The sequence below is a fragment of the Pseudomonas sp. JQ36 genome (genome assembly GCF_053851495.1).
The window spans coordinates 3,425,338-3,483,008 of the sequence record NZ_CM132642.1; the positions used below are offsets into that span (position 1 = coordinate 3,425,338).

The 57,671-nt window shown below is 59.9% G+C and carries 42 protein-coding genes (1 of these 42 running past the window's edge); 23 read left to right on the forward strand and 19 right to left on the reverse strand.

Going from position 1 to position 57,671, the window contains the following annotated elements; all coding sequences use genetic code 11:
• Positions 1 to 25: 25 nt before the first annotated feature.
• Together ACS4NR_RS15395 and ACS4NR_RS15400 are read right to left on the reverse strand one after the other, a co-directional pair.
• A complete protein-coding gene (locus ACS4NR_RS15395) occupies positions 26 to 3,652 on the reverse strand; it encodes a Tc toxin subunit A (protein WP_456017807.1) in 3,627 nt (1,208 codons plus the stop codon).
• A complete protein-coding gene (locus ACS4NR_RS15400; protein WP_456017808.1) occupies positions 3,649 to 7,173 on the reverse strand; it encodes a carboxypeptidase-like regulatory domain-containing protein in 3,525 nt (1,174 codons plus the stop codon). Before ACS4NR_RS15400 ends, ACS4NR_RS15395 begins: the two co-directional genes overlap by 4 nt.
• Positions 7,174 to 7,664: 491 nt before the next feature.
• Here ACS4NR_RS15400 and ACS4NR_RS15405 point away from each other — a divergent pair, with 491 nt between their 5' ends.
• On the forward strand, positions 7,665 to 8,039 hold the full coding sequence (locus tag ACS4NR_RS15405) for a DUF6124 family protein (RefSeq protein ID WP_095137008.1): 375 nt from the start codon (positions 7,665 to 7,667) through the stop codon (positions 8,037 to 8,039).
• 147 nt (positions 8,040 to 8,186) lie between these two features.
• On the opposite strand, the gene ACS4NR_RS15410 is transcribed toward ACS4NR_RS15405, so the two are convergent.
• The 3 genes from ACS4NR_RS15410 to ACS4NR_RS15420 all read right to left on the reverse strand — a co-directional run bounded on the left by ACS4NR_RS15410 (position 8,187) and on the right by ACS4NR_RS15420 (position 9,588).
• A complete protein-coding gene (locus ACS4NR_RS15410; RefSeq protein ID WP_443534145.1) occupies positions 8,187 to 8,546 on the reverse strand; it encodes a PilZ domain-containing protein in 360 nt (119 codons plus the stop codon).
• 228 nt (positions 8,547 to 8,774) lie between these two features.
• Positions 8,775 to 9,161 carry a tetratricopeptide repeat protein gene (locus ACS4NR_RS15415; RefSeq protein WP_456017809.1) on the reverse strand — a complete coding sequence of 129 codons (387 nt, stop codon included), beginning with the start codon at positions 9,159 to 9,161 and terminating at the stop codon, positions 8,775 to 8,777.
• 76 nt (positions 9,162 to 9,237) lie between these two features.
• Positions 9,238 to 9,588 (reverse strand): hypothetical protein, encoded by a 351-nt coding sequence (locus tag ACS4NR_RS15420; protein WP_456017810.1) that lies wholly within the window; start codon positions 9,586 to 9,588, stop codon positions 9,238 to 9,240.
• Between the two features lie 233 nt (positions 9,589 to 9,821).
• Here ACS4NR_RS15420 and pyk point away from each other — a divergent pair, with 233 nt between their 5' ends.
• The 3 genes from pyk to ACS4NR_RS15435 all read left to right on the forward strand — a co-directional run bounded on the left by pyk (position 9,822) and on the right by ACS4NR_RS15435 (position 13,997).
• Positions 9,822 to 11,273, forward strand: a complete 1,452-nt coding sequence (pyk, locus tag ACS4NR_RS15425; RefSeq protein ID WP_003227610.1) for a pyruvate kinase — start codon at positions 9,822 to 9,824, stop codon at positions 11,271 to 11,273.
• Positions 11,274 to 11,501: 228 nt separating this feature from the next.
• Positions 11,502 to 12,767: a hypothetical protein gene (locus ACS4NR_RS15430; RefSeq protein ID WP_456017811.1), complete on the forward strand. Its 1,266-nt coding sequence runs from the start codon at positions 11,502 to 11,504 to the stop codon at positions 12,765 to 12,767.
• A gap of 60 nt (positions 12,768 to 12,827) precedes the next feature.
• The gene (locus ACS4NR_RS15435) at positions 12,828 to 13,997 is read left to right on the forward strand and encodes a hypothetical protein (protein ID WP_456017812.1); all 1,170 of its coding nucleotides are present in this window, start codon (positions 12,828 to 12,830) and stop codon (positions 13,995 to 13,997) included.
• A 393-nt stretch (positions 13,998 to 14,390) separates the two neighbouring features.
• Here ACS4NR_RS15435 and ACS4NR_RS15440 read toward each other — a convergent pair whose 3' ends face one another.
• The 3 genes from ACS4NR_RS15440 to ACS4NR_RS15450 all read right to left on the reverse strand — a co-directional run bounded on the left by ACS4NR_RS15440 (position 14,391) and on the right by ACS4NR_RS15450 (position 17,336).
• Positions 14,391 to 15,140: an enoyl-CoA hydratase-related protein gene (locus ACS4NR_RS15440; RefSeq protein WP_456017813.1), complete on the reverse strand. Its 750-nt coding sequence runs from the start codon at positions 15,138 to 15,140 to the stop codon at positions 14,391 to 14,393.
• A 161-nt stretch (positions 15,141 to 15,301) separates the two neighbouring features.
• The gene (locus ACS4NR_RS15445; protein WP_456017814.1) at positions 15,302 to 16,237 is read right to left on the reverse strand and encodes an iron-sulfur-binding ferredoxin reductase; all 936 of its coding nucleotides are present in this window, start codon (positions 16,235 to 16,237) and stop codon (positions 15,302 to 15,304) included.
• Positions 16,230 to 17,336 (reverse strand): GGDEF domain-containing protein, encoded by a 1,107-nt coding sequence (locus tag ACS4NR_RS15450; protein WP_027612505.1) that lies wholly within the window; start codon positions 17,334 to 17,336, stop codon positions 16,230 to 16,232. Before ACS4NR_RS15450 ends, ACS4NR_RS15445 begins: the two co-directional genes overlap by 8 nt.
• Before the next feature lie 485 nt (positions 17,337 to 17,821).
• Between ACS4NR_RS15450 and ACS4NR_RS15455 the strand changes: the two genes are divergently transcribed.
• The 9 genes from ACS4NR_RS15455 to ACS4NR_RS15495 all read left to right on the forward strand — a co-directional run bounded on the left by ACS4NR_RS15455 (position 17,822) and on the right by ACS4NR_RS15495 (position 36,041).
• Positions 17,822 to 19,345: a fumarate hydratase gene (locus ACS4NR_RS15455; RefSeq protein WP_027612504.1), complete on the forward strand. Its 1,524-nt coding sequence runs from the start codon at positions 17,822 to 17,824 to the stop codon at positions 19,343 to 19,345.
• A 266-nt stretch (positions 19,346 to 19,611) separates the two neighbouring features.
• Positions 19,612 to 24,093 carry a SpvB/TcaC N-terminal domain-containing protein gene (locus tag ACS4NR_RS15460; RefSeq protein ID WP_456020394.1) on the forward strand — a complete coding sequence of 1,494 codons (4,482 nt, stop codon included), beginning with the start codon at positions 19,612 to 19,614 and terminating at the stop codon, positions 24,091 to 24,093.
• On the forward strand, positions 24,093 to 26,807 hold the full coding sequence (locus tag ACS4NR_RS15465; protein ID WP_456017815.1) for an RHS repeat domain-containing protein: 2,715 nt from the start codon (positions 24,093 to 24,095) through the stop codon (positions 26,805 to 26,807). The genes ACS4NR_RS15460 and ACS4NR_RS15465 overlap by 1 nt, the downstream gene beginning before the upstream one ends.
• 27 nt (positions 26,808 to 26,834) lie before the next feature.
• Positions 26,835 to 29,657, forward strand: coding sequence for an RHS repeat domain-containing protein (locus ACS4NR_RS15470; protein ID WP_456017816.1), 2,823 nt, complete (start codon positions 26,835 to 26,837; stop codon positions 29,655 to 29,657).
• Between the two features lie 77 nt (positions 29,658 to 29,734).
• Positions 29,735 to 31,495 carry an ATP-binding protein gene (locus ACS4NR_RS15475; protein WP_115984308.1) on the forward strand — a complete coding sequence of 587 codons (1,761 nt, stop codon included), beginning with the start codon at positions 29,735 to 29,737 and terminating at the stop codon, positions 31,493 to 31,495.
• A complete protein-coding gene (locus ACS4NR_RS15480; RefSeq protein ID WP_095136996.1) occupies positions 31,495 to 32,826 on the forward strand; it encodes a sigma-54-dependent transcriptional regulator in 1,332 nt (443 codons plus the stop codon). The genes ACS4NR_RS15475 and ACS4NR_RS15480 overlap by 1 nt, the downstream gene beginning before the upstream one ends.
• Positions 32,827 to 33,147: 321 nt before the next feature.
• Positions 33,148 to 34,467, forward strand: coding sequence for an MFS transporter (locus ACS4NR_RS15485; RefSeq protein WP_007965880.1), 1,320 nt, complete (start codon positions 33,148 to 33,150; stop codon positions 34,465 to 34,467).
• Between the two features lie 415 nt (positions 34,468 to 34,882).
• Entirely contained in the window at positions 34,883 to 35,158 is a 276-nt protein-coding gene (locus tag ACS4NR_RS15490; protein ID WP_095136995.1) for a hypothetical protein, read from the forward strand.
• A 253-nt stretch (positions 35,159 to 35,411) separates the two neighbouring features.
• On the forward strand, positions 35,412 to 36,041 hold the full coding sequence (locus tag ACS4NR_RS15495) for a flavin reductase family protein (protein WP_095136994.1): 630 nt from the start codon (positions 35,412 to 35,414) through the stop codon (positions 36,039 to 36,041).
• Positions 36,042 to 36,047: 6 nt separating this feature from the next.
• Here the strand turns inward: ACS4NR_RS15495 and ACS4NR_RS15500 are convergent, their stop codons facing one another.
• Positions 36,048 to 36,290, reverse strand: a complete 243-nt coding sequence (locus ACS4NR_RS15500) for a hypothetical protein (RefSeq protein WP_047296118.1) — start codon at positions 36,288 to 36,290, stop codon at positions 36,048 to 36,050.
• A gap of 43 nt (positions 36,291 to 36,333) precedes the next feature.
• Entirely contained in the window at positions 36,334 to 36,687 is a 354-nt protein-coding gene (locus ACS4NR_RS15505) for an antibiotic biosynthesis monooxygenase family protein (protein ID WP_095136993.1), read from the reverse strand.
• A 429-nt stretch (positions 36,688 to 37,116) separates the two neighbouring features.
• Here ACS4NR_RS15505 and ACS4NR_RS15510 point away from each other — a divergent pair, with 429 nt between their 5' ends.
• Positions 37,117 to 38,046: an AraC family transcriptional regulator gene (locus ACS4NR_RS15510; protein WP_108183644.1), complete on the forward strand. Its 930-nt coding sequence runs from the start codon at positions 37,117 to 37,119 to the stop codon at positions 38,044 to 38,046.
• A gap of 162 nt (positions 38,047 to 38,208) precedes the next feature.
• Here ACS4NR_RS15510 and ACS4NR_RS15515 read toward each other — a convergent pair whose 3' ends face one another.
• Both ACS4NR_RS15515 and ACS4NR_RS15520 read right to left on the reverse strand, forming a co-directional pair.
• Positions 38,209 to 39,660: an aldehyde dehydrogenase family protein gene (locus tag ACS4NR_RS15515; protein WP_456017817.1), complete on the reverse strand. Its 1,452-nt coding sequence runs from the start codon at positions 39,658 to 39,660 to the stop codon at positions 38,209 to 38,211.
• The gene (locus ACS4NR_RS15520) at positions 39,657 to 41,294 is read right to left on the reverse strand and encodes a 5-guanidino-2-oxopentanoate decarboxylase (RefSeq protein ID WP_456017818.1); all 1,638 of its coding nucleotides are present in this window, start codon (positions 41,292 to 41,294) and stop codon (positions 39,657 to 39,659) included. Before ACS4NR_RS15520 ends, ACS4NR_RS15515 begins: the two co-directional genes overlap by 4 nt.
• Positions 41,295 to 41,522: 228 nt before the next feature.
• On the opposite strand from ACS4NR_RS15520, the gene ACS4NR_RS15525 reads away from it, so the two are divergent.
• Positions 41,523 to 42,404, forward strand: a complete 882-nt coding sequence (locus tag ACS4NR_RS15525) for a LysR substrate-binding domain-containing protein (RefSeq protein ID WP_456017819.1) — start codon at positions 41,523 to 41,525, stop codon at positions 42,402 to 42,404.
• Between the two features lie 124 nt (positions 42,405 to 42,528).
• On the opposite strand, the gene ACS4NR_RS15530 is transcribed toward ACS4NR_RS15525, so the two are convergent.
• Both ACS4NR_RS15530 and ACS4NR_RS15535 read right to left on the reverse strand, forming a co-directional pair.
• Complete coding sequence (locus ACS4NR_RS15530; RefSeq protein WP_456017820.1) at positions 42,529 to 43,143, reverse strand: NAD(P)-dependent oxidoreductase; 615 nt, start codon at positions 43,141 to 43,143, stop codon at positions 42,529 to 42,531.
• A gap of 220 nt (positions 43,144 to 43,363) precedes the next feature.
• Complete coding sequence (locus ACS4NR_RS15535; protein ID WP_456017821.1) at positions 43,364 to 44,242, reverse strand: MBL fold metallo-hydrolase; 879 nt, start codon at positions 44,240 to 44,242, stop codon at positions 43,364 to 43,366.
• Positions 44,243 to 44,356: 114 nt separating this feature from the next.
• On the opposite strand from ACS4NR_RS15535, the gene ACS4NR_RS15540 reads away from it, so the two are divergent.
• Together ACS4NR_RS15540 and ACS4NR_RS15545 are read left to right on the forward strand one after the other, a co-directional pair.
• A complete protein-coding gene (locus ACS4NR_RS15540; RefSeq protein WP_456017822.1) occupies positions 44,357 to 45,262 on the forward strand; it encodes a LysR family transcriptional regulator in 906 nt (301 codons plus the stop codon).
• 198 nt (positions 45,263 to 45,460) lie between these two features.
• A complete protein-coding gene (locus ACS4NR_RS15545; RefSeq protein ID WP_443534110.1) occupies positions 45,461 to 45,637 on the forward strand; it encodes a hypothetical protein in 177 nt (58 codons plus the stop codon).
• Between the two features lie 136 nt (positions 45,638 to 45,773).
• Here the strand turns inward: ACS4NR_RS15545 and ACS4NR_RS15550 are convergent, their stop codons facing one another.
• Positions 45,774 to 46,658, reverse strand: coding sequence for a helix-turn-helix domain-containing protein (locus tag ACS4NR_RS15550; protein WP_115984317.1), 885 nt, complete (start codon positions 46,656 to 46,658; stop codon positions 45,774 to 45,776).
• Positions 46,659 to 46,835: 177 nt separating this feature from the next.
• Between ACS4NR_RS15550 and pobA the strand changes: the two genes are divergently transcribed.
• Together pobA and ACS4NR_RS15560 are read left to right on the forward strand one after the other, a co-directional pair.
• Entirely contained in the window at positions 46,836 to 48,029 is a 1,194-nt protein-coding gene (pobA, locus tag ACS4NR_RS15555; RefSeq protein WP_456017823.1) for a 4-hydroxybenzoate 3-monooxygenase, read from the forward strand.
• A gap of 79 nt (positions 48,030 to 48,108) precedes the next feature.
• A complete protein-coding gene (locus ACS4NR_RS15560) occupies positions 48,109 to 49,626 on the forward strand; it encodes an MDR family MFS transporter (protein ID WP_456017824.1) in 1,518 nt (505 codons plus the stop codon).
• Positions 49,627 to 49,751: 125 nt separating this feature from the next.
• Here ACS4NR_RS15560 and ACS4NR_RS15565 read toward each other — a convergent pair whose 3' ends face one another.
• From ACS4NR_RS15565 to ACS4NR_RS15580, 4 genes are all read right to left on the reverse strand, one after another.
• On the reverse strand, positions 49,752 to 50,597 hold the full coding sequence (locus tag ACS4NR_RS15565; protein WP_456017825.1) for a cache domain-containing protein: 846 nt from the start codon (positions 50,595 to 50,597) through the stop codon (positions 49,752 to 49,754).
• A 234-nt stretch (positions 50,598 to 50,831) separates the two neighbouring features.
• The gene (locus ACS4NR_RS15570) at positions 50,832 to 51,686 is read right to left on the reverse strand and encodes an ATPase (RefSeq protein ID WP_095136981.1); all 855 of its coding nucleotides are present in this window, start codon (positions 51,684 to 51,686) and stop codon (positions 50,832 to 50,834) included.
• Between the two features lie 116 nt (positions 51,687 to 51,802).
• Positions 51,803 to 52,795: an NAD-dependent epimerase/dehydratase family protein gene (locus ACS4NR_RS15575; protein ID WP_456017826.1), complete on the reverse strand. Its 993-nt coding sequence runs from the start codon at positions 52,793 to 52,795 to the stop codon at positions 51,803 to 51,805.
• Between the two features lie 53 nt (positions 52,796 to 52,848).
• The gene (locus ACS4NR_RS15580; RefSeq protein ID WP_095136979.1) at positions 52,849 to 53,742 is read right to left on the reverse strand and encodes a LysR family transcriptional regulator ArgP; all 894 of its coding nucleotides are present in this window, start codon (positions 53,740 to 53,742) and stop codon (positions 52,849 to 52,851) included.
• Between the two features lie 96 nt (positions 53,743 to 53,838).
• Here ACS4NR_RS15580 and ACS4NR_RS15585 point away from each other — a divergent pair, with 96 nt between their 5' ends.
• The 4 genes from ACS4NR_RS15585 to ACS4NR_RS15600 all read left to right on the forward strand — a co-directional run.
• Positions 53,839 to 54,240, forward strand: a complete 402-nt coding sequence (locus tag ACS4NR_RS15585; protein WP_456017827.1) for an ACT domain-containing protein — start codon at positions 53,839 to 53,841, stop codon at positions 54,238 to 54,240.
• Between the two features lie 6 nt (positions 54,241 to 54,246).
• On the forward strand, positions 54,247 to 54,849 hold the full coding sequence (locus tag ACS4NR_RS15590) for a LysE/ArgO family amino acid transporter (RefSeq protein ID WP_027612476.1): 603 nt from the start codon (positions 54,247 to 54,249) through the stop codon (positions 54,847 to 54,849).
• A 176-nt stretch (positions 54,850 to 55,025) separates the two neighbouring features.
• Positions 55,026 to 55,622 carry a superoxide dismutase gene (locus tag ACS4NR_RS15595; RefSeq protein WP_003227660.1) on the forward strand — a complete coding sequence of 199 codons (597 nt, stop codon included), beginning with the start codon at positions 55,026 to 55,028 and terminating at the stop codon, positions 55,620 to 55,622.
• Positions 55,623 to 56,042: 420 nt separating this feature from the next.
• Positions 56,043 to 57,671: the 5' portion of a putative bifunctional diguanylate cyclase/phosphodiesterase gene (locus ACS4NR_RS15600; RefSeq protein ID WP_027612474.1), read on the forward strand. Its footprint extends 423 nt past the window's final position; 1,629 of the gene's 2,052 nt are visible here — the first part of the coding sequence; it begins with the start codon at positions 56,043 to 56,045; its stop codon lies beyond the right edge, outside the window.

The following is a 57,671-nucleotide window of genomic DNA, read 5'->3' on the forward strand; positions in this document are numbered from 1 at the left end:
GTGAACACTGCGTCAACCAACACGGTCATTGGTGAGTCAGTGCTTCGGTGAAGGTGATAGGGTCAAAAAATGTTTCTCTTTCACTGGCATCGCAATGCGCGCTGAAAATGAACTTGCCGCCGGAGGAACTCGACACGTAAACCCGTGTAACACCCTCGAAGTCGGCGTAATTCTGCGCGGGGCGAATCACCGCCGAGCCGCCACTGCCGCTCGCAGGTTCGGCGGACCAGCGCACCAGACGGTTGCGCCCGGGGTTTTGATAGACGTCGCGCAGCGTGGCGTACAGCTCGACTTCCTGCCCCGCCGGAACCGGCTGCAGCGGCACCTGGGCAGTTAATGGTGGGGGGAAGGACAGCGTCACGGCGTCATCGGAGATATTGATGGTCGGGGCCTGTTGCGCGTCGATCAGGTCAAGCCAGAACAGTGGCGTTTCCTGCCCCATGACCTTGCCCGGCAGATACTCGACCGTCACCGTTCCATTGACTTCAGTGGGCTTGGCCACAATCGTGCCGAGGTTCACTTGCCAGTACACATTGACGCCACTCAGTGGCTTGTCATCGGCGTCCGTCAACGTCACGGTCAACAGGACTTTCTCGCCGGGTTTACCGGCCACCACCTCGGTCTTGTCCACGACACAGGTCATGGTGACCAGTGGTTGCGCCACCTCATCGGCAAAGGCAACCACCGACTCGCGGTTATCTGAAAGGCTCAGCAGCGCGCGCTCGGCGGCAATTCGATAAGCGTCCTTGTCTACGTCCTCCGGCAGATTTCCCACGAGAAAAATCGTCAGGGCGTCCATGCCGCTGTGCCGGGCCAACACGCGGATGCGCATCAGCAAATCGAGCTGGGGCAAAGTCTTGAGGATCTTCAGCGCAGGGTCGATGCGGCTGACGCACTCACGCACTTCTTGCACGCTCCAGTCGAAAAACGCCGCCAGCCGCAACGCTGCCGCTTCCTGTGCCAGCCGCAGCGCATGGCCTGTCAGGGGCGTGGGCAATGCGTTGACCTGACGCAGATAGTCGAGCAGTTTGCCGGCCGGTTGCTCGCTCAACTCGAAGGCCCGCCCCAGCGCGGTCAGGTAATACAGGGTGCGGATCGACAGCAAGTGCCGATCGTCCTGAGCCATCCAGGCCTCGTGGCCGTATTGCAGAAAGTCTTCGAGCAACACCGCAGACAGTTCCAGCTTGCTCGCCACAGCACTGCGACGTCGCACATCAGCCAGCAAGCTCAGCAGCGGGTCGGGTTGCTCTGCGGTGCGTGCAGCGGGACTGAGTGCCTCAGTTGCATCGGCACGCGCGCTGACCTGCGACAACAACTGATAAACCGTAGACTGCGCCCAGATCAGCATCAGCAACCCGCGTTCGGTATCAAGGCCGGTGTACACCGCCAGACACTCCCGGGCGACCGAGACCTGCGCCTCCCGCGCCTGCAACAGCACGCCGAGCATTCGCTCGACGAGAATGCCCCGCACACTGGCGTCGTTTTCGCCCAGCCCCTCCCTGATTGCCTGGTCGAACTTTAGCCGGGCAAGGCTCAGGTAGTCGGTCTCGGGTAATTGCAGGTCGATGACCAGACCTGTCGGGTCGACCAGTTCGGTCAACAACCGCAGCCAGTCCAGCCCCTCCAGCGAGGGAACGCCAGCCATCGACAGCCCGGCATTGTTGAACAGCGCGGCAGGCAGCAGGTTGCGGATCTGCTCGAACAACTGCTGCTCAGCCTGTGTGGCAACCGCCAGGGCCTGCAGCGGTGCCACTTGCTGCAGCATCCACAGCACGGGGAGTTCGCGATCCTTGCACCAGGACACGCAGGAGTGCAGGGCATACATCAGATTGAGCACGTCCGGTGTGGTTTCGCTATTGAGCCGTGCGTGCACCCGCGGCAAACCTGCCAGCCCGTCGACCCAGCTCTCGCCGCCCAACAACGTCAGCATCAGCACGCCTTCGACCGGGGTAATGCCCAGCAGCCGTGGCAACTTCACCAACCGGTAGAAACTCGATATGACTGCCGTGGTGCGCCTCAGCGTGCCGCTGAACCCGTGCGCCCGTTCGATCGCTACTGCCAGGTAGGCATAAGTCTGCAGATCGATGCCCAACCCGCTGCACAACTGGCTGATTGTCAGCTCCGCGATACCCTGCGCCGGCAGCGTCGCAAACGTTGCGCCGTCCAGCACCAGGGGCTGGCGATAATTGCCCTGGCCGTTGAAGGTGCGATCGAACAGTGACAGGGCATTGGCACGACCGTAAATCGAGATTTCATCGATAAATGCCGCGAAATCCTCTGCCGAACAGCCATAGCGTTCACGCAGCGACTGAAACAGGCCCAGCGCATGCACCTGATGGGTAGAAATCCACCACGGATTTGCCGGTGTCGCATGACGGGCCTCTGCCCTGATCGCCGCCGTCAACAACGCATCCACCTGCTCGCTGGGCAGCTCCAGCCATCGATCCAGGCGCAACTTGCGATTCATTCGTTCGTAGCGGTCAATGATGGTCGGGTCTTGTGTCAAACGATGCAGAAAGGCTTCGCTGTCTTCCCTGTAATCAATGTCGAGCGCCGGGATGGTCGCGGCGTTTAGATAGACCGAGCCGGATCGCTGGCTCTCGTCAGCACCCGGTTGCTCGCTGTCATACACGCTGACGTTGGCCGAACGCGTCGGGGCGAATTCGCGAATCGACAGCAACGCCTCGATATCCCGGGTGTCCAGCCCCGTCCGCTCGCCAAAGAATTTCACCTGATTGAGATTTAGCCAATCGGTCCCAGGTGCTCCAAAGTTGTATTGGTAATAATCGTCCCTTGCGTCGGTATCACCAGATTTTATCGGAGCCTCCGTCAGCAATTCACGCTGATAAGGCCCCAGCCGCGACGCATGGGTAAAGGCGCGCCCGGCATCGTTGTCCCATGCCTCGGGCTGCAGGAAATAGGGATAGGCCAGATCCACCATGTGGGCGATATTACCCACCGACAAGCCATGTTCACGGGCGACAAAATCAAGCGTGACCCAATGCTGGTAGTACGGCAGACCGTTGGGGTAACGGGTCTGGATCAGTGCCTCTTCGAGATCCGGAGCGCTATCGTTTTCCTCGATAAACGTTTCGAGCACCGGGACGATGATGTCCAGCGCCGACACTGCCTGATGCACGGCATTGAAGTCGACCAGCAGCTTTTTCAGATCCTGACGGCGCACATGCAAATCGAGTTTTTCCTCGCCGCCAATAGCGTGGATTTTGTCCTGGATCCAGCGCAACAACTCGATCAGGTAAGCCACCGGAGATGCGATTGACTCCAGGGCCTGCGGTGGGCACAACCCATCGAAATTGGTCGAGAACAAACTCTCGTAGCTCGGCCCCGCGACCATCGACAACAGACCGCTGTCGGGGCGCGTGACCCGGGCCTGCGGAGCGCGCAACGAATGTTCGATGAACTGGCGCCGGACAAACACCGCCAGACTGTTGGCCCTGCGTAGAAAGGCCCGCGCGTCGTCGGGGTTCATCCGGTAATGGCTGACCAGCCCCTGAACGCCTTGCTCGACCAGCGGAAAAATCGAACCGCCGTTTTCGAAGTATTTGCAAAAATCGGTATAGGTTTCGCGCTGTTCATCGCTAAACACTTGTCTCAGCAACTGCTGCACTGGACGGATCACAGGCTCGGTCATGGTCTTGCTCCCGGTGGAATCGAAATCACCTCGAAACGCTCGCTTTCAACCCAGTCGGACTTGGTCGAGCCATCCGCAGCGTCGGTGACGGTCTGTTGGAATCGGCACCAGTGGCCGCCTGGACGCAAGGCGTGCGATGCCTCGCCGCGCCAGCCTTGATCGGTGACGGCAATGTCTTCGCTCAAGACTTGATCAGGGTCGTACCAGGTCACCACGCGCCCCACGCCCGTGCGGCCTTTACCGAGGAAGCGAAGCGGATTTTCTTTCCAGCTTCCCGGCGTCGGCTCATCGATAGCGGGCAGGTAAGTGCCCAGCTCTACTGGATGTGGAGCCGAGGGGGCAGACTCGAAGCCATCACACGAGGACACCGCCACCAGTTGCGCAGTGCCGTCGGACTGCTCCGTTTCAAGCGTCAGCGACCAGGTACGATCCTCGAGCACCGGAGCGCTTACGCGTACCGAACCCTTGCTGCCCGTCAGCGTCACCAGCACTGTGTCACCGGGGTAGCCGAAGCCGGACACAACAACCCGACGACCGACGTGCACACCTCGCCCGGGGCTTTCGATAACCGGCGCGGCGGGCACCACCTTGAAACTGCGCACAAGACTTTCCTTCGACTCATGATCGTCGAAGAATTGCCGGGCCTTCACTTTGTAGTTGCCGACCGGCAACGTTACGTCGGCAAACCAATCGCCCTTGGCGCCTATCGAGATTTTATCGAGCAGGATTTCGCTCGGACTTTCACACCAGATCGTCACGTGGCCAAGGGGTTCGCCGGTGCCACGAAGCGTCGAGGTGCGCGCCAGCGATTGATGCTCCTGCGGCACCGTGATGACCGGCGGCACCAGCACGACAAAAAAACTGCGCACAGCGCTGGGCAGAGAGGGTCTGCCGGCGATGGTTTGCACGGCATCGATCTGGTATTTGCGGAACTCGAGTTTTTTCAGCTCGATGAACCAGTCGCCATGAGCGGTCAGCCGTTTCGGCTCACCCAGATTCCGCCCGAATTGCGCGTCCCGCAGTTGCAATGTGGCACCGTTATAGCCGTTGATGCCGTGCACGTTCATGTCGTAGTGGGTGTCTGCGTTTTCATTCGGCGCGGTGATATCCGGTTTCTCCGGGCTGACCGAGAACGTTTGCGAGGCTGGCGGCGACGGTCGCCCGGCGACGGTCTGGATCACCGTCACGGTGTGCTGCTCGTCCGGAGCAAACCCGGCGTCGCGCTTGAAGGTCCATGTGCCACTGCTTCCATCAGGTTTGTGCTCGGTCGCACTGTCGCTGTACTTCAGGCTCAGTGTCGCGCCGGGCCAGCAGGAGCCGGAGATTTTCGGCGAGAGTCCATCGTCTTCGACGGCAGTGATGATGGGTGCCAGCAGCGGCACAGAGATGGTTATTTCCACCGGATCGGAGGCGAAAGCGTCTTTGGACTGCACCACCAGGACGATTCTGCTGGTATTCGGCTGCCAGGGTGTCGATGCCTCTGCCGTCCAGCCCTGGCCCGTCACGGGCGCGGGTGGTGCAATGGCGGCGCCGCTCTGCTTATCCGTCACTTGCACTGTGGCGCCGGCTATCCCTCTGCCAGTGATACGCGGTTTGTAGTCGACAACGGTAAAAGCCAGCTCGGTCGGCGGTGGGAAACGGTCGATATTGATGACCAGCTCAACAGCGTCCGACACCGCCGCACCGAGCCTCTGCACCACACGCACGGTGCGGGTCGAACCCGGTGCCCACGCCTCGAAGGCACGGGTCAACCAGCCCTGATTCGTGACCTGCGTCGATGGAGCGAGCGCAGCGCCGGTCGCCTTGTCGGTGACCTCGACAGATGCCCCTGCAATACCTTCGCCGATGAATGTCGGAGTGTAGAGGTCGTTGGTGTATCTCACTGAAGAGGGCGGTGGAAGCTTTGATGAGGCCTTGAAATGGTATTCCTGCGAGGGAATCCAGCCACCAGCATTGTCGTCAACTTTCTGCACGATCTTCAGATCGTAGTCGCCGATGGGCCAGTACTGTGAAGTCGTTCTCCAACTGCCTGCGGTCACGACAACGGCAGGTGGCGGCGTAGCTCCAGTCGGACCTCGGACAATCGTGATCTCGACCGTGGCGCCGGTAAAACCTGCGCCGGAAAACTCGATGGAGGTGAGGGACGGGTAGGTGAAGTTGATTGTGCTCGGTGTTGGGGGGCGGACTTTGAACGAACGGGCCACACTCACTTCCGAAGTGCCGCCAGGTACCGTTTGCTGCGCCACAACCGTAAAGCGGCCCGGCGGCATGTCGCGGGTGAACGTTGTAACCCTCCATCCTCCGTTGGCATCAGCAATGCCCTGGCCGACCTTGAATGAATGTTCGAAATCCTTGAGGACTTCGACGGTCGCACCTGGAATAGCCCTCCCCCCTTCTATCGGACCTCTCGGATCGGTCACCGCTGATTCGGATGGCGTCGTGATTGTCGGCTGCAGAAGCAAGGTGAAGAATTGCGCAGCGGTCCAATCATCCATGCCTCTGTGGCCAGCCGTGATATCGACGCGACCGCCGTCAGGGTAGTTGGACTGGTTGAATGATGCTTCCCACGTTTCGTCAGGCTTGACGGTTGTCGTGGCGTGTAACACGCCGCCCCCCGGGGTCATCACATCGATGACATTGCCTGGCGTGCCTCGGCCTTTGATCAGCAATCCGCTGGCCGACTTGAGTACCGCACTGTTTGCCGGAGAGTCGATACGTGGTGCCACGTACCTTTTGAGGGTAACGGTATTGGACTTACCGGAGTTCTGGTTGCCAATGATTTGTACGGCGTAGAAATCCAAAACGCCGGGCGGCAACATGATGGAGGTATTCCACCCCCCGTTGTTCTGGACAGGAGCAGTCCCCACTGGAATTTCAGCATTGTTAAACTGCCACCTCAAATGAATTGTGCCGGGGACAAGCCCGTTTCTACCGGATACAGTGAACGGCTTCTCGACATCGATCGAGGTTCCGGAAGTGGGAACCTCGATAATCGGTTTCTGTGCTGGGTAGATATCAAGGCCCCACCCTTCGTGGGGTTCAACATCGTTGTTGGATCCGTCGTAGTTAACCCGGATTGCCAGCGACACGCCAAAATCAGGAGGACCGAGCGGGGAGTCGAGAAAAATTTCATAATCGTGCCATTGGGTGTCCTGACGCATGGAGTCAGGGGAGTCCTTGCGAACCCAGTTACGAGCTTGAAGACCCACATCTATATTGGCGCGATACCAGTTCCCAGAGCGCGTGGTCATTTTGTAACGCAAGGTCTTCACATAGATGCGGCCTGATTCGAACTTGTACCGGCACACCATTTGAGTTTGCAGCTCCGGCACTCTGGGGTGTGTCTGGTAAAGCGATGTTTCGACCGCATCCGCCCAGAACACCTCGGAAAACTGCGCTCCATCGCCCAGCTCCTTGAGTGATCCGTCTGCCAGTTTCGTGACCTGAGCGACAGTGGTCTGAACCTTTTCGGTATCAAGCCAGGCTCGTCCTTTCTCGTCGTCCTCGACGGTTTCGTTCATGTCGGCAATGCTCCGGGCAATGGGTCGCTCACGTTGTGGGATCAACATACGTGTGCTCATTGCACGCGACCACTGTCAGAACTGACAGTCCAAAAGATCCAATTCATCTAAAAAAACATTGCTTGATTACTAGAACAGCTAAGTCTTTCCACGCCCTACTTCGACACGCGCAGCAAACTACAACGCCTTGCGCCTTTGCCTACAGATCCGCCAGAATCCGCCGGCTTGTGCGCTTTGCCGATGCTCCGTAACGTGTTCCGTGCCGCTGCCAATCAGTGGTCGGGTTTAGTCGCCCGGGGGGTATACGAATGTGCACAAGCGTCATCAAGTCGGGTATTCCCTATCCCCGCACTCGATGGTGGCTGTTCGCAGGGCGCCCTCGGGCGCGCCGGTATTTCGTATGCCTCCCGGTCGACTAACCTGCTTGCAGCCGCCACCCTAATTCGTTTAGTCGCGAATCGGTCGTGGCCCTACTTAGAGGCAATACGATCATGTTCAAAGCAACCCCTAATCCACCCGAAACAAATCCTGCCGATACCTCGCCCTACGAATCCGCCGATTCACGAAAGCTCCACGAAGCCGCCGAGCGCGCCCTCGACCACTACCTCAAACCCGAACCGCCCTCGCGCAATTCAGTGGATCGTGGCATGCAGATGTTCCGGGTCGCGCCTGACATCAACCCCGAAGCGATCGCCATCCAGACCTACGAAACCTTTTCGTCGGTGAGCATTCTGTTGCTGGATCTGGCGGACAGCCTGGAAGACAAACCACGGCATCTGGCGATGGCGATTTATCAGTTGAGCGAGATGGGGTTACTGCTGGCGGAGAAGACGCTGGACAGTGAGCGGGCGATTGCTGTGGGTTAGCCTTTGGAGAAGCGTTGTCTGGGCTGATGCCTTCGCGGGCAAGCCCGCTCCCACAGGGATTTGTGGTGTGCACACATTCTTTGATCAACCCCGGACATTGTGGGAGCGGGCTTGCCCGCGATGGCAATTAGGCGAGCGTCGCCGAAGTCAGGCCGAGGCCGGCAATGGCTGGAAGCTGAAGTACTGACGCAACGCCTCGACCAGTTGCCCATATTCCGGGGGTGGACGCTGCAGGCTGAACCCGGCGTCGTAATGCAGGGGCGTCGCGTCTTCGTGGCACCACAGGCAGCACGCCGTGAGGTCGATGACCTGCTGGCAGCCGTCGCTGAATGGCAGTTTGAGACGCAGACTGAAATCGACGCCGATCATCATCGGCAACTGGCTGATGAGCATCAGCCCGTCCTCGGACACGTTGCCCAGAAAACCGATGGGTTTGTCGGTGACGCTGTTGTACACCCGCAGGAAGTACGGCAACTGGTGCCGTTCAATTCGACGATCGGTAAACATGCGCAGTACGCCATGCAAGGCTCCATCACAGAGCCGCACCTTTGCTTCGGAACGTGCCTGCCCTGCAGACGCGCTCTCCCCGCTTCCGGTGTGACGGTCGCCAATACGCCATCACCTCAACCTCTACCAGTCGCAGGTGTTGCCCCGGCCCAAAATCAGGCTCTGAACCGGATCACTGGACTATAGCTCAGCTTGTACAGTCGGCCAGCGTTTGTATGACAACCAGCATCAGAAACGTTGCGGACTTGGTGCTGCCGCTCCGCTGCGAGTCGGGTAATGTCCCAGGCTCTGCAGGGTTTCCAGGCGGGCGCGCGCACGGAAGGCGTATTCGCTGTGGGGGTACGAGGCGATGATGAACTGATAGGTCTGCGCCGCGTCGATGTACATTTTTTGCCGTTCCAGGCACTGGCCGCGCATCATCGACACTTCCGGCCACACATACGGCCGGGCCCGGCTGGCGCGTTCAACCTTGGACAGTTCAAGCATCACCTGCTCGCAATTGCCCCGGTCGTAGGCGCTGTAGGCGTTGTTCAAATGATGGTTCATCGACCAACGGGTGCAGCCCGTGACGGCGAGGACGCTGAGGGCAAGGGCGGCAATGGGCAACAATCGCATGGGGAGGTTCTCCTGTCTTGAGCTCTGTATCGACCTTGCGCGAAAAATCTTCAATGCCGCTCTCGTCAGCGTGGTATCAGTGCGGGGCGTCCTCGGGCGGGTTAGCATCGCCCTTCGGGGTAGATGGGGTTGACTCCAGATGGATGGTCACTACTGGTGACCTTGGCGAAACCGCGCCGTCCGCGCTTCTTTCAACGACATAAAAACCGAATTTGCTCAGATCCAGGAACGTATTCCATCTCCCGTTGCTACTGATCAATTGGCCAAACAGCGGATTCAAGGGATCCCTGGTGCTGTAGGCGACCGCGGAATTTCCGGGTGTTCCTGTTCCCTCCACTCGAAAACGCACACCTGGCGTGTCGCCATCTTTTGGGCTTTCAATCACTGGCGGTTCCAGCGCCTGGTGTGTTTCTTTTTCAGCTGTCATGTCGTAAGCCTCGCAGCCCCGCCACCATTGGCGGGATTCAATCTGTATAGCGATCGAAAAACCGCGTGCCACCTGTAAGAAATACCAGTACCGACCAGCGGTAGCGGTTGCCGGTCACAGTCGTTGAAAAAAACCACGTTCAATAAAGAAAACAATAAGTAGTGCAAACGAACAATGACTACACCCCAAGAGCATAGTAGCCTCTGCTAGCGCTTGAACTCAGGAGTCTTTGCATGTCCGTCCGTCGTACCAAAATCGTCGCTACCCTTGGCCCGGCCAGTAACTCGCCGGAAGTTCTCGAACAGCTGATTCTGGCTGGTCTGGACGTCGCCCGTCTGAACTTCTCCCACGGCACCCCCGACGAGCACAAGGCTCGCGCGAAGCTGGTGCGTGACCTGGCGGCCAAGCACGGCCGTTTCGTCGCCCTGCTGGGTGACCTGCAAGGCCCGAAAATCCGTATCGCCAAATTCGCCAACAAGCGCATCGAGCTGAAGATCGGTGACAAGTTCACCTTCTCCACCAGCCATCCGCTGACCGAAGGCAACCAGCAAGTGGTCGGCATCGACTACCCGGATCTGGTGAAAGACTGCGGCGTGGGCGACGAGCTGTTGCTCGACGACGGCCGCGTAGTGATGCGCGTCGAAACCGCCACCGCTACCGAGCTGCACTGCGTGGTGACCATCGGCGGCCCGCTGTCCGACCACAAAGGCATCAACCGTCGCGGTGGCGGCCTGACTGCTCCGGCCCTGACTGAAAAAGACAAGGCCGACATCAAGCTCGCCGCCGAAATGGAAGTCGACTACCTCGCGGTGTCCTTCCCGCGTGACGCGGCTGACATGAACTACGCCCGTCAACTGCGCGACGAAGCCGGCGGCACTGCCTGGCTGGTGGCGAAGATCGAACGCGCCGAAGCCGTGGCCGACGACGAAACCCTCGACGGTCTGATCAAGGCTTCCGACGCAGTGATGGTTGCCCGTGGCGACCTCGGTGTGGAAATCGGCGACGCCGAGCTGGTGGGCATTCAGAAGAAGATCATTCTGCACGCACGCCGCCACAACAAAGCGGTGATCGTTGCGACCCAGATGATGGAGTCGATGATCCAGAACCCGATGCCGACCCGCGCCGAAGTGTCCGACGTGGCCAACGCCGTGCTCGACTACACCGACGCCGTGATGCTCTCGGCCGAATCCGCTGCCGGTCTGTACCCGCTGGAAGCCGTTCAGGCGATGGCGCGCATCTGCGTCGGCGCTGAAAAGCATCCGACCAGCAAGACTTCCAGCCACCGTATCGGCAAGGAATTCGAGCGCTGCGACGAAAGTATCGCCCTGGCAACCATGTACACCGCCAACCACTTCCCGGGCGTGAAAGCGATCATCGCCCTGACCGAAAGTGGCTACACCCCGCTGATCATGTCGCGCATCCGCTCCTCGGTGCCGATCTACGCGTTCACTCCGCACCGCGAAGCCCAGGCTCGCGCAGCGATGTTCCGTGGCGTGTACACCGTGCCGTTCGACCCGGCATCGCTGGCCCCGAACGAAGTCAGCCAGAAAGCGATCGACGAACTGGTCAAGCGTGGCGTTGTGGAAAAAGGCGACTGGGTCATCCTGACCAAGGGCGACAGCTACCACACCACCGGTGGCACCAACGGCATGAAGATCCTGCACGTTGGCGACCCGCAGGTCTGAGTGATTCGCTGAAAACCAAAAGCCCCGGCATGCGAATGCCGGGGCTTTTTTATTACCCGTTAACACCTGTTGGGCGAATCTACAACTGTCAGACCTGACAGTTGTGCCACTGACGATGGAAGCTTTTAATCGAAACTCGTCCGATCATTAATCTTCAGAGTTTTACGCTTTTCTATCGTGCAATGAACTGACGACCTGTTTTTTCCGCAATTGCACGAGGTCGAAAAAATGACGAGTCAAAAAACTTACGGCGGGATGCTCGATACCGATTTCGGCGACGAAGGAATTGTGACGATAGTCAACGGAAATCCGGACTACGGAACTATCCATATCAAACAACTGCTGGTAAAGGATTCCTGGATCTATTTTGGTGGGCATTCCTCCAAAGGCAATTCCAGCTACTTCACCCTGGGCCGCCTGGATCTAAATGGCGATCCTGATCTTGATTATGGCGAGAACGGTTTATTCCAACACCCGCTTCCCGAGTTTTCCGGCCTTTCCTCGTTTGCTTTGCAAGATGGCAGGATTATCGTTAACGCCGAATCCAAATCGTCTATTTCTACCAACTTTTCGTATTTTTACCGATTGGAAGCAAATGGATCACTGGATAAAACCTTTGGCGAAGATGGCCAGGTTTGTCTGGAACTCGGTTCGCTATCCACGCAACCAATTGAAGTTCTGGAAAGCTCCGCCGCTGACCAGACGGGTATGGTGATCTTGCGTGACGGCAAGATTCTCACTATTCATTACTATGGATGGATCATACGCCTGACGCCGCAGGGAGCTCCGGACACAACATTCTCCCCTACAGGCTTCATCCATATCAAAAACCCTCATAATCCAACGAGTCTGTTGCAGAGCTTGCTGGTTAACGATACGCAAGAGAAATATGTGGTTGGAGGCTTGACGCTCGCCACATCAAGTCACCATGCCATGCTTGCCTGCTTGCATAAGAATGGCGAGCCCGATGAGTCGTTTGGCAGGATGAAAAATGGTTTCGTGGTGTTCGATATACGTGCATCAGAATTCAAACAACTTGTGCGACAGCACAATGGACGGATTCTTGGGGTTGGTGAAGCGGGAGCATCTTCAGATATCAAAGCGTTGCTGATCAGCTCCGAGCCCAATGGTGAACCGAACATTCAATTCAATCAGGGTCGACCGTTGCTGACGGCCCTGGCCAAGGAAACACAGTGGGAGGCCGGTGCATTTCAAGAGGACGGCCGGTCTGTCGTCGTGGGGTCGACAGGCACTTTCACGCCCATGACTCACCAGCTTGTCGTGGCCCGCTTTAACAGCGACGGGAAACTGGATGCCGACTTTGGTAATGGAGAGGGTTACGTCAAACAAACTCTGCCAACCGATGGAAAAGGAACGTATATGGCCAGCATTGCCTTGCAGTCCGATGAAAAAATCCTTGTGAGCGCCATTCCATTTGTGTTGAGAGACGAGGAGCCTGGATATCCAATGATCTTGCGGTACTTGCCTAACTGAAGGGCGATGCCCTGAGTAATTCCGGTAAACATTGTTGCTCCTCATCTCAAGGAAATGGCCATGACTTCCCAACAGTCGAGTTCCTCACTTATGTCCGGCAAGCTTGATCCTGATTTTGGTAAAGACGGATTTAAGTATCTGACTTCACCGCTTCCTGACTATCCGAAATACCATTCAACCGTGGTCGCGGTAGGGCCTGATGACATGATTTACGTCGCTGGCGAGGCGTACGGTGACCTTGGCGCGGTTTGCACGGTCACCCGCCTTGATCAGAATGGCGCTATCGACGATAGCTTCGGCAACAAAGGTTTTTTCTATAGCGAAACTATTGGCACTCATCAAGCCGACTTTCCCGCTGAGCAAATTGCTTTCTCAGAAGGAAAAATCCTGGTGAGCGGAGAAATGGGTTACTACAACGAGGGTCCGAGATACGACAAAGTCATCATCCGTCTTAATTTGAACGGCACAATTGATGAGACATTTGGCGAAAAAGGAGCGTTCATTTTCTATACCCCTGACGTAAGTGAGACTTCATCAAACAAAGACGCTTACAATGAAAAACGTCAGAAAACCGCCGATTCGAGACTACTCAAACATCCCAAATCGAATACAACTACACCTTCCACTTCCAATTCAATGATGCTTGCCGATGGACGTCTTTTATTACTCCATGAGTCCGGCTCTTTCCTTGAAACCTGCAGCTTTATAATCCGTGTTACCCAAGATGGAAAACTTGACACAACATTTAATAAAACCGGCTTTATCAAAGTCGCTCATGACAAGTTTAATTTTACTCTACTTAGAAGCCTTACGGTCACCAGCACAGGCGACTACATTAGCGCCGGCATCGTCAGACACGAGTACAGGGGCACCCCTGAAGCCATCGTTTTGGTAAAACACGACAAAAATGGACAACTGATCACTGACTTTCAAACGGAAGGATTCAAGTTAATAAAATCCAGTGATACAAACAGCTACTTCACTCTTTCAAGCACGAAAAATCAAACTAACAATCGCATCCTCTGCCTGGGTGCGAAAGTTGAAAGAGGCTCGACCAGCCATGAGGGCTTATTAATCAGCCTCGAAGAAAATGGCCACACCAACATTCAATTCAACGGCGGAGAGCCCGTTTTTTCCGGGTCAATTCAAAAGACACTTACTTCTCCAAAGCGGACTTTCTTTCTAGTGGAAAGTTTCTGGCTACAGGAATTACAAGAAAAGGCGAACTGAACCATTATGCGGTTACTCGTTTTTTAGCCAACGGCGCTCACGATGAAGAATATGGCAATGGGGGCTGGTTTGAATACAGACAAACAATAGTTCCTTCCTACTACAGTTCAGTTATTGCTCATGAAAAAATCATAATGTCGTCATTCCCCGATGATGGGGATTTAGGCAGACGTCCTATTGCACGCGGATTAATGTCTTGACTCATCAAAGACCCGGCATGTGAATGCCGGGTCTTTTTGCATTCTGAGCTAAAAGATGCGGCGTCTATTCTGCCCTCATCGCTAACAAGCCAGCTCCCACAAGGCTCGGCGGCCATTACGGATTTTGCATCCACTACAAAAAACTGTGGGAGCTGGCTTGCCAGCGATGAGGCCGTCCAGATCAGCAAAGATCTCAGTGCCGCTTGATAAACCCGGTCAACGCCGCCAATGCCTCCGGCGAGCGCAAGCGCTGGGTGAACAGTGCGCCCTCCTCCTCGATCACCTTACGGATCAATTCGCGATCCGGCGCCCTCATCAATTGCTTGCTGATGCGCACCGCTTCCGACGGCAGCTCATCGAAACGCAACGCCATCTCCTGCGCCTTGCTTAAGGTCGCTTGGCCGCTCCCCAGCGCTTCAGTGGCAATGCCCCACTGCGCCGCCTGCTCACCGCTGAATCCTTCGCCGAGCAGCAACAGCTCCGCCGCTTTCGCGTGTCCGAGCAAACGCGGCAGGATCAGGCTGGAACCGAACTCCGGGCACAGCCCGAGGTTGACGAATGGCATGCGCAACCGCGCATCGCGGCTGACGTAGACCAGATCGCAATGCAGCAACAACGTGGTACCGATGCCCACCGCCGCGCCGGCCACGGCGGCGATCACCGGTTTGCGGCATTCGAGCAGGTTGAGCATGAAGTGGAACACCGGGCTGTCGAGGTCGCTCGGCGGTTGCTGGATGAAGTCGGCGATGTCGTTGCCGGCGGTGAAGCACTCGGCACCGCCGGTGATCAGCACGGCGTTGATTTCAGGATCGTTGTCGGCCTGCTTCAGGGCCTCGGCGAGGCGACTGTACATCGCGCGGGTCAGGGCGTTTTTCTTGTCCGGGCGGTTGAGGCGCAGGGTAAGCAAACCGCGTTCGCGTTCCAGCAGGATGGCTTCGGTCATGGCGTGTCTCAACATGGCTGTTTTAAGAGGTTCTCTGTGGCGAGGGGATTCATCCCCGGTTGAGTGCGCAGCGCTCACAGAGCTTTTGGGGCCGCTGCGCAGCCTAGCGGGAGCAAGCTCCCTCGCCACAGAAGCGCCCTCAACCAATGAAGGATCTGCGTTTAACTGCGGGACAAAAACACATCGGCCAGCAGTTGATTGCGCGGCAGTCCGGCCAGGTACAGACGCTTGGCAAACGCATCGACGCTGGCAGTCGAGCCGCAGACTAAGGCCAGGGTTTGCCGGGAAACAAGGCGCAGTTGCGCCAAAGCGGCGGCTGACTCGGCCGCCGTCCACAGCTCGACGCTGAGGTTTTCGCGCTGCGCAGCAAGCGCCGCCAGGGGTTTGGCCAGATAGTGCTCGCGTTCGTCATGGGCCAGGTGAATGACGCGGATGGCGCCTTGGTGATCCTGGCGCAAGGCTTCGCGCAGCACGCCGAACAACGGGCCCAGCCCGGTGCCGGCCGCCAGCAGCCACAGCGGTCGGGTGTGCCAGTCCGGGTCGTAATGCAACGCTCCGCCACGCAGTTCGCCGAGGCGGATCGGGTCGCCGATCTGCAGGCGCCGCGCCGCATCGCTGAATTCGCCGGGCTGGCGGCAGTCGAGGTGGAACTCGAGAAAGCGGTCTTCTTGCGGCAGGCTCGCCAGCGAATAGGGTCTGGCGATGTGGTTGATCCACAGCACCAGATGTTGCCCCGCGCTGTAGCGCAGCGGTCGCTGCGGGGTCAGGCGCAAACGCAGGACGTTATCGCTGAGCCAGTCCAGCGCCTCGACCACCGCCGGGCGCCCGTCGGCGACCGGGTCGAAGGTGTGTACCTGCAAATCTTCCGTGACCTGACACTGACAGGCCAGCCGCCAGCCTTGCTGGCGCTGTTCGGCGTTCAAGGCATCCGGGCGACTGTCGGCGGGCGAACCCTGAACACACTGCACCAGACAGGCATGGCAACTGCCGGCGCGGCAGCTGTAAGGCACCGCGACGCCGTGCTGATTCAGCGCGTCGAGCAAATTGCTGCCCGCCGCCACCGACCATTGCCGGTCACCGACGCGAAGTTCAGGCATCCACATTCTCCCATGCCGCTGCACAGCGATTGCGCCCGTCGCGCTTGGCCCGGTACAGCGCCTGATCAGCGCGCTGCAAGGCGTCGTCCAGATCATCACCCAGTTCCAGCAGAGTCATGCCTGCCGACAGGCTCAGGCTGCGCACATTCAGGCCCACCAGTTCGACGTCGGTGAAAGCAATGCGCAGGCGTTCACAACAGGCGGTCAGGCGTTCGGCATCGCAGTCGGGCAGCAACACCACGAATTCCTCGCCACCGTAACGTGCCAGCACGTCGCCGTCACGCAGGCAGGCACCTGCCACGCCGGCGAACGCCTGCAACACCTGATCGCCCGCGGCATGGCCGTGCAGATCGTTGATGCGTTTGAAGTGGTCGAGATCGATCAGCGCCAAGCCATGCACCACGCCCGGTTCCATCTCCGCCAGCTCCCGTGAGGCCAGGCGCAGAAAATGCCGACGATTGAACAGGCCGGTCAGCTCATCGGTGGCCACCAGATCTTCGAGCTGGCGCATCATCCCGCGCAGGGTGTCCTGATGCGCCTGCAAGGCAAACCGGCGCTGGCGCATGCGTTGCCGCGAAACCTGGACGAAGCGTGCGTAAATCACCAGCCACGCCAGCACCATCGCCAGAATGCACACTTGCAACGCCGCCAGTGCCGGATCCGGCAGACGGAAGTGGTAGCCATCCCAGAGGGTGATCGCACAGAAACTGAAGAACACCAGCAGCGCGCAACGAATGAACGCGCGCCGGGTTAAATGAAACAGGCCGAACAGCAGGATCAGTACGTAGAACACCAGAAACGCGCCACGTGCTTCGTCCAGATGAGCGATCAGCCAGGTCTGCCAGCCGAGCCCGAGCAGCACTTGCGCTTCGGTCAGGCTGGGGTCGGCAAAGCGCTGGTTGCGCCCGGACCAGAACAGCGTAAACAACGTGGCCTGGCAGATCACCACCAGCGCGCTACCGATGGCCACGCTGTTCAATGATTGCGGGTAATGCCCGGTGAAAAACGCCAGCCACAGCAGCAGCAAAGCCAATCCATAGGTGGCTGCGGCGAGGGCAAAGCGCTTGAGCAAAAGACGTTGAATGGCGTTATGGGTCAATCGTTGACTCACCGTGCGATAGGAGGCTGACCGAGTGTCCTACTCTACAGACCGGATGCCACTTTAGAGGGGCGGTCGATAAATGACCACCGATTTTCGGCGCCAAAAATTGACGTCAAATGCATGACCCGATTGTCGGATTGACGCCGCCTTCTGTGGCGAGGGAGCTTGCTCCCGCTGGCCTGCGCAGCAGGCCCAAATCCAGCCAACTCAATATTTCAGTTCCACCGTGTATACCGATTTACGGCTGCTGCGCAGCCGAGCGGGAGCAAGCTCCCTCGCCACAGGGGCCAGCAGTGTTCGGTATGCGACCAACGAATGACTGCCGACGCGTGTATGCCCGGAAGAGGCGCGGTATACTGCCGCGCCTTTTTAGCGTCGCGCCAGCAGCCCCGGCGTGCCTTGAAAGGTGCTTGCGACCGACCGATGCACCCAAGCCGCAGGCACCTTATTGAATGTTCCCGTCTTTTAGAGGAGCGCGACTCATGACCGTGATCAAGCAAGACGACCTGATTCAGAGCGTTGCCGACGCCCTGCAGTTCATTTCCTATTACCACCCCGTGGATTTCATCCAGGCGATGCACGAAGCCTACCTGCGCGAAGAATCGCCAGCGGCCCGTGACTCGATCGCGCAGATCCTGATCAACTCACGCATGTGCGCCACCGGCCACCGGCCGATCTGCCAGGACACCGGCATCGTCACCGTGTTCGTGCGTGTGGGCATGGACGTACGTTGGGATGGCGCGACCATGAGCCTGGACGACATGATCAACGAGGGCGTGCGCCGCGCCTACAACCTGCCGGAAAACGTCCTGCGGGCCTCGATCCTCGCCGACCCGGCGGGCGCTCGCAAAAACACCAAGGACAACACCCCGGCAGTCATCCACTACTCCATCGTCCCGGGCAACACCGTGGAAGTGGACGTGGCGGCCAAGGGCGGCGGTTCCGAGAACAAGTCGAAAATGGCCATGCTCAACCCGTCCGACTCGATCGTTGACTGGGTGCTCAAGACCGTTCCGACCATGGGCGCCGGCTGGTGCCCACCGGGCATGCTCGGCATCGGCATCGGCGGCACCGCCGAGAAAGCCGCGGTCATGGCCAAGGAAGTGTTGATGGAATCCATCGACATCCATGAGCTGAAAGCCCGTGGCCCACAGAACCGTATCGAAGAGATCCGTCTGGAGCTGTTCGAGAAGGTCAACCAGCTGGGCATCGGCGCCCAGGGCCTCGGTGGCCTGACCACCGTGCTCGACGTGAAGATCATGGATTACCCGACTCACGCCGCCTCGCTGCCGGTGTGCATGATCCCGAACTGCGCCGCCACCCGTCACGCGCACTTCGTGCTCGACGGTTCTGGCCCGGCATCGCTGGAAGCGCCATCACTGGACGCCTACCCGGAAATCGTCTGGGAAGCCGGCCCGTCGGCTCGTCGCGTCAACCTCGACACCCTGACCCCGGAAGAAGTGCAGAGCTGGAAGCCGGGCGAAACCGTCCTGCTCAACGGCAAGATGCTCACCGGTCGCGACGCGGCGCACAAGCGCATGGTCGAGATGCTGAACAAGGGTGAAACCCTGCCGGTGGATCTGAAAGGCCGCTTCATCTACTACGTCGGCCCGGTTGATCCGGTCGGTGACGAAGTGGTTGGCCCGGCTGGCCCGACCACCGCGACGCGGATGGATAAGTTCACCCGCCAGATCCTTGAACAGACCGGTCTGCTGGGCATGATCGGCAAGTCCGAACGCGGCCCGACCGCGATCGAGGCGATCAAGGACAACAAGGCCGTGTACCTGATGGCTGTGGGCGGCGCCGCTTACCTGGTGGCCCAGGCCATCAAGAAGTCCAAGGTGCTGGCCTTCGCCGAGCTGGGCATGGAAGCGATCTACGAGTTCGAGGTCAAGGACATGCCGGTCACTGTCGCGGTGGACAGCAACGGTGAGTCGGTACACATCACCGGCCCGGCGATCTGGCAACAGAAAATCGCCGAAAGCCTGGCGGTAGAAGTGCAGTAAGCGTTTCGCCTGCTGAAAAAGGCCGGGCCATCGCAAGATGACCCGGCCTTTTTTTGTCTGCTCATATGCTCTTCGCAATAAAAACCATCGGTAGCAATCTTTTTTGATCTAAAAAATCGAGCATACCTGTCAGATCTGACAGGTTATCTGCGGCCCGCTACTTGGTAGCGTTACTCCACCCTCACCTGTGCGGAACGGATGGACCGATGGCCGATAAAGAACTGAATGTCCCCACCCCCTCTATTGCCACGCACTCTTCGTTCACGATGACTGGCCAGGGGTTCAACAACGTGGGGCCCACGGGTGGAGCATCGTTTCAATTGCCAATCCCCGTTTCCGGCGGCCGCGGTGCCGATCCGCAGTTGGCACTGACTTACAACAGCCAGTCGGGCAACGGTCCGCTCGGTCTGGGCTGGAGCATGGGCCACGGCCAAATCAGCCGTCGAACCAACAAAGGCACGCCGCGCTACGACGACGATGACGAAATCATCGGTCACGACCAGCAGATCTGTACCAAGGAGCGCAATGACGATGGTTCGTTGAAAAGCCGAATCGAAACGACGTTCAACGGCAAGGACATCGGCCGGCACACGGTGGTGCGCTACACGCCCGAGGTCGAAAGCGATTTCAGTATCAGAGAACGCTGGGAGCCGATGCACCCGACAGATCCGACAATAAAACTGCCGACCTTCTGGTTGGTCTCTGGCCCCGATGGCTCTTTGCACATGTACGGTAAAACCGCTGATTCACGCGTGGCGGATCCGCAAAACCCACTTCGCGTGGCGACGTGGTTGCTCTGTGAAACCATGACTGCCCATGGCGAACACATCTATTACCAATACAAACGCGACGACAAAGATCCGGACAACTTCCGCGATTACCGGTCACAGCGCTATTTGCATCGGTTGCTTTACGGCAATTTCAGCGCCAGTCAGGATCTGTACTGCTGGACCCTGGAAAACCCCGGCGAGCTGGACTGGCACTTTCATCTGCTGTTTGACTATGGCGAACGCAGCACATCGTTGAGCGTGAAACCGGACTATGACGTCCCAGGCACGCAGCCTTGGCCGGTTCGCCCCGATGCCAGCTCGGCGTTTGGCCACGGCTTCGAAATCGCCACACGCAGACGCTGCGAACAAGTGTTGATGTTTCACTATTTCCCCACCGAAACGGGTGACGACCCGGTGCTGGTCCGGCGCTTGCTGCTCAAGTACAACGAGCACATAGCCGATTGGAGCTACAGCCTGCTCACCTCGGCTTACTACCAAGCCTGGGGACCCGGTGGCGATGACGATGTGGAACTCTCCCCCCCCGTACAGTTCGAGTACGCGCCGCTGGAACTCGATCAAACGCCAACGCCCTTGTTTGCCGAGGAGAACATGCCGGGCATTGATGGGGGCCAGCATTATCACTGCGTTGATCTGTATGGCGAGGGCGTACCGGGTTTTCTCTGCCGCTATGACCAGGCCTGGTATTACAGCGAGCCGTTTCGTGGAAAATCGGGGCCCGATGACATCGCCTACGGACCATGGTCGGTGCTGGACAACATCCCGGTAATCAACAGTAAAAAACCGGTGATGCAGATACTCACCACCCTGTCGGGCAGTGGACGCTTTGACTGGCTCACGGCGCAACCCGGATTTGCGGGGATACGCTCAATGAACCCGGATCGAACCTGGTCCGAATTCAAGGAGTTCGATCAAACCCCCACAGAACTGTTCGGCGCATTCGCACAGTTCGGCGACCTGGCCAACGAAGGACTGATGTCGGTCGCCTTGATCGGGCCTCGCTCCGTGCGTTTTTATCGCAGCAATGTTGAGGAGGGCTTTGCGCAAGCGGAAGAAGTTCTGCATGACCCCGACGATGATCGCCTGCCGTTGTTCAGCGATGTCCGCAGCGAGCTGGTGCTGTTCGGCAATCTGCTTGCCAGCGATACCACCGAGCTGTGTCGCATCCGCCACGACGAAATCAAATGCTGGCCGAATCTCGGCTTGGGCAAGTTCGGCAAGGGTCGCGTGCTCAGCGGTCCGGTCTTCGACTACCGCACCTTTGACGCCTCGCGAATACGCATTGCCGACCTTGGCGGTTCCGGTGCGCCGGCGCTGATTTACCTGAATGCCAAAACCTTCGATATCTACCTCAATCATGGCGGCAACAGTCTGGCAACCGTTCCAATCCGCGTACCGTGGCCTGAGGGTGTGCAGTTCGAACGAACCTGCGAGGTGACATTTGCCGACTTGCAAGGTTTGGGCTGTTCCAGCCTGATCCTGAGCGTGCCGCACATGAAACCGTGCCACTGGCGTTACGATTTTGTTGCGGCCAAACCCTACCTGATGAGGTCGAGCAACAACAACACGGGCTGCAGCGCCAGCATCGTCTATCGCAGTTCCGCGCAGGAATGGCTGGACGAAAAGCAGCAATGGCTTGCCGTCAATCCCGAGGGTGTACCGTCATGCTATTTGCCGCTCAATGTTCAGGTAGTGAAGCAACAGTTCCAGCTGGACGAAATCACCGGCAATTGCCTGAGCCAGAGTTTCAGCTACCGCGAGGGTTACTACGACCCCTTGGCTCGCGAATACCGGGGTTTCGGTTACCTGGAACAAACCGACAGCGAGAGCCTGTCGGGGACCGAGGACACCAGCTTCACCGCGCCGATTCGTGCCTGCAGTTGGTACATCATCGGCCAGTACATGAACCGGCCCCGGGACGGTTACTTCGCCAGCGACCGCGAAGCCGTGCCGCTGGGCGCGACCGTGATCACGCGATATGACGCGAAGCTGGAGCGCGATATTCCTTTCACCCCGAAGCCGGACAGCGCTCTACCGTACGAAATCGCACGGGGCATGTCCGGCACGCTCATGCGCACCGAAATCTACAACGCCGAAGATCCTCCACTGACGGCAAAACCTTACGCTGTCGAGGAATATCGCTACCTGGTGCGCGAGGTTCGGCCCAAGGGTGATCACTATCCCGACGCAATTATCCTGCCCCGGTCACTGGAAAAAATCAGCTACCAATATGAGCAGTTCATCGACGATCCCTTGTGCAGGCATGAACTCAATCTGCGCTGGAGCGCATACGGCGCGCCCACCCATTCGCTGCTCGTCAGCTACGCACGCCGCCGGACCGCTGCGGACACCCCGCCCTTCGAGGACGAGGATGAACAGCGCTGGTGGATCGACGCTCACGACGAAGCTCAGAAGCCGTATTACATAAGCGAGAGTCGGGCGCGATTCATCGACCTGGATAGCGATGAACAACGTCGCCAACTGGGGCTGGCGTGGCAGGCGCGCAGCGATGCCCTGGTCTTGCCCAAAGGCACTCTTCCGAACGGGCTCAACCCTGGCGAGGTGTCTTTCGAGCAATTGACCCCGCACCTGGATTCAACTCAATGGAATGCGTTGCGCGTGCTGACGCAACAGTCTGAACAGCGCTATCTGAAAACCCTGGATCAGTCCTTGCTGGACAGTGGCAAGGCCGAATACGAAGCGCTGGCCGGCCCCCTGGAAATCGCGCAGATTGACAAGACCGCCCTGCAAGCTTACGACGTGCTGCCACCACCCTTTGACATTCGTGCAGCGTTGCGCGAAATCGGTTATTTGCCGATGAAGTTCTTTTTCGAAACATCGCTGCCCAGCGAAGAAGAAAACCTGTGGTCAAGCACCTACAACTTCGCCAGATACGCCGACCTCGCCGGTTTTTTCAAAGTGCAGGAATACAACGAAACGCCCAGCCACGGCGTGACAAAAACCCGGTACGACGATTATCGACTCAGGGTCCGGAGTGTCGAATTGCCGGACGGCTGCACGACCTCGGTCACGTACGACTACCACACGCTATTACCCTCCAGCATCCTCGATGCCAACGAAAATATCCAAGAGGTCATGTATGACGCCGCAGGCCAGCCGCTTGCGCTGAGCTTTCACGGCACCGAAAACGGTGTTGCCGCCGGTTTCCATGCGCTGAGCGATTTCGTACGGCCCGACAATCTTCTGCCAGGGCCCGCCATTGAAGATCCGGTCGGGGCTGTGCAAGGTGCCGCCAGCACCCTGCGCAAGGATCTGTTCAGCTGGATGGGGTCGTTACCTGCGGACATCAGCGCCGAATTGCTCGCCACCTGGATTGCCAGCGGCGATGTACTGCCCAGCGGCCACATCTGCGCCAGTGCCCGTCAACGCCTGCGGCAACGAGGGGCGCTGACTGCTGCGGATCAAGCCCTGAGCGAAGTGATTGCCAGTGTCCCGAGAGAGCCACCGCACAGCGTTGTCCTCAGCGCTGACCGCTACCCCGGCGACAAGATTGCAGCGCAGATACATATCAGCAAAACCTGCGTCGACGGTTTTGGCCGCACGCTGCAAACGCAGCAATTGGTCGAACCCGGCATCGCCTATGCGGTGGGTGATGACGGCGCGCTGATCGTCGATCGCGGACAGCTGCGTGAGGAACATGCCAATCCGCGCTGGCGGGTCAGCGCACGGGTCGAGTACAACAACAAAGGGCTGGCGGTGCGACAATTCCGGCCGTTTTTTGCCGACACCCATGGCTACGTCAATGATCAATCCCTGCGGCGGTACGGCTATTTCGATCAACTGTTCTATGACCCGCTCGGGCGTCCGGTCAAGCTGATCAACGCCAAGGGCTATTTTTCCCGCGAGACCTATCATCCGTGGTATCAGGCCAGCGAAGACTTCAACGACACCGACGAATCCGCTGAGCCGAAATCGACATCACCATGGACGCTGCACTGATGAGCGCCAACCTTCATCGGCGCACACCGTCGCTCGTCGTGACCGACAGTCGCGGCCTGCCGCTGCGTCAGGTCGCCTATCTGCGCGTGCTGGCCAATGAGGCTGCCGAGGCCTTGGTGACTCGCCAACAGCACGACATTGCCGGGCGTCTGGTGGCGCAGTTCGATCCGCGCCTGAGCGCTCCGAGCGTTATCAGCATTCATGACCTCAACGGCCAGCCACTCAAGGTCAGCAGCGTCGATGCCGGCTGGCGCCTGAGCCTGCCGGGGCTGGCCGGGCAAACCTTGCAGCGCTGGGACGCGCGCGGCGTGCACTGGAGCAGCCGCTACGATGAGCTGCTGCGCCTGGTGGCGATCAGCAACAGCGTCGACCCGCTCAGCGACACCTTCACCTATGCCGATGCCAGTGCCCCGCCCGATCACAACCAGCGCGGTCAATTACTGGAACAGTTCGACCCGTCCGGCAGCCTGCACCTGGACAGCTACAGCCTGGCCGGACAGCCACTGCGCGAAAGCCGCACCTTTGCCGACGCCCGGGTGTTTGTCAGCCAGCGCATTTTCAGCCCGTTGGGCGCGATGCTGGAGCAGACCGACGCCGGCGGCCACCGCCAGCAATCGCGCTACGACGTCGCCGGTCAGCTCAAGCAGTTGCAACTGCTGCTGGCCGGCGACCACGACTGGCAAGACGTGTTGCTCGACACGCACTTCAACGCCGTCGGACAAATCATCGAACAACAAACCGGCAATGGCATTGCCAGCTACTGGGACTACGAACCAACCACTGGGCGCCTGCAGCGGGAGTGGGCGCAAAAAGGTGCGCAGCCGCCCCTGCAGGACATCAGCTATGAATACGATCCGGTCGGCAACCCGACACGCATCCTCGACAACACGTTCACGCCCAGCCACTTCGCCAACCAGCGGGTCGACGGCGAACGTGCGTTTCGTTACGACTCGCTGTATCGGCTGATCAGCGCCAGCGGTTACGACGACGCGGCCCCCAGCGACCTTCCCGGCCGACCGCAACCGAGCGACCCCAGGGACCGACGCAATTACCTGCAGACCTACCGCTACGATCACGGCGGCAACCTGACGCAACTGTGCCATGTGCGCGACGGCGCCTGTCAGACCCGCCAGATGCGTATCGACCCTGCAAGCAATCGCGGTGTGCGCTGGAATGAGGGTGATCCCGCACCGGATTTCGATCAGCTATTCGACCGCCACGGCAACCTGATGGCCCTGCAACCTGGACAGGCACTGCGCTGGGACGCCCGCGATCAACTGGCCTCGGTGACCCTGGTCCAACGCGAAAACGGCCTGGATGACGCCGAGTTCTATCACTACAGCCAGGGTGCGCGCGTGTACAAACGCCATGACACCTACAGCGGTTCTACCCGGCATTTTCACGAGGTGCGCTACCTGCCCGGACTGGAGATCCGCAGCAAGGAAAACGGTGAGGAGCTGCACGTCATCAGCCTCACCGCCGGCGCAGGCCATGTCAGTTGCCTGCATTGGCTCAGCGGCAAACCGGCGGGCATTGCCGACAACCAGTTGCGTTACACCCTCGATGATCACCTGGGTTCATGCGTGATGGAACTGGATCAGCAGGCACGCCTGATCAGTCACGAAGGCTATTACCCGTTCGGCGCGACCGCGTGGATGAGCGCCGACTCGGCTGTCGAGGTTGACTACAAGACACTGCGTTATTCAGGCAAGGAAATGGATGTCAGCGGTTTGTATTACTACGGTGCGCGGTATTACGCGCCATGGTTGCAACGCTGGGTCAGTGCGGATCCGGCGGGAGATGTCGATGGGCTGAATCTGTTTGAATTCGTGGGGAATAATCCGCTGCGCTATTTCGATGCGCAGGGGCACCAGCGAACCGCTTCCGAGTTATTAACAGTCGTGGAGGACTATGAGAATTTGCTCGCCACCGTCACAACCAAACTGGATAAATCGATCTATCAATTCAACCACTTGAACTCCGTCAAGGATATCTACCTCTCCAGTGGCAAGAAGGCTGCCCTGACCCTGCTCAACGTTATGGCCTCCTCCATCACAGCCGCCACAGCGTTTTCCGCCGGTGCGGCGGCAGGAACATTTCTGACGTTAAACCCGGTCACAGGCATCGCCATTGGTATAGGCACCGCAGCACTGGCCGCTGACATTACAGGCGCACAAATCGACAAACTCGGCGAGGACAACTCGTTTGGTTATGCACTTTTGCCCGATAGTGCAGATTACGACGTGGGTCGTCTGAACATGGAAGCCAAACCCAAAAGCTGGAAGTCGAGAATAAAATCCGTGTTCTCAAAATATGCCCCGGACAGCATCGACGGAAACAAGGAAATATTAATTGCAGGCACCATCGGAGCCGCTGATGTGTTAACGGGCGGCACTCATCTGGAAAAATTTCTGGCCTTCTTCCGTCTCAGTGTCGAAGTGACCGAAGCACTCAATGACTCGCTGGGGCAACGCGATCTGGATCTGGTGGAACAAGGTATCGAACTGGTCGCCGACTACCTCAATTCCCGCAAGGAACTGTCTGACCTGGCACTGGAAGACCTGGAAGGTCTCGGTCGGGAAAACATAGCCACGGCACAGGGCACCCGCTACCGTCTCGCGCAGAGTGAAACCGCCGTGCTGGGCAAGATGAATCGTGTCCTTGAGTTACTACCCAGAGTGTCTTCACACATGCAACAGAAAAGAGCGGCCTGAAATGAATCACTGCACGGATGTGCGCGCATGAATCCTTCAGTGCATTGGCGTACTCCTGCTCTGTCGGCTCACGATCCCAGAGGGCTGCCGGTCAGAAACGTTGCTTATCTGCGGGCGGTGGTGGGTGCCGAAGTCGAATGCCAGATCAACCGTCAACGCCACGACTCCAACGGCCGCCTGATCGAACAATGGGACCCGCGCCTCCCCGTGCCTTGTCTGACCACTGTTTACCGGCTGAATGGCGAGGCGTTGAAAATCGTCAGCGTCGACGCCGGCTGGCGCGTAAACCTGCCCGGTCTGGCCGATGAGGTGTTGCAACGCCACGACCAGCGCGGCACGCAATGGCGCTATCGCTACGACCCGATGATGCGGTTGATTGCCGTCGATGAAAACGCGCAAGTCGATGTCGAGCGCTACACCTATGCCGACCACCATGCCGACCCCGGGCATAACCTGCGCGGTGAACTGAGCGAAAGCGCCGACCCGGGCGCTACGGTGGTGGTCGACGGCTACAGCCTGCAGGGCAAGGCAGTGAGTGAAACCCGTACGCTGTCTGGCGAGACGGCGGCTTTCATCACACGTACGGATTTCGACGCGCACGGCAATTTGGTGCAAGTCACCGACGCCGGTGGTCACCGGCAACGCTCGAGCTACGATGTCGCCGGCCAGTTACGTCAGGTATCGCTGTGGATAGCCGGGGCTGACGCGGCACAACCGGTGGTCGACGCTGCCACGTACAACGCCTCCGGCCAACTGCTCGAACAACGGGCCGGCAATGGTGTGCGCAGTCGCCGCGTGTACGATCCCGCTGACGGTCGCCTGCTGAATCAGCTGGCCTGCAAGGATCAGGAAAAACCGCTGCAGGACTTGCACTACACCTACGACCCGGTCGGCAATGTCCTGCGTATCGAGGATCGCACCCTGGCCACGGTGTATTTCGCCAATCAACGCGTCGATGGTGATCGTCATTTTGTCTACGACTCGCTGTATCGGCTGAGCGAAAGTCGCGGCTTCGAAGGCCAGATCCCGCAACAGTCGCCAGGTTTGCCGCAACCGATCGAACCCATCGACCCAGGGCGGCGCTTCAACTACAGCGAGCAATATCATTACGACGCGGGAAATAACCTGGTTGAACTGGTGCATGTGCGCAAAGGCCACAACTTCACGCAACAGATGAAAATCGCCCCTGACAGCAATCGGGGGCTGCGCTGCCAACCCGCTGATCCCGAACCGGTGTTCGGCGACTACTTTGACCGCCACGGCAACCAGCTGAAACTGCAGCACGGCGGCCTGCCACTGGAGTGGAACAGCTACGATCAACTGGCCCGCGTCACCCTGCTGCAACACAGCAACGGCCTGCCCGACGACGATGAAATCTATCGCTACAGCCAGGGTCAGCGCGTTTACAAATGCACGCGGAGGCATACGCCGTCGATCACCGGTCGCCGCGAGGTACGTTACCTGCCAGGTCTGGAAATCCACAGCCGCAGCGACGGCCAGCAACTGCATGTCATCGTGCTGCCCGGCGCCCGTTGCCTGCATTGGCTAAGTGGCCGACCGCCCGGCATCGAAGCGGATCAACTGCGCTACAACCTTGATGACCATCTCGGCTCTTGCGCATTGGAGCTGGATCGGCAGGCTGCCGTCATCAGCCTGGAGCATTACTACGCGTTTGGTGGAACAGCCTGGCTGGCGACTCGTTCGGCGCTGGAAGTCAGCTACAAAACCATCCGCTACTCAGGCCGGGAAATGGACAGCAGCGGCCTTTATTACTACGGCGCACGCTATTACGCAGCGTGGTTGCAACGCTGGGTCAGTGCTGATCCGGCGATGGATATCGACGGGCTGAATCTGTATGCCTTTGTCGCCAACAACCCGATTGGCCACATCGACACCGACGGCCAGAGCTGGGACAGTTTTCTCGAAACACCCGCTCAGCGCGATCAGAGAAAGGCACTGAGTGCAGCGAAAGAGCGGCGTTACCGGGCCCGGGATAACCTGTCACAACAGGTCGAACGTCACCTGAACATTCTGGCGCTGTCACTGCGCCGGGGTCTGGATGCCCAGCAACAGGTACTCAATCAGCGCTCGACGGCACAATTTACCGGTGCCATCGTGCGCCGCACCGGTGTGCATCTGACAGGACAAATAGTGTCTTACGGTGGCGGTATTCTGGTCGGCATGGGCGCCCAGGCGCTGGGCGCCGTCGCTCCCGGCGCGGGTAACGTCGTTGGGGTCGCGATGGGCATTGGCGCAAAGAAACTGATCAGTGGATTGTGGGATTACGCCGCCGAGCGCACCGGCGCCAGCGCCTCTGTCAAATTCAAGGCCAGCCGCCTGTCCAAGGAAAAAATTGTCGGGAAAGCCGAATATAAAACCATGGCACCGATCGATTACCTGCAGCAAAAGTACGCAAAAATGATCCCCGATACGCAGAAGGGTGTGCTCAAGGGCTCCAAGGAGGTGGCGTCCACGCTGATCGGTGTCGGTGCCAAGGAAATGTTGCCGCAAGCCGCCGCTGAAATCAGCGCCACGGCGAGTACTCTTTTGGGTGCAGTTGAAATAGCCCATGAAATCGCTGGAGCAAGTCATGAGCTCAGCGCTGAAAAAACGGCCAAGGGCATCGCCAATGTGAGTGGGCTGATCGATTATTTGTCCGCCAACATGAACGACATCGAAAACGCCTTCGAAGCCGGTGGCTTCACGGCAATAAATACCTATGGGCTATTGGGCAGAAACGAAGGCGATACACCGCAAAATCTATGGCATGCCACGGCGGCCGTGATCAACGAACTGGAATACACGCGCACTATGCTGCGTTCCAGATCCAGCCAATTCACATCTGTTTGATCTGCGCGCGCACAAATGAGAAGGACGGACGAGCACATGCTATCGTGCCCGCCCGTCCCTCTATCCATTAGCCCAGCATGCTGCCGACTTCCCGTACCCTGCGTTTGTCGTTGTACACCCTGCTGATCATTGCCGGCGCGGCCATCGCTGCGACCCTTGCCATCCGCCACGCCGAACGTCAGGCGCTGGAGGAAGACGCCACTCGCGCCAGCCAGCAATTGGCGCTGTATGCCAACTCGCTGCACACCCTGATCGACCGCTATCGCGCCCTGCCCGCCGTGCTGGCGCTGGACCCGCAATTGCGCAGCGCGCTGGCCGGGCCGGTGGGTGCTGAACAACAAAACGCGCTGAATCTGAAGCTGGAGCAGATCAACGGCGCGGCGCAGTCCTCGACCCTTGAACTGCTCGATCACACTGGCCTCGCGGTGGCCGCCAGCAACTGGCGCCTGCCGAGCAGTTACGTCGGCCACAACTACGGATTCCGGCCGTACTTCAGCCAGACCCGCACGCAGGGCAGCGGACGCTTTTATGCGGTGGGCGTGACCAGCGGCATCCCCGGTTATTTTCTGTCCAGCGCGGTACTCGGCGACAACGCCGAGTTCCTCGGCGCGATGGTGGTCAAGCTGGAGTTCCCCGAGCTTGAGCGCGAATGGAGCCAGGGTAGCGACACGCTGCTGGTCAGCGATGCACGCGGGATCATCTTCATCGCCAACCAGCCCGGCTGGCGCTATCGCTCGTTGCGGCCACTGGACAGCCGCGACATGGCCGAGATCAAGCGCACGCGGCAGTACGACAAACAATCGCTGATCCCGCTGACGCATTTGTCGCTGCGCCACTTCGACGACAACAGCGATCTGCGTCGGGTCGAAGGCCCGGACGGAACGGCGGATTACTTGTGGGAATCACTGCCGCTGGCCGCCGAAGGCTGGACCCTGCACTTGTTGCGGCGCCCGCAAGTGGCTTTCGAAGATTTGCGCAACGCCGGGCTGGCCGCCGCAGGAGTGTGGCTGGCGCTGGTGTTCCTGCTGTTGTTCCTCAATCAGCGCTGGCGCCTGTCGAAAGTCCGTCAGCGCAATCGCGAAGAACTCGAACAACTGGTCGAAGAACGCACCCGCGATCTGCGCACCGCCCAGGACGGTCTGGTGCAATCGGCCAAGCTCGCCGCACTGGGGCAGATGTCCGCCGCACTGGCGCACGAAATCAATCAGCCGCTGACCGCGCAACGCATGCAACTGGCGACCCTGCGCCTGCTGCTCGAACATGGCCGCGTCGATGATGCGTACAAGGCGCTCAAACCGGTGGACGACATGCTCACGCGCATGGCGTCGCTCACCGGCCACCTGAAAACCTTCGCCCGCAAAAGCCCCAGCGGCCTGCGCGAACGGCTGGATCTGGCGACCGTGGTTGACCAGTCGCTGCAACTGCTCGACGCGCGCCTGCGTGATGAACAGGTCAGTCTGGTGCTGCATCTGACGCGTCCGGCGTGGGTGCGGGGTGACGCGATACGTCTCGAACAGGTGTTGATCAACCTGCTGCGCAACGCCCTCGATGCGATGCAGGGCAAACCGTGCAAGCGTCTGGAAATTCGCCTGGAGGTGGATGAACAATTGTGGCGCCTGAGCGTGATCGACAATGGCGGCGGGATTGCCGAACAGCACTTGAATCAGGTGTTCGACCCGTTCTTCACCACCAAACCGGTGGGTGACGGACTCGGCCTCGGGCTGGCGGTATCCTTTGCCATCGTGCATGAATCCGGCGGGCGCCTGAGCGTGGAAAATGGCGAGGCGGGCGCGGTGTTCAGCCTGACCCTGCCGATCGATCTGGAGGCACACATCTGATGCTCAACTCGGTGATGGTGGTCGATGACGAAAGCAGCATTCGCAGCGCTGTGGAGCAATGGCTGAGCCTGTCGGGGTTCGAGGTGCAGTTGTTCAGCCGCGCCGAAGATTGCCTGGCGGCACTGCCCGCACACTTCCCCGGGGTGATCCTCAGCGATGTGCGCATGCCCGGGCTCAGTGGTCTGCAATTGTTGGCCGAAGTGCAGCGCCGTGACAGCGATTTGCCGGTGATACTGCTGACCGGTCACGGCGATGTGCCGATGGCGGTCGAAGCCATGCGTGACGGCGCCTACGATTTTCTGGAAAAACCGTTCAGCCCGGAAACCCTGCTCGGCAGCTTGCGCAGGGCGCTCGACAAGCGGCGCCTGGTATTGGAAAACCGTGCCCTGCACGAGCAAGCCGACCACCGCGCCCGCCTCGATGCGACGCTGCTTGGCGTGTCCCGTGGCATGCAGACTTTGCGTCGGCAGGTGCTGGATCTGGCGGCGCTGCCGGTCAACGTGTTGATCCGTGGCGAAACCGGCAGCGGCAAGGAGCTGATCGCGCGCTGTCTGCATGATTTCGGCCCGCGCGCCGACAAGCCTTTCGTGGCGCTGAACTGTGCGGCGATTCCCGAGCAGTTGTTCGAAGCCGAGTTGTTCGGTCATGAAAGTGGCGCCTTCACCGGCGCGTCCGGCAAGCGCATCGGCAAGCTGGAATATGCCGACGGCGGCACGCTGTTTCTCGATGAAATCGAAAGCATGCCGCTGGCCCAGCAAGTGAAACTGCTGCGGGTGTTGCAGGAACAGAAGCTGGAGCGGCTGGGTTCGAACCAGAGCATTCGCGTCGATCTGCGGATCGTTGCCGCGACCAAACCTGATCTGCTGGATGAGGCCCGGGCCGGACGTTTTCGCGAAGACCTGGCGTATCGCCTGAACGTCGCCGAACTGCGCCTGCCGCCGCTGCGCGATCGCCGCGAAGACATTCCGCTGCTGTTCGAATCGTTCGCCTTCAGCGCCGCCCAGCGCCTCGGCCGCACGTTCCCGCCGTTGAGCGGAGCGCAATTGAGCCACCTGCTCAGCCACGACTGGCCGGGCAACGTGCGCGAACTGGCGAACGTCGCCGAGCGCCAGGTGCTGGGGCTCGATGAGCCGGTGCAGGGCATCGATCCGGGCCAATCGCTCGCGGCGCAGCAGGAAGCCTTTGAAGCGCAGTGCCTGCGTGCGGCGCTGACCCGGCACAAGGGCGATGTGAAAGCGGTGCTGGAAGAGTTGCAACTGCCGCGCCGAACCTTCAATGAAAAGCTGCAGCGGCATGGGTTGAGCCGGGAGATGTTTGTTCCGGGCAGCTGAATTTTGCAGTGTTTGATCGGGCCTCTTCGCGAGCAAGCCCGCTCCCACAGTGGTCGGTGGTGTTCACACATTCTGTGTTCAGCACGAAACCCTGTGGGAGCGGGCTTGCCCGCGAAGAGGCCCGCACAGGCAGCATTTATCCATCAGCCCGAATGAGCAATTTTCCGCTCACCACAATCCAGCCATAAGCGGATTTCCGCTCATTAAATCTTTCCACCCCCTCTAAACCGGCCCTCCCCCCGTTGGCACAGCTCCTGCTATAGCCCAGGCAGGCTGCGTTCCAACGCGCTCCACAAAAACAATTAAACGAAGGATCCTTCAATGGATAACTCCAACGCCCTGCCCCTTGGGTCGGCTGCCGCGCCCGCCAAAGAAAGAACCACCGCCAGCCGGATCAAATCGATCTTCAGCGGCTCGGTCGGCAACATGGTCGAGTGGTACGACTGGTACGTCTACGCCGCTTTCTCGCTGTACTTCGCCAAGACCTTCTTCCCCGCCGGTTCCACCACCGCGCAACTGATGAACACCGCCGCAATCTTCGCCGTGGGCTTCCTGATGCGTCCGATCGGTGGCTGGCTGATGGGTCTCTATGCCGACAAGGTCGGTCGCAAGAAAGCCTTGATGGCCTCGGTCTACCTGATGTGCTTCGGCTCCTTGCTGATCGCCCTCAGCCCCAACTACGAAACCATCGGCATCGGCGCGCCGATCCTGCTGGTCTTCGCGCGCTTGCTGCAAGGCCTGTCGGTCGGCGGCGAGTACGGCACCTCGGCCACCTACCTGTCGGAGATGGCGACCAGGGAGCGTCGCGGTTTCTTCTCCAGCTTCCAGTACGTGACGCTGATCTCCGGCCAGCTCATCGCGCTGGGCGTGCTGATCGTGCTGCAGAACATGCTGACCACTGAACAGCTGTACGCGTGGGGCTGGCGTATTCCGTTCGCCATCGGCGCACTGTGCGCGATCGTTGCGCTGTACCTGCGTCGCGGCATGGAAGAAACCGAGTCGTTCACCAAGAAAGAGAAGTCCAAGGAAAGCGCGATGCGCACCTTGATGCGCCACCCGAAAGAACTGCTGACCGTGGTCGGCCTGACCATGGGCGGTACGCTGGCGTTCTACACCTACACCACTTACATGCAGAAATACCTGGTGAACACCGTCGGCATGAGCATCTCCGACTCGACCACCATTTCGGCCGCCACGCTGTTCCTGTTCATGTGCCTGCAACCGATCATCGGGGGTCTGTCGGACAAGATCGGTCGTCGTCCGATCCTGATCGCCTTCGGTGTGCTCGGGACGATCTTCACCGTGCCGATCCTGATGACCCTGCACACCATCCAGACCTGGTGGGGCGCGTTCTTCCTGATCATGGCGGCACTGATCATCGTCAGCGGCTACACCTCGATCAACGCCGTGGTGAAAGCCGAGCTGTTCCCGACCGAAATCCGCGCGCTGGGCGTCGGCCTGCCGTATGCACTGACCGTGTCGATCTTCGGCGGCACCGCCGAATACATCGCGCTGTGGTTCAAGAGCATCGGCATGGAAACCGGTTACTACTGGTACGTGACCGCGTGCATCGCGGTGTCGCTGCTGGTGTACATCACCATGAAAGACACGCAGAAACATTCGCGGATCGTGACTGACTGATCGGATTTCCACAGCCACTGCAACGGTGGCTGTAGGGGCCCCTTCGCGAGCAAGCCCGCTCCCACACTGGAATGCACTCCTCTGTGGGAGCGGGCTGCTCCCGAGGGGCGCACCCTGGTTCCAGATCTATCAGGACAACTCGGCAGCCCCACTTGCCAACCGCAAGTATGAAAAATCCCTCACCTTCGGGTAACAACGATTAATCGCTGATTAATGCTGCCCCCTCATTCTGCAATCACCTTATTGATGACCTGCGCAACGCTCGCTCCGACGACGAAAGCGATTTCAACGCGCCGCCCTTAATATCAATTTAATCGATTGTTTTTAGCATTAATTTGCGCTTTTTAATCAATTTATTTGGCGTAGCATTAAACCCATGCAAGACACACCCACCAACGAATCTGGAGTAAAGAACATGAAAACCAAACTGATCCTCGCCCTGACCCTGTCCGTACTGGCCGCCAACACCTTCGCTGCCGATGGCTCGGACAGAACCAAATCCGCCGACTTCATCAACGGCGCCAGCGCTGCCATCGAAACCAGCCACTCGGGTACTTACGCCGCTGACGGTTTCGATAAAACCAACCTCGGCAAAACCGTCGCCGCCGATGGCTTCGACAAGACCGGTACTGCCAATGCCATCGCGGCTGACGGCTTCGATAAAACGGGAACCGCTGCCGCCATCAGCTGATCATCGGCAGTCTCCCCACAGCCCGGCTTCGGCCGGGCTTAGTCATTTCTGGGGCATGACAATTCTCAAATCCACCCAAATCCCCTGTAGGAGCTGCCGCAGGCTGCGATCTTTTGATTTTGTTTTTAAGATCAGATCAAAAGATCGCAGCCTGCGGCAGCTCCTACAGGGGGATCAGCGTGTGACTGGAAATACGCGGAGCGTCCTTGCACTATGGCTGCATCCGAAACGCAGCCTCAGGAATTCATTCACCATGTCCGATGACATCCACTTCTACGAACCCGCCAACGGCCACGGCCTGCCTCACGATCCGTTCAACGCCATCGTCGGCCCGCGCCCTATCGGCTGGATTTCTTCGCAGGATGCCCACGGCCGGCTGAACCTTGCGCCTTACAGCTTCTTCAACGCGTTCAACTACATTCCGCCGATCATTGGTTTTTCCAGCGTCGGACGCAAAGACAGCCTGAACAACATCGAGCAGACCGGCGAGTTCGTCTGGAACCTCGCCACCCGGCCGCTGGCCGAGCAGATGAACCAGAGCTGCGCGATGGTCGCGCCTGAGGTCAACGAGTTTGAACTGGCGGGGCTGACGCCCGTGGCGTCGAAGGTGATTGCGGTGCCACGGGTGGCCGAAAGCCCGGTGTCCTTCGAGTGCAAGGTCACGCAGATCATTCAGTTGCAGCGCGCCGATGGCGAAACCGTGCCGAGCTGGCTGATTCTCGGCGAAGTGGTCGCTGTGCATATCGCCAAGTGGCTGTTGAAGGACGGGATCTACGACACCGCCGCGGCAGAACCGATTCTGCGCGGCGGCGGGCCGGCGGATTATTTCCAGTTGGGGCCAGAGGCCTTGTTCAAGATGTGGCGCCCGGGTGCGGGCAAGTAAGCACAGTTACCAGATCAGCTCGGCGTCATCAGTGACGCCCTGCAGACGTTCCAGCTCCTGGGTCGCCGCGTCATCGGCCGCGATGGCGCCGGGGAACACCTGATCACCCAGCAGTTTGTGGAAGCGTGGCGCACCGCCATCGACCAGGGCCTTGACCGCGATTGCCGCGTGGTAACCCTTGTTGCCGCCCAACTCGACGGGGACGACTGCGGAGACTGCTTCGAAGTGTTCGAACTCTTTACGTGCCATGGCACACATCCTGGCTCAGATGAATAAGCCGGACATTAAACCCTCAACCGGCGAGTTTGTGTATCGGTGCCGGGCATTGTCCGAGCGCCTGCGCCGCCGACACCTCTTTGAAGGTGTGGAAATCCAGGCTGTTGACCACCAGGTCCTGGACCAATTCGGCAAAGATCTGCATCGACGGGCTGTTGAAATACGCGGTCATCGCCTGTTGATGGCTCCAGAAACCGGAGACCAGCCACAGGTCCGGATCGCATTGCGAATGCTGCAAGGCGAAGTTCAGGCAACCGGGGGCGTTGCGTGACGGTTCGATCAAGGCACTGAGGCGTACACCCAGTTCGGCGGAGCGTCCGGCGCGCGCTCGAACGAAGGCCATATGACTGACGGGAATCTGCTTGGACATGTTCAACCCTCCCAGGGAGTCGCGTGGCAGCCGGGGACGGGCTGCGACAGGATCCAAGGTTAAGGGCCGGGCGCAAGATGCCGTTAGTCGATTCCTGCCGCTGCGTTGCACAATCCTGCAAGACTGCACAAACGCCCGGCGTCGGTGAGTAGAAACCTGTCACACCGCTGTCACAACGCTTTTGTGTAGGAGCTGCCGAAGGCTGCGATCCTTTGACTTTTGTTTTTAAAATCAAAAGATCGCAGCCTTCGGCAGCTCCTACAGGGGTATTCGGCCCGAGGAGTGAAGTGGCGGTCACCGACTGATGGCCGGCGCGCAAAACCAGCCCATGCAGAATCAGGCAAGCATTTGACAGGATGTGTCTACCGCTGGCGCTTGCACAAACATATGCTCTGCTCCATTCCAGATTCCTTGCCGAGGATGCCGTGCATGACGTCATTCGATCGTTTCCAGTCTCCGCCCGATGCCGACATGGAAAAACAGCGCGCAGAACTCGCGGCGATCATCCGCCGCAACACCACGGACGACGGCAGTTACCAGACCGCCATCGGCTCGCTGTTCATGTCGCGCCATACCCAGTCCCACGACTTCGCCCCGGTACTCGCGCAACCGGCGCTGTGCATCATGGCCCAGGGCCGCAAAGAGGTACGCCTGGCGGATGAGTTCTTCAATTACGACCCGCTGAATTATCTGGTGGTCTCAGTCTCGATGCCGCTCAGCGGGCGGGTGGTGAATGTCTCGCCCGAAGAGCCGATCCTCGCCGTGCGCCTGGACATCGACCCCGCGGAAATCACCGCACTGATCGCCGACGCGGGGCCGATGGGCGTGCCGACCCGGCCGACCGGGCGCGGCCTGTATGTGGAAAAGATCGACAGCGCGATGCTCGACGCGGTGTTGCGTCTGGCGCGACTGCTGGATGCGCCGAAAGACATCGCCATGCTCGCACCGCTGATTCGCCGGGAAATTCTCTACCGCCTGCTGCGCAGTCCGCAGGGTCACCGTTTGTATGAGATCGCGATTGCCAACAGCCAGAGCCATCGCATCAGCCAGGCGATCAAATGGCTCAACGGTAACTTCGAGCAGCCGCTGCGCATCGATGATCTGGCGAAAGAAGTGAATCTCAGCGTCTCGACCCTGCATCACCGCTTCAAGGCGATGACCGCGATGAGTCCGCTGCAGTATCAGAAGCAATTGCGCCTGCAAGAGGCGCGACGCCTGATGCTCGCCGAAGGGCTGGAGGCGTCGGCGGCGGGCTATCGCGTGGGTTACGAAAGCCCTTCGCAGTTCAGCCGCGAGTACAGCCGCTTGTTTGGCGCGCCGCCGTTGCGGGATCTGGCGCGGTTGCGGCAGTCGGTCTGATCCGCCTATTGCGCTGTATCGACTGACGTTTTCGCGAGCAAGCTCGCTCCCACAGGGAATCAGTGTCGATCACACATCCAATGTGGGAGCGAGCTTGCTCGCGAAGAGGCCGGAATGCTCAGCAAAAAATCCGGACCAGATCGGCAACAGCCGACATGCAGTTCAGAGCGCCCGGATCACGTGCTTGATTTCCTGAAACGCGGCCAGGCCCCACGGCCCCAATTCGCGGCCGATGCTGCTCTGCTTGTAGCCGCCCCACGCCGTCTGCGGGAAGATCACTTGCGGCGCGTTGAGCCACACCAGCCCCGCCTGCAGGGCGTTGGCGACGCGGTCGGCAGTCGCGGCATTACGCGTTACCACACTGGCGACCAGCCCGAACTGGCTGTCGTTGGCCAGGGCAATCGCCTCGGCTTCGCTGCTGAAACGGCGCACGCAGAGCACCGGGCCAAAGATCTCTTCGCACCACAGCGCACTGTCGAGGGGCACGTCGGTGAACACCGTCGGCTGCAAAAAATAACCGCGCGGCAGATCAGCCGGACGATTGCCACCGCACACCAGCTTCGCGCCGGCACTTAAACCACGGTCGATGTGGCCGAGCACGCGCTGGTATTGCGCCTGATTGGCCAGTGCGCCCATCTCCACGTCCGGGTCAAACGGGTCAGCCACGCGAATCGCTTGCGCACGCTTTTGCAGACGCTCAAGAAACTCATCGGCCAGCTCATCGGCCACCAGCACGCGACTGGTGGCCGAGCACATCTGCCCGGCATTGAAGAAACCGCCGCCGCAAGCCAGTTCCACCGCCAGTTCCAGATCGGCGTCTTCGAGCACCAGCAACGAAGATTTGCCACCCAGTTCCAGGCTCACGCCCTTCACCGTTTCCGCAGCGCGCTGCATCACCTGCACGCCGACGGCGTTGCTGCCAGTGAAGGAAATCTTCGCAATGCGCGGATCCGCCGACAGCGGCGCACCGACCGCCAGACCCGTGCCGCACACCAGGTTGAACACGCCGTTGGGCAGACCGGACTCAGCGATGATCGCCGCCAGTTCCAGCTCCGGCAGCGGCGTGACTTCCGACGGTTTGAGCACCACACAACAACCGGCGGCCAGCGCCGGCGCGAGTTTCCACGCGGTGGTGACCATCGGGAAATTCCACGGCACGATCAGCCCGACCACACCGCACGGCTCTCGGCGCAGACGTGCGCTGAAATCGTCGCTGGGCAGCGCCACGTTGCTGTCGAGTTGTGCGTCGAGGCCTTCGGCCAAACCGGCGTAGTACTCGAACGTGGCGATCACATCATCGACGTCGATCGCCGCTTCGAATTGCGGTTTGCCGTTGTTGCTCGACTGCAACTTCATCAGATGATCGCGACCGTCGCGCACGCCATTGGCAATGTTGCGCAGAATCACAGCGCGTTCGGCACCGCTGGTTTTCGACCAGCGCTTGAATGCTTCAGTGGCGGCGCTGACGGCCAGATCGACCGCGCTTTCGTCGCCGCCATTGACCGTGGTCAGCAGCGCTTCAGTGGCCGGGTTGATCACCCGCAGGTGTTCACGCCCGGCCGACCATTGACCGTTGATGTACAGGCCATCGAGTGTCGTGGGGAAATTGATCATTGGGCCACCGCCTGCATCCATTGGGTCTGGTCGATTTCGATCAGGGTCGGGCCCTGACGATCGGTGGCGGCACGCAGCGCGCCGCGCAATTGTTCGACCGTGCTGATCGCTTCGGCGGCGCAGCCCAAGGCCTTGGCCACGCCGATGAAATCCGGGGTGTAGATGTCGACGCCGACCGGTTCGATGGCGCGGTTGACCATGTACTTCTTGATCTCTTCGTAGCCCTGGTTATTCCACAGCAGGATGATCACCGGCGTGCGCGCTTCAACCGCGCTGGCCAGTTCCGGCAGGGTGAACTGCAAGCCGCCGTCGCCGATCAGGCACACCACTGGCGGACGAGCGCCACCCTCAATGCCGCCACCGAGCCACGCGCCAATCGCCGCCGGCAGGGCATAACCGAGGGTGCCGTAACCAGTGGACGAGTTGAACCAGCGCCGTGGACGTTCCGGGTTGAACGTGAGGTTGCCGGTGTACACCGGTTGCGTGGAGTCGCCGACGAATACCGCGGCCGGCAACTCGTGCAGCACGATTTCGAGGAAGCGCGTCTGGGCCAGGGTTGGCGCATCCCAAGTCGCGGCCAGCTCATCACGCAGACGTGCGGCCCGCACCTGGCCCCAATCGTTGCAACGCTCAGCCAACGGCTGCTGCGACAACGCACTGAGCAGCGCTTGCGCGGCGTTGCGCGAGTCGGCAACCAACGCCACGTGCGGCGGATAGTTGCGCACGGTCTGATCGGCGTCGATGTCGATACGCAGCAACTTGCCGGGAATCTCGAAGCCGCCGGCGAAGGTCACGTCGTAATCGGTTTCGGCCAGTTCGGTACCGATCGCCAGCACCACATCGGCATCGGCCACCAGTGCACGGGTGGCGACCAGGCTTTGCGTCGAGCCGATCAGCAGCGGATGGCTGGAGGGCAGCATGCCTTTGGCGTTAATGGTCAGCGCCATCGGGGCGTCGAGCAGTTCGGCCAGTTCGGTGAGTTCGGCGGCGGCATCGATGGCGCCGCCACCGGCGAGAATCAGCGGACGCTGAGCGCCGGCCAGCAACTCAGTCATGCGCCGTACGGCAGCCGGTGCGGCCCCGGCGCGGTCGATATGCACCGGAATGCTGGCGAGCAGTTCATCGGCCTCTTCCACCAGCACGTCCAGCGGAATCTCGATGTGCACCGGACGCGGACGCCCGGCCTGAAACAGCGCGAAAGCTCGGGCCAGCACGCCGGGCAATTCCGCCGCCGACATCAGGGTGTGGGAGAACGCCGCGACGCCGCCGACCAGTGCGCTCTGGTTCGGTAACTCGTGGAGCTTGCCGCGACCGCCGCCCAACTGGCTGCGGGTCTGCACGCTGGAGATCACCAGCATCGGGATCGAGTCGGCGTAGGCCTGGCCCATCGCGGTGGTGATGTTGGTCATGCCCGGGCCGGTAATGATGAAACACACACCCGGTTTGCCGCTGGTGCGCGCATAGCCGTCAGCCATGAATCCAGCGCCCTGCTCGTGCCGTGGAGTGACGTGGTTGATGCTCGAACGGGCCAGCCCGCGATACAGCTCCACGGTGTGCACCCCCGGAATGCCGAACACCTGCTCGACCCCGTAACCCTCGAGTAACTTGACCAGTACTTCGCCACACGTCGCCATGTCGATTGCCCTTCTTGTTCGTTTGAGACACCGAGTCCCTGGTGGGAGCGGGCTTGCTCGCGAAGGCGGTGTGTCAGCCAACATCAATGGGGATGACACACCGCATTCGCGAGCAAGCCCGCTCCCACAAGAGTCCGTGGAATGGGCTCATTGAACGGGCGGCAGGTAGCGGCAACAATCGATTAAAAGTCATACTAGCCATGTCCTCACGTCATAGCTTGGTTCCCCATGAAACGACTGCCTCCCCTGCCCGCCCTGCACACGTTTCTGATCACCGCGCAGTGCTGCAACTTCACCCGGGCGGCCGAGCAGTTGCACATCACTCAGGGCGCCGTGAGCCGGCAGATCGCCGGGCTGGAGGATCATCTGGGGTATGAGCTGTTCATCCGTCTGGCCCGAGGCCTGGAACTGACCGCCGAAGGACGCGAATGGCTGCCACGGGTGGAAAAGATCTTCGGTTTGGTCAGCGAAGCCACCGAGCAGATCGGGCGCGAGCGTCAGACCCTGCAACTCAAGGCGCCCAGCTGCGTGATGCGCTGGCTGGTGCCGCGCCTGCTGCAATGGCAAAAGGAGCGCCCGGACGTGCCGGTCAAACTGACCACCACGCTGGCCCACGGTGTCGACTTTCAGCGCGAGCAGTTCGATGCAGCGGTGATCTACGGCACCCCGCCGGACAACTCCTCGACCGCGCTGCACCTGTTTGATGAACAACTGACACCGGTCTGCTCGCCAGCATTATTGAAAGGCCCACCGGCGCTGAGCGAACCGGCCGACCTGCAACAGCATCTGCTGCTGCATCCGACCCGCGACACCCAGGACTGGACCGTGTGGCTGACCGCCGCCGAATTGCAGTTGAACAACGTCAACATGGGGCAGCATTTCGAGACGCTGGATCAGGCGATGTCGATGGCGTCGCATGGGACGGGGGTGGCGATTGGCGACTGGTCACTGATCGGCGATGACCTGCGCGCGGGGCGGCTGGTGATGCCGTTTGATCTGAAGGTGAAAACGGGGCTGGGGTATTACGTGGTGATGCCGCAGGGCGGGGAAGCGTCGCCGCAGTTGGAGGAGTTGATGATCTGGCTGGTGGAGCAGGCGCATACCCGCTGAAGTACACAGATCCCTCCTGTGGGAGCGGGCTTGCTCGCGAATGCAGTGTGTCAATCACTTCAAATGTCGCTGACACACCGCCTTCGCGAGCAAGCCCGCTCCCACATTTGGTCTGCGTCGTTGCTTAATACCCGACGGTAAACCGCTGACGCGAATGCTTCGGCGTTTCCACTTCGTCGATCAACGCAATCGCGTAATCGGCGAAGGTGATCCAGCTGCGACCTTCAGCACTGAACAGCAAATGATCCTTGCCAACGCGGAAGGTGCCGGTGCGCTCACCTTCGACAAACTCTGCCGATGGCGAGAGGAAGGTCCAGTCCAGTTCCTGCTCCGAACGCAAGGCATCGAGAAACGCCGCGCCAGCACTGGCCTCGGTTTTGTACTCGGCGGGGAAACCCGCACTGTCGATCACTCGGCTGTCGTCCGGCAGCAACAGCGAACCGGCACCGCCGACCACCAGCAGACGCTTCACACCCGCCTGCTTCACCGGGCCGACCACGGCACTGGCCGGTACCGTGGCGAAGTGCGCGGCGCTGATCACCACGTCGTGACCGGCCACTGCCGCTTGCAGCGCCGCCGAATCCAGCACATCGACATTCTTGCTGACCACACCGGCACGCGTGCCGATCTTCGAGGTATCGCGGGCGATGGCGGTAACGCTATGGCCGCGACGCAGGGCTTCTTCCAGCAGTTGGCTACCAGCACGGCCGGTGGCACCAATGATTGCGATCTTGCTCATGACATTCTCCAGTTGGCTTGAGAGTTTCAACGACGGCATAAATCTAATCTTGAAGCGGTATTCCCTGTGGCGAGGGAGCTTGCTCCCGCTGGAGGGCGAAGCACTCCCCGCCTGTTTCAGATTCAACGTATTGGCAGGTTTTGCGCCTGCCGCGCAGGCGAGCGGGAGCAAGCTCCCTCGCCACAAAAGTCCTCTGGACCTCTGTTTCAGATCAATCGGGTTACCACTTCATCTCGCCCTTGGCGACTTTGGCGCTCAGCTCCAGCGAGCTCTCTTCGCCGAGTGTCGGGTAGCGCTTTTTCATCGCCGCGATCAGTGCGGCGGAATCCTTGGCCTTGGCGGTTTCTTCGTCGAAAGCCTTAATGTAGTCGGCGGTGAATTTCACGCTGGCCAACGAACGGCTGCTCTCGCCCAGGTAGTGACCGGGCACCACGGTTTTCGGCTTCAGGGTTTCGATCGCGTGCAAGGTTTGCAGCCAGTCGGCGTGGGATTGCGCGGTCTGGGTATCGGCCATCCACACATGAATGTTCTCGGCGACCACCACGCCACCGACCACCGCCTTGAGCGACGGAATCCACACGAAGCTGCGATCCGGTTGTTTGCCGTCCAGACCGATCACCTGCAATTTCTGCCCTTCGAGCATCAGGCTATCGCCCTTGAGCACGCCCGGCACGATGGTTTTGGCCGGTACGTCGTTACCCATTTTCGGGCCCCAGAAGGCGAGTTTGCCGGCGACGGTTTTGTTGATGTGATCCACGGTCGGCTGCGAGGCCAGCACCTTCGCGTCGGGGAAAGCCTGGGTCAGGGTGTCGAGGCCGAAGTAGTAATCCGGGTCACCGTGGCTGATGTAAATGGTGGTCAGGTGCTTGCCGCTGGCGCGGATCTTTTCCACCACCTGCTCGGCCTGGGCCTTGCCGAATTGTGCATCGACCAGAATCGCGTCTTTCTCGCCGCTGACCAGCACCGAGGTCACCGGGAAGATCGCGTTGGTGCCCGGGTTGTAGACATCCAGTGTCAGGTTGGCGGCAGCGGCGTGGGCCGCGAAACCGAGGGTGGCGGTGGCCAGCAAAACGCGCTTGAGGGTAGTGAAGCCGATCATTTGTTGCTCCGTGGTCCGAATGCCGTGTTTGGCGATGGGACAGAGCTTAGTTGCCTGACTCGGTACAAAAAATGCGATGCTTGGACATAGTTTGTTTCTGAAAGCGGGCAAATCATGGATCGTCTTCAAGCAATGCGGGTGTTTGTCACGGTGGTGGATCTGGGCAGCCAGTCGGCGGCGGCCGATCATCTGGATCTGTCACGGCCAGTGGTGTCGCGTTATCTGGCGGAGCTGGAAGACTGGGTCGGCGCGCGCCTGATGCACCGCACCACACGCAAATTGAGCCTGACTGCCGCCGGCAGCGAAATTCTGCCGCGCTGCCGGCAGATGCTCGAACTCTCAACCGACATGCAGGCTGCCGTCAGCGAACCCGACGAGGCACCGCGCGGACTGCTGCGCATCAGTGTCAGTACCTCGTTCGGTCAGGCGCAACTGGCCGATGCGATGGCGGCGTACGTCAAGCGCTACCCCGGGGTCAGCGTCGACATGCAGATGCTCGACCGCACGGTGAATCTGGTGGATGAGCGCATCGATCTGGCGATCCGCACCAGCAATGACCTCGATCCGAACCTGATCGCCCGGCGCCTGACCGTCTGCCGCTCGCTGATTTGCGCCGCCCCGGCCTATCTGCGCGACAATCCGCCGCCGCAGCGGGTCGAGGACCTGAGCCGACACAACTGCCTGACGCATTCGTATTTCGGCAAGAGCCTGTGGCATTTCGAGGAGGACGGCGAACCGGTGTCAGTGCCGGTACAGGGCAACATCAGCGCCAACGAGGCCAGCACCCTGCTGCGCGCCACCCTGGCCGGCGCCGGCGTGGCAATGCTGCCGACCTATCAGGCCGGGGTGCATGTACATGCCGGTGAACTGGTACGCCTGCTGCCGGATGCCGAGCCACGGCAGATGAACATCTACGCGGTCTACGCCTCACGCAAGCACATGCCGGCGGCACTGCGCAGCATGCTGGATTTTCTCGTCGAACGATTCCCGGAAAATCCCGACTGGGATATGGGCCTGTAAATCCGATTCCCCTGTGGGAGCGGGCTTGCTCGCGAATGCAGTGTGTCAATCACTTCAAATGTCGCTGACACACCGCCTTCGCGAGCAAGCCCGCTCCCACAGGGGGGGGCACATAGACGAAATGCGTGGCTGGCAACTCTGTACCGCTGACCTATGCTGAAAGTAATACCGCAGGGTATGCGTTCAGAGGTCTACGCCATGAACATCAGAACAAGAAGGTACATCGCGATTTTCATCACCTGCGCCGCCACGCTGGCGCTGTACGGCACCGCGGCCTGGCGGGTCGAGCAGTTGCGACAACTGCCGCGCGAATATGCCAGCTGCAATTTCGAGCGCTGTATTCCGCACAACGCGACGCTTAATGCGCTGCGCTGAATGATCTGAGCTGGCATGCAATCCTGTGGGAGGGGGCTTGCTCCCGAATGCGGTGTGCCATTCAGCATTGATGCACACTGATACACCGCTTTCGGGAGCAAGCCCCCTCCCACAGGATATCGCCGGGTTTACAGGATCACTGCTCGGCCTTCAGCCGGTCGCGAAAGGCTTTTGGCGAAATCCCCACCCTGCGCCGGAACAGGCGCGTGAAGTTGGTCGGATCGGAAAACCCCAACAACTCCGACATCTCGTAAATGGTCATGCTGGTGTAGGTCAGCAAACGTTTGGCTTCCAGCAACTGGCGTTCGTGCATGATCTGCAGCGCCGGCTGCCCTGCCAGTTCGCGGCAGGTGCCATTGAGGTGTGACACCGAAATCCCCAGGCGATGGGCCAGGTCTTCGACCTTCACATGCTGACGGTACGTCTCCTCCACCAATTGAATGAACCCGTTGAGGTATTCGCGCTGGCGTTGCGGCCGCTGGCTGGCGTTATGGCGCACGAGCGCCTGCCGGCTGACCCAGACCATGATCACGCTGACCAGCGAATGCATGAGCATTTCCCGCGCCGGCTGATGGCCGTTGTACTCGGCCTGCAACGCTGAAAACAGACTGTTCAGGTACTCCGCGTCCTTGCCCGCCGGGTAGTGCTCGGCCTGGGCCAGTGCGTGCACCGAACTGCCCAGTTGCGCCTGCAGGTGATTGATCAGCGGATTGGCGAGGGTGACCACGAATCCTTCGACATCCTCGGAAAAACGAAAGCCATGCACCGACAACGGTGGCAGGACTTGTATGGCGGGTTCGTTGAGCTGCGTGCGTTGACCTTCGATTTCAAGCTCTGCCTGACCTTTGAAGACGAAGAGCAACTGGCACAAATCGGCGTGGCGGTGGGGTTTGATTTCCCATTGATGTTCGCGGCTGCGTTTGGAAATGGTTTCACAGTGCAGCAAGTCAGGGGTCGGCCAGTCCAGGCTTTCACCGTAGAGCTTGAACACCGGAATCGAAGGCAGGGCAGGCTTGTTCATCACTTCAATCCAGGCCTCGAAGTTGCGGGCGATAATCGCACCGATTGGCAGAATGTACAGGTATCGGCTCAGTTTTCACCTTCAATTGACAGACCCGCAAGGGAAAAATGCAAGCACTCGATCCATAAAAATCATTCACCGCCTTCTGTCGCGTGAAGCTTGCGAGTCATAAAAACAATGAAAACGCTGAAAACCCAAGTCGCCATCATTGGCGCCGGTCCGTCCGGATTGCTCCTCGGTCAGTTGCTGCACAACGCCGGCATCGACACCCTGATTGTTGAACGTCAGTCGCCCGACTATGTCCTCGGACGAATTCGCGCCGGCGTGCTTGAACAAGGCATGGTAGAGCTGTTGCGCCAGGCCGGAGTAGGCGCACGCATGGATGCCGAAGGGTTGGTGCACTCCGGCTTCGATCTGGCATTGGATGGACGTCTGGCGCACATCGATCTGCAGGGTTTGACCGGTGGAAAAACCGTCATGGTTTACGGTCAGACCGAAGTCACTCGCGACCTGATGGCCGCTCGTCGGGAGGCCGGCGCACTGTCGTTTTATGAAGTGAGCCATGTCGTTCCTCACGGCATGAAAAGCGACGAGGCCTTTGTCACCTTCGAAAAGGATGGCGAAACCTGGCGCGTCGATTGCGATTACATTGCCGGTTGCGATGGTTTCCACGGCGTCGCCCGGCAGTCGATTCCCGAGGACTGCCTGAAGATCTTCGAGCGGGTCTATCCGTTCGGCTGGCTGGGGATTCTCGCCGACACCCCGCCGGTGCACGAAGAACTGGTCTACGCCCGGCACGAACGCGGCTTCGCCCTGTGCAGCATGCGTTCGGCCACGCGCACCCGTTACTACCTGCAAGTACCGGCTGAAGAAAACGTCGCGGACTGGTCCGACGAGCGCTTTTGGGCTGAGCTGAAAACCCGCCTGCCCGCCGAGCTTGCAGAAAAACTGGTGACCGGCCCGTCGATTGAAAAAAGCATCGCGCCGCTGCGCAGTTTTGTCGTCGAGCCGATGCAGTACGGGCGGATGTTTCTGCTTGGCGATGCCGCGCACATTGTTCCGCCCACCGGCGCCAAGGGCCTTAACCTGGCCGCCAGCGATGTCAGCACGTTGTTCAACATTCTGCTGAAGGTTTATCGCGACGGACGCATCGATCTGCTGGAGAAATACTCGGAAATCTGCCTGCGCCGGGTATGGAAAGCCGAGCGTTTCTCCTGGTGGATGACTTCGATGCTGCACCGCTTCGACGAACATGATGATTTCAGCCAACGCATCAGCACCTCGGAACTGGACTACTTTGTCAGCTCCGAAGCGGGTCGAAAAACCATTGCAGAAAATTACGTCGGACTTCCGTACGAGGCTATCGAATAGCCTGCTACCGACTTACACTGGCGAGCATCCACCCGCGCGCAATGGCCGTGCGGGTCCATCACTGCCCGCAGGCTCGCCCGTGACCAATCTCAATCACCCTGAAACGCCCAAACCGGCCATTCGCAGCGTGCTGGTCGCGTTGATGATGGCGATTTTTCTCGGCGCGCTGGACCAGACCATCGTCGCCGTCTCGATGCCCGCCATCTCTGCCCAATTCAAGGACGTCAGCCTGCTGGCCTGGGTGATTTCCGGGTACATGGTGGCAATGACTGTGGCCGTGCCGATCTACGGCAAACTCGGCGATTTGTACGGGCGACGCAAACTGATGCTGTTTGGCATGGGCCTGTTCACCCTCGCCTCGCTGTTCTGCGGCATGGCGCAAAGCATGGAACAACTGGTGCTGGCGCGGATTCTCCAGGGCATCGGTGCCGGCGGAATGATCTCGGTGAGTCAGGCGATCATCGGCGACATCGTCCCGCCGCGCGAACGCGGCCGTTATCAGGGTTACTTCAGCAGCATGTATGCGGTGGCCAGCGTCGCCGGGCCGGTGCTCGGCGGCTACATGACCGAGTACCTGTCGTGGCGCTGGGTATTTCTGATCAATCTGCCACTGGGGCTGGGCGCCTGGTGGGTTGCCAATCGCAACCTGCGCGGGCTGCCGATTCCGCAGCGCAAACCGATCATCGATTACCTCGGCACGCTGTTGATGATCATCGGTTTGACCGCCCTGCTGCTGGCCATCACCCAGGTCGGTCAGGGGCATTCGTGGCGCAGCAGCGAGGTGCTTGGCCTGTTCGCCTGTGCGGTGCTGGTGCTGGCGGTGTTCGTCTGGCATGAACGCCGGGCGCGCGAGCCGCTGCTGCCGATGCACCTGTTCACCAACCGCAATGCGTTGCTGTGCTGGTGCACGATTTTCTTTACCAGTTTTCAGGCAATTTCGCTGATCGTGTTGATGCCGCTGCGCTTTCAGAGTGTCACCGGCGCCGGGGCCGACAGTGCCGCATTGCACCTGTTACCGCTGGCGATGGGCCTGCCGATTGGCGCTTATTTCGCCGGACGCCGTACTTCGGTGACCGGTCGCTACAAACCACAGATTCTGACCGGCGCGCTGCTGATGCCGATCTCGATTCTCGGCATGGCGTTCAGCCCACCGGATGCGACGCTGGTCAGCAGCGTGTTCATGCTGCTCAGCGGGATTGCCGGCGGCATGCAGTTCCCGACTTCACTGGTGGGCACGCAGAACTCGGTGGAACAACGCGACATCGGCGTCGCCACCAGCACCACCAACCTGTTCCGCTCGCTGGGCGGCGCAGTGGGTGTGGCGTTGATGTCGGCGCTGTTGCTGGCGTTGTTGCAGGATTCAAGTTTTGCCCATCTGGCGAGCAACTCGCTGCTCAGCGAGGGGCATTCGGGCAACGTGCTGCTCGACGGTTTGAACGCCGCACCAGGCGATGCGCAGAACGCCTTGCGCGCCGAGCTCTCGGTGACCTTCCGGCATCTGCTGTGGGTGAGTACCGCGGTGTCATTGCTGGGGCTGGCGGCCGCGATTGCGATGCCGAACAACCTGTTGCGCGGGCGCGAGCATGGCGCCAAATAACAGCAACACCTTAAAACCCTGTGGGAGGGGGCTTGCTCCCGAAAGCGGTGGATCAGCCAACATCTTTGCTGAATGACGAACCGCTTTCGGGAGCAAGCCCCCTCCCACAGTAGCGAATGTTTCACTCAAGGACTGTAGTAACCCACCGCCACCAGAAAATGCCCGACCTTCTTCAGGTAGGCATGCTTGTCTTCGACCTTGCCGGTCACCGGATTTTTCCAGCGGTATTCGTATTCGCCGTCGTCCTGTTTGGCGATCAGCGCCAGAATCGGCTCGCCCACCGGTTTGCCTTCCGGATCCTTGATCTTGCTGAAATCCGTGTTGATCAAGCGCAGGTTGGTGCCGTGGGCAACGTAGCGTTGGGTATCCAGATCGACCACGAACACGTACAAGTCATCCTGCAGATAACCGCCCTTGAGCGAGTTGATGGCCGTCAGGGTGCCCTTCTCGTTTTTCCCCAGATCGGTTGCAGCCTTGTCGAGAAGTGCCTTGGCCTGCTCGGCTGATGCACGCGGCAGGTAATAACCGACGGCCAGAATCCGCTGGCCGATGCGCTGATAGTAGACATGCTTGCGCTCGACCTTGCCGTCCGCCCAGTTCTGCCAGCGGTATTCGGCTTGCTGGATGCCGTTGCCTTCCGGCACCAGCAAGGCGTCCTTGAAGGCTTTCTGCAAATCCGGCGCAAGCACTTCACTGACATCACGGCCGATCAAGGCAGAGGATGGCCCGCCGCTGGCGAGCATCACGCCTTTGGTGTCGACCACGAACACGTAGCGATCCTTGTCGACGAACTCACCCTGACGGCTGAATGCAGCGAAGGCCTTGTCACCATTGTCGTGGTAATAGGCCAGCGCCTTTTCCAGCAAAGCGATGGCAGCCTTGCTGTCGTCCTTTTGTGTGGCGGCATTGACCTGCCCTGCCCCCACAAAAAGCATCACCCCGAGCCACGCCACTTTATGCAAAAACCCCATAACGCATCCCTCGTTCTTGTTGGTGTTTCAAGAGCGTAGACGGCTTGGGGTCGGACGGAGGTCGAAGATGAATCCGGAAGTTGCCGCATTTCCTGTGGCGAGGGAGCTTGCTCCCGCTCGGCTGCGAAGCAGTCGCAAAACCTGCAAATGCGCTCTACCTGAACGAAAGCAGGGGAACGCTTCGCACTCCAGCGGGAGCAAGCTCCCTCGCCACAAAGGTTCCTGAGTCAGGCCCTATGGCCGGGCATTGATCTGCTGCTGCAGGTTCTGGATCTGCGCCTGCAGGGTGTTGATGTTGCGGGTCATCTGCCCCCGGAACGCATCGAACTCGGCGGTATTGCCGCCACCCTGCGCAGCGGCCGGGCGGTTGTCCTGTTCGCTTTTGAGGACGACGATTTCCTGCTCCAGGCGCTCGATCGCCGCGCTCGGGTTGCCCTGCTTTTTCAGCGCGGTGATATCAGCGCCGAGGCTTTTCAGTTGGGCGTCATAACTCTTGAGCTGCGCATCGACCTTGCCGGTGTCGGCCGGGGCGCTTTTCAGGGTTGCCAGTTCGGCGCTCAAGGCTTTGACCTGAGCCTGCAATTGGGTATTGGCGTTCTGTTGTTCGGTGGTCTGCGCGGTCATTTGCGCCAGACGCTTGTCCAGATCGCTGGTCTGACCGACCACACCTTGCTGCTGTTTGCTCTGATCCAGCAACTGGGTTTCCAGCTGTTTGATCTGCAGCTTCAGGGCTTCGCTGTCGCTGTTGACGTTGCTCTGGCTGGCGACCACCTTGCCGGAAATGTCCTGCAGGCGCCCTGCCGCTTCCTCGCTGATGCGCGCAAAGCTTTCCTGGGTCGCGACCAATTGCTGCTCCATCAGCGAAATCTGCTGAAAGCTCCACCAGGCCAGACCGATGAAGGCAAAGAACAACGCGCCGACCAGTGCCCACAGCGGCCCGGTACTCGCGGCCTTGACCTTGACCACCGGCGGCGTGCGCGAGTGCACGGAGGTGCGGGCGGTGGGCGGAATGTCATCGTCGTCAAAGGTGTCGGCCCGCAGGCTCGGTACATCGTCGAAATCGTCGTTGGCATCGTTACGCATGGACATTGAGGCAACCTTTGTGGAACGCGGTGATGGCTAAATGCTGCGAAGTATAACCGCCGCAGCCGCAGGGATTGACCCTCAAGCGGCAGTGCGGTTCATTGCCGGCCGAGCGACTTGTATCAACGGATGTCCTGAGCTTTCCACCAGCCACAGAACTCGTCGAGGGCCGACCACAGGCTGACTTTCGGATCGTAGTCCAGATAATGCCGGGCGCGACTGATGTCGAGGGTGAAATTTTTCTTCATGACCTGCATGCCCAACCGCGAGAGGGTCGGCTCCGGGCGGCCCGGCCAGAGTTTGCACACGCCTTCATTGAGCGCCGCGACGCTGTAGGCCAGGCCGTATGAACGGTATTTGCTGACCTGCGGCACTTCCATCTTGCGCATCACGTAATTGACCACATCCCACAACGGCACCGGTGCGCCATTGCTGATGTTGTAGGCCTTGCCCAACGCGGAACCGGCCGCCAGCAGGCTGCTGAGCAGCGCCTCGTTGAGGTTCTGCACGCTGGTGAAGTCGACCTTGTTCAGGCCGTCGCCAATGATCGCCAGACGCCCCCTGCGTTGCATGTTCAGCAGGCGCGGGAAGATGCTCATGTCGCCGGCGCCGGTGACAAATCGCGGGCGCAGGGCAATGGTTTCCAGACCGAATTCCTGGGCGCCGAAGACCTTTTGCTCGGCCAGGTATTTGGTCGCCGCGTAGTGATGCTTGAAGCGTTTGGGCACTTGCTCTTCGGTCAGACCGAGGTGATCGCGGCCATCGAAATAGATCGACGGCGACGACAGATGCACCAGCCGCCGCACGCGCTGCTTGAGGCAGGCTTCGACGACGTTTTCGGTGACCTGCACGTTGCCCTGATGAAAGTCCTGATAGCGCCCCCACAAACCGACGGCACCGGCGCAGTGCACCACCGCTTCGACGTCGGCGCAGAGCTCACGCACCAAGTCCGCATCGGTGAGATCACCCGGAACGAACTCGGCACCACGGCGCACCAGATGCTCGACGCTTTCGGCCCGGCGACCGTTGACCCGCACGTCCAGGCCCTGCTCCAAAGCGAAACGCGCAAAGCGTCCGCCAATGAAGCCGCTTGCGCCGGTGACCAGAATTTTCATGTAACGCTCCGATGTCTTTCGTTTACCTGATACGTCTGTCTTGACGCTGACCGTCAGCCCAAGGGCACCAGCCAGCGCGGTGAAGAACGTAGCAATTGCTCGGTCAGCAAGGCCAGCAGCTGACCGCCATTGCGCCAATGATGCCAGTACAACGGCACATCGATCGGTTTATCTGGCAACAGTTCACGCAACACGCCGCGTTGCAGTTGATCGCGCACTTGCAGTTCCGGCACCAGTCCCCAGCCGAACCCGGCTTCGGTCAGGCGCACAAATCCTTCAGAGGACGGGCACAAGTGGTGCTCGAATCCGCCATCGACGCCCAGGGATGCGAGGTAGCGATGCTGGAGAAAATCGTCCGGGCCGAACACCAGCGCAGGCGTGCGCGGCAACTGCTCGGCGCGCACGCCGTCGGGGAAATGCCGCTCGATAAACGCCGGACTGGCCAGCGCCCGATAGCGCATCGCCCCGAGCAACACACTGCGCGCACCGGCCACCGGGCGTTCACTGGCACAGACACACGCCGCAACCTCCCCGGCACGCATGCGCTTGAGGCCGACGGTCTGATCTTCCACCACCAGATCCAGCAACAAATGCTGCTCGGCGCAGAAATCGCCCACGGCTTCGGCCCACCAAGTGGCGAGGCTGTCAGCGTTGATGGCGATGCGCAGACGCTCCGGCAGGCCTTCTTCGTCGAGCGCTGGCACCAGGGTCTGCAAGTCACGTTCGAGCAGGCGCACCTGCTGCACATGGTTGAGCAGGCGCCGGCCAATCTCGGTCGGCGATGGCGGCGTGCCGCGTACCAGCACCGGTTGGCCGACCCGCGCTTCCAGCAATTTGATCCGCTGTGAAATCGCCGATTGCGACAAGCCCAAAACCTGCGCGGCGCGTTCGAATCCGGCCTGTTCGACCACGGCGGCCAGCGCGGAAAGTAATTTGTAGTCGAACATCAGTTTTCCTAATGAGCGATCAGCACTATTGGTTTTTCTTATACCGCTTTCGACCGGAGAATAGCCAGCAAGCACTCTTTATCAAGGAACACTGCAATGGCTGGCGAAACCTCACTCACGACCTTGCTGCGCAGCATGAGCCCGCAGCTCAACGCCGGCGAATATGTGTTTTGCACCCTGCGTGGCGGCCAGTTGCCGAGCGGTGTAGAGATTGTCGGCAGCTTTCGCGAACAGGAAGGCCTGACCGTGATTCTCGAACGCTCCCAGGCTGAACTCGCCGGGTTCAGTTTCGATTATGTGGCGGCGTGGATCACTCTCAATGTGCATTCGGCGCTCGAAGCAGTCGGCCTCACCGCTGCTTTCGCCACGGCATTGGGCAAGGCCGGGATCAGTTGCAACGTGATCGCCGGTTACTACCACGATCATTTGTTTGTCGGTCAGGCCGACGCCGAGCGCGCCATGCAAGTACTGCGCGATCTCGCAGCTAACGCGGAGTAACTCTTTATGTGGCAAAGCTATGTGAACGGATTGCTGGTGGCGTTGGGGCTGATCATGGCGATCGGTACGCAGAACGCTTTTGTGCTGGCGCAGAGCTTGCGCCGCGAACATCACTTGCCGGTGGCGGCGCTGTGTGTGGCGTGCGATGCGCTACTGGTGGCGGCCGGGGTGTTTGGTCTGGCGACCGTGCTGGCGCAAAACCCGACATTGCTCGCAGTCGCACGCTGGGGCGGCGCAGTTTTTCTGATCTGGTACGGCAGCCAGGCGCTGCGCCGGGCGTTCTCGAAACAGAGTCTGGATCAGGGTGAAAACCACACCGTACGCTCGTTGCGCGCGGTGATGCTCAGCGCGCTGGCGGTGACGCTGCTCAACCCGCACGTTTATCTGGATACCGTATTGCTGATCGGCTCCCTCGGTGCGCAGCAGTCAGTACCGGGCGCTTATGTCGTGGGCGCGGCGAGTGCTTCGCTGCTGTGGTTTTTCACCCTCGCCCTTGGTGCGGCATGGCTTGCACCGTGGCTGGCGCGGCCGAGTACCTGGCGGATTCTTGATCTTCTGGTGGCAGTGATGATGTTCACGGTGGCGGGCCAATTGATTATCGCCAACTGATTTATTCCAAAAGGCTCTGGAACCTCTATCCCACACAGTTGTTGCGTGGTTAAGCCTTGACCCCGGTGCTATGATCCGAACCCTGCGCCGCAAAGAGTAAAAACTCGTCGGTGCATTTCTGGCCGCCCGTGATCGGCCTTGCGCTCACCGCAACAGACCTGATTAGGAGAATCATCATGGCTTTCGAATTGCCGCCGCTGCCTTACGCACACGATGCCCTGCAGCCGCACATTTCCAAGGAAACCCTGGAATTTCACCACGACAAGCACCACAACACCTATGTCGTGAACCTGAACAACCTGGTGCCAGGCACCGAGTTCGAAGGCAAGACCCTGGAAGAGATCGTCAAGACTTCCTCGGGCGGCATCTTCAACAACGCCGCTCAGGTCTGGAACCACACTTTCTACTGGAACTGCCTGGCGCCAAACGCCGGCGGTCAACCAACCGGCGCACTGGCTGAAGCCATCAACGCGGCTTTCGGTTCGTTCGACAAGTTCAAGGAAGAGTTCAGCAAAACCTCGATCGGCACCTTCGGTTCCGGCTGGGGCTGGCTGGTGAAAAAGGCTGACGGTTCCCTGGCCCTGGCCAGCACCATCGGCGCCGGCAACCCGCTGACCAGCGGCGACACCCCGCTGCTGACTTGCGACGTCTGGGAACACGCTTACTACATCGACTACCGCAACCTGCGTCCGAAGTACGTTGAAGCGTTCTGGAACCTGGTCAACTGGAAGTTCGTCGCTGAGCAGTTCGAAGGCAAAACCTTCACCGCTTAAGCTGCGCGCCAGATAAGAAACCCGGCTGATGCCGGGTTTTTTTATGCCTTCGCTTTCTGTAGGAGCTGCCGCAGGCTGCGATCTTTTGATCTTGTTTTTTACAATCAACGTCAAAAGATCGCAGCCTGCGGCAGCTCCTACACAGAAAAGCCTGTTTCCTGCCATGAAAGCAGCTGCGCGCCGCTTGCCGGGGCTGCACAGCGGGCTACCATCAAATCAGCGAAAATTTGTTCCGGACTGCTCAAGTTGAGGACTGAAACTACCGACACAGTACAAATAGAGCTGACACTCCAGGCCGTTGTATTTCGGCAACGCCACGGGCAAATATCTCGGGACTTGATTGTCCCTTTGACTGCCAACACGGGATTGCCAATACTCATGGCAACTTGACGCTACCCGCACGGAACAAGGAATAACCCTTTGAAGCTGGAACTCAAGAACAGCTTGTCGGTGAAGTTGCTCCGGGTCGTGCTCCTTTCGGCATTGATCGTCGGCGTGGTCTTGAGCTGCGCCCAGATCGTTTTCGATGCCTATAAAACCCGCCAGGCGGTGGCCGGCGACGCCCAGCGTATCCTCGACATGTTCCGTGATCCCTCGACTCAGGCGGTCTACAGCCTGGACCGGGAAATGGGCATGCAGGTGATCGAAGGCCTGTTTCAGGACGACGCGGTGCGCCAGGCGTCCATCGGCCATCCCAACGAAGCGATGCTCGCGCAAAAGTCCCGTGAGTTGCAGCACTCCAACAGCCGCTGGCTGACTGACCTGATTCTCGGTCAGGAACGCACCTTCACCACCCAACTGGTCGGTCGCGGCCCGTACAGCGAATATTACGGCGACCTGAGCATCACCCTCGACACGGCCACCTATGGCGAGAGTTTCATCGTCAGCTCGGTGATCATTTTCATTTCCGGCGTGTTGCGCGCCCTGGCCATGGGCCTGGTGCTGTATCTGGTCTATCACTGGCTGCTGACCAAGCCGCTGTCGCGGATCATCGAGCACCTCACCGAAATCAATCCCGATCGCCCCAGCGAGCACAAGATTCCGCAGCTCAAGGGTCACGAAAAGAATGAACTCGGCATCTGGATCAACACCGCCAACCAGTTGCTCGAATCCATCGAACGCAACACCCACCTGCGTCACGAAGCGGAAAACAGCCTGCTGCGCATGGCTCAGTACGACTTCCTCACCGGCCTGCCGAACCGCCAGCAATTGCAGCAGCAACTGGACAAGATTCTGGTCGACGCCGGCAAGCTGCAACGCCGGGTCGCAGTATTGTGCGTGGGGCTGGATGATTTCAAAGGGATCAACGAGCAGTTCAGCTACCAGACCGGCGACCAATTGCTGCTGGCGCTGGCCGACCGGCTGCGCGCCCACAGCGGTCGCCTCGGCGCCCTCGCCCGCCTGGGTGGCGACCAGTTCGCCCTGGTGCAGGCCGATATCGAACAACCTTACGAAGCGGCAGAACTGGCGCAAAGCATCCTCGATGATCTGGAAGCGGCGTTTGCCCTCGACCATCAGGAAATCCGCCTGCGCGCAACCATCGGCATCACCCTGTTCCCCGAGGACGGCGACAGCACCGAGAAGCTGTTGCAGAAGGCCGAGCAGACCATGACGCTGGCCAAGACCCGTTCGCGCAACCGCTATCAGTTCTACATCGCCAGCGTCGACAGCGAGATGCGCCGCCGTCGCGAGCTGGAAAAAGACCTGCGCGATGCGCTGATTCGCGACCAGTTCTACCTCGTCTATCAGCCGCAGATCAGCTATCGCGATCACCGGGTGGTCGGGGTTGAAGCGCTGATTCGCTGGCAGCACCCGGAGCATGGCCTGGTGCCGCCGGACTTGTTCATCCCGCTGGCCGAACAGAACGGTACGATCATCGCCATTGGCGAGTGGGTGCTGGATCAGGCCTGCAAGCAGTTGCGCGAATGGCACGATCAGGGCTTTGTCGATCTGCGCATGGCGGTCAACCTGTCCACCGTGCAACTGCACCACGCCGAGTTGCCGCGGGTGGTCAACAACTTGCTGCAGATCTACCGTCTGCCGCCGCGC

Bases quoted from the DNA above. Each gene is read 5' to 3' on its own strand.
- ACS4NR_RS15395 (WP_456017807.1), bottom strand. From the start codon at position 3,652: ATGACCGAGCCTGTGATCCGTCCAGTGCAGCAGTTGCTGAGACAAGTG.
- ACS4NR_RS15400 (WP_456017808.1), bottom strand. From the start codon at position 7,173: ATGAACGAAACCGTCGAGGACGACGAGAAAGGACGAGCCTGGCTTGAT.
- ACS4NR_RS15405 (WP_095137008.1), top strand. From the start codon at position 7,665: ATGTTCAAAGCAACCCCTAATCCACCCGAAACAAATCCTGCCGATACC.
- ACS4NR_RS15410 (WP_443534145.1), bottom strand. From the start codon at position 8,546: ATGTTTACCGATCGTCGAATTGAACGGCACCAGTTGCCGTACTTCCTG.
- ACS4NR_RS15415 (WP_456017809.1), bottom strand. From the start codon at position 9,161: ATGCGATTGTTGCCCATTGCCGCCCTTGCCCTCAGCGTCCTCGCCGTC.
- ACS4NR_RS15420 (WP_456017810.1), bottom strand. From the start codon at position 9,588: ATGACAGCTGAAAAAGAAACACACCAGGCGCTGGAACCGCCAGTGATT.
- pyk (WP_003227610.1), top strand. From the start codon at position 9,822: ATGTCCGTCCGTCGTACCAAAATCGTCGCTACCCTTGGCCCGGCCAGT.
- ACS4NR_RS15430 (WP_456017811.1), top strand. From the start codon at position 11,502: ATGACGAGTCAAAAAACTTACGGCGGGATGCTCGATACCGATTTCGGC.
- ACS4NR_RS15435 (WP_456017812.1), top strand. From the start codon at position 12,828: ATGACTTCCCAACAGTCGAGTTCCTCACTTATGTCCGGCAAGCTTGAT.
- ACS4NR_RS15440 (WP_456017813.1), bottom strand. From the start codon at position 15,140: ATGACCGAAGCCATCCTGCTGGAACGCGAACGCGGTTTGCTTACCCTG.
- ACS4NR_RS15445 (WP_456017814.1), bottom strand. From the start codon at position 16,237: ATGCCTGAACTTCGCGTCGGTGACCGGCAATGGTCGGTGGCGGCGGGC.
- ACS4NR_RS15455 (WP_027612504.1), top strand. From the start codon at position 17,822: ATGACCGTGATCAAGCAAGACGACCTGATTCAGAGCGTTGCCGACGCC.
- ACS4NR_RS15460 (WP_456020394.1), top strand. From the start codon at position 19,612: ATGACTGGCCAGGGGTTCAACAACGTGGGGCCCACGGGTGGAGCATCG.
- ACS4NR_RS15465 (WP_456017815.1), top strand. From the start codon at position 24,093: ATGAGCGCCAACCTTCATCGGCGCACACCGTCGCTCGTCGTGACCGAC.
- ACS4NR_RS15470 (WP_456017816.1), top strand. From the start codon at position 26,835: ATGAATCCTTCAGTGCATTGGCGTACTCCTGCTCTGTCGGCTCACGAT.
- ACS4NR_RS15475 (WP_115984308.1), top strand. From the start codon at position 29,735: ATGCTGCCGACTTCCCGTACCCTGCGTTTGTCGTTGTACACCCTGCTG.
- ACS4NR_RS15480 (WP_095136996.1), top strand. From the start codon at position 31,495: ATGCTCAACTCGGTGATGGTGGTCGATGACGAAAGCAGCATTCGCAGC.
- ACS4NR_RS15485 (WP_007965880.1), top strand. From the start codon at position 33,148: ATGGATAACTCCAACGCCCTGCCCCTTGGGTCGGCTGCCGCGCCCGCC.
- ACS4NR_RS15490 (WP_095136995.1), top strand. From the start codon at position 34,883: ATGAAAACCAAACTGATCCTCGCCCTGACCCTGTCCGTACTGGCCGCC.
- ACS4NR_RS15495 (WP_095136994.1), top strand. From the start codon at position 35,412: ATGTCCGATGACATCCACTTCTACGAACCCGCCAACGGCCACGGCCTG.
- ACS4NR_RS15500 (WP_047296118.1), bottom strand. From the start codon at position 36,290: ATGGCACGTAAAGAGTTCGAACACTTCGAAGCAGTCTCCGCAGTCGTC.
- ACS4NR_RS15505 (WP_095136993.1), bottom strand. From the start codon at position 36,687: ATGTCCAAGCAGATTCCCGTCAGTCATATGGCCTTCGTTCGAGCGCGC.
- ACS4NR_RS15510 (WP_108183644.1), top strand. From the start codon at position 37,117: ATGACGTCATTCGATCGTTTCCAGTCTCCGCCCGATGCCGACATGGAA.
- ACS4NR_RS15515 (WP_456017817.1), bottom strand. From the start codon at position 39,660: ATGATCAATTTCCCCACGACACTCGATGGCCTGTACATCAACGGTCAA.
- ACS4NR_RS15520 (WP_456017818.1), bottom strand. From the start codon at position 41,294: ATGGCGACGTGTGGCGAAGTACTGGTCAAGTTACTCGAGGGTTACGGG.
- ACS4NR_RS15525 (WP_456017819.1), top strand. From the start codon at position 41,523: ATGAAACGACTGCCTCCCCTGCCCGCCCTGCACACGTTTCTGATCACC.
- ACS4NR_RS15530 (WP_456017820.1), bottom strand. From the start codon at position 43,143: ATGAGCAAGATCGCAATCATTGGTGCCACCGGCCGTGCTGGTAGCCAA.
- ACS4NR_RS15535 (WP_456017821.1), bottom strand. From the start codon at position 44,242: ATGATCGGCTTCACTACCCTCAAGCGCGTTTTGCTGGCCACCGCCACC.
- ACS4NR_RS15540 (WP_456017822.1), top strand. From the start codon at position 44,357: ATGGATCGTCTTCAAGCAATGCGGGTGTTTGTCACGGTGGTGGATCTG.
- ACS4NR_RS15545 (WP_443534110.1), top strand. From the start codon at position 45,461: ATGAACATCAGAACAAGAAGGTACATCGCGATTTTCATCACCTGCGCC.
- ACS4NR_RS15550 (WP_115984317.1), bottom strand. From the start codon at position 46,658: ATGAACAAGCCTGCCCTGCCTTCGATTCCGGTGTTCAAGCTCTACGGT.
- pobA (WP_456017823.1), top strand. From the start codon at position 46,836: ATGAAAACGCTGAAAACCCAAGTCGCCATCATTGGCGCCGGTCCGTCC.
- ACS4NR_RS15565 (WP_456017825.1), bottom strand. From the start codon at position 50,597: ATGGGGTTTTTGCATAAAGTGGCGTGGCTCGGGGTGATGCTTTTTGTG.
- ACS4NR_RS15570 (WP_095136981.1), bottom strand. From the start codon at position 51,686: ATGTCCATGCGTAACGATGCCAACGACGATTTCGACGATGTACCGAGC.
- ACS4NR_RS15575 (WP_456017826.1), bottom strand. From the start codon at position 52,795: ATGAAAATTCTGGTCACCGGCGCAAGCGGCTTCATTGGCGGACGCTTT.
- ACS4NR_RS15580 (WP_095136979.1), bottom strand. From the start codon at position 53,742: ATGTTCGACTACAAATTACTTTCCGCGCTGGCCGCCGTGGTCGAACAG.
- ACS4NR_RS15585 (WP_456017827.1), top strand. From the start codon at position 53,839: ATGGCTGGCGAAACCTCACTCACGACCTTGCTGCGCAGCATGAGCCCG.
- ACS4NR_RS15590 (WP_027612476.1), top strand. From the start codon at position 54,247: ATGTGGCAAAGCTATGTGAACGGATTGCTGGTGGCGTTGGGGCTGATC.
- ACS4NR_RS15595 (WP_003227660.1), top strand. From the start codon at position 55,026: ATGGCTTTCGAATTGCCGCCGCTGCCTTACGCACACGATGCCCTGCAG.